The 57,671-nt window shown below is 71.4% G+C and carries 50 protein-coding genes (2 of these 50 only partly in view); 14 read left to right on the top strand and 36 right to left on the bottom strand.

Translation table 11 applies throughout. From position 1 onward, the window contains the following. The 12 genes from DCW30_RS30330 to DCW30_RS30275 all read right to left on the bottom strand — a co-directional run. Positions 1-71, bottom strand: partial view of a YccF domain-containing protein gene (locus DCW30_RS30330; RefSeq protein WP_062780288.1) — the start only. The gene continues 322 nt to the left of window position 1, outside the view; only the first 71 of its 393 coding nucleotides appear in the window; its start codon is at positions 69-71; its stop codon lies beyond the left edge, outside the window. Continuing rightward, positions 68-931, bottom strand: a complete 864-nt coding sequence (gene htpX / locus DCW30_RS30325; RefSeq protein ID WP_076684982.1) for a zinc metalloprotease HtpX — start codon at positions 929-931, stop codon at positions 68-70. The genes DCW30_RS30330 and htpX overlap by 4 nt, the downstream gene beginning before the upstream one ends. Before the next feature lie 161 nt (positions 932-1,092). Then, a complete protein-coding gene (locus tag DCW30_RS30320; RefSeq protein ID WP_076684983.1) occupies positions 1,093-2,625 on the bottom strand; it encodes an NADH-quinone oxidoreductase subunit N in 1,533 nt (510 codons plus the stop codon). Next, the gene (locus DCW30_RS30315) at positions 2,622-4,211 is read right to left on the bottom strand and encodes an NADH-quinone oxidoreductase subunit M (protein WP_076684984.1); all 1,590 of its coding nucleotides are present in this window, start codon (positions 4,209-4,211) and stop codon (positions 2,622-2,624) included. The genes DCW30_RS30320 and DCW30_RS30315 overlap by 4 nt, the downstream gene beginning before the upstream one ends. Before the next feature lie 6 nt (positions 4,212-4,217). Next, entirely contained in the window at positions 4,218-6,209 is a 1,992-nt protein-coding gene (locus tag DCW30_RS30310; RefSeq protein WP_076684985.1) for an NADH-quinone oxidoreductase subunit 5 family protein, read from the bottom strand. Then, the gene (gene nuoK, locus DCW30_RS30305; RefSeq protein ID WP_076684986.1) at positions 6,206-6,592 is read right to left on the bottom strand and encodes an NADH-quinone oxidoreductase subunit NuoK; all 387 of its coding nucleotides are present in this window, start codon (positions 6,590-6,592) and stop codon (positions 6,206-6,208) included. Before nuoK (DCW30_RS30305) ends, DCW30_RS30310 begins: the two co-directional genes overlap by 4 nt. Then, positions 6,592-7,227, bottom strand: a complete 636-nt coding sequence (locus tag DCW30_RS30300) for an NADH-quinone oxidoreductase subunit J family protein (RefSeq protein WP_062780282.1) — start codon at positions 7,225-7,227, stop codon at positions 6,592-6,594. The genes nuoK (DCW30_RS30305) and DCW30_RS30300 overlap by 1 nt, the downstream gene beginning before the upstream one ends. Beyond that, positions 7,224-7,817 carry a NuoI/complex I 23 kDa subunit family protein gene (locus DCW30_RS30295; RefSeq protein WP_076684987.1) on the bottom strand — a complete coding sequence of 198 codons (594 nt, stop codon included), beginning with the start codon at positions 7,815-7,817 and terminating at the stop codon, positions 7,224-7,226. The genes DCW30_RS30300 and DCW30_RS30295 overlap by 4 nt, the downstream gene beginning before the upstream one ends. Continuing rightward, positions 7,817-8,785, bottom strand: coding sequence for a complex I subunit 1/NuoH family protein (locus DCW30_RS30290; protein ID WP_076684988.1), 969 nt, complete (start codon positions 8,783-8,785; stop codon positions 7,817-7,819). The genes DCW30_RS30295 and DCW30_RS30290 overlap by 1 nt, the downstream gene beginning before the upstream one ends. Then, a complete protein-coding gene (locus tag DCW30_RS30285; RefSeq protein WP_076684989.1) occupies positions 8,782-10,083 on the bottom strand; it encodes an NADH-quinone oxidoreductase subunit C in 1,302 nt (433 codons plus the stop codon). The genes DCW30_RS30290 and DCW30_RS30285 overlap by 4 nt, the downstream gene beginning before the upstream one ends. Then, on the bottom strand, positions 10,080-10,838 hold the full coding sequence (locus tag DCW30_RS30280) for an NADH-quinone oxidoreductase subunit B (RefSeq protein WP_076684990.1): 759 nt from the start codon (positions 10,836-10,838) through the stop codon (positions 10,080-10,082). Before DCW30_RS30280 ends, DCW30_RS30285 begins: the two co-directional genes overlap by 4 nt. Further along, positions 10,829-11,218, bottom strand: coding sequence for an NADH-quinone oxidoreductase subunit A (locus DCW30_RS30275; protein ID WP_062780278.1), 390 nt, complete (start codon positions 11,216-11,218; stop codon positions 10,829-10,831). Before DCW30_RS30275 ends, DCW30_RS30280 begins: the two co-directional genes overlap by 10 nt. Positions 11,219-11,468: 250 nt before the next feature. Here DCW30_RS30275 and DCW30_RS30270 point away from each other — a divergent pair, with 250 nt between their 5' ends. From DCW30_RS30270 to DCW30_RS30250, 5 genes are all read left to right on the top strand, one after another. Next, positions 11,469-12,665 (top strand): sensor histidine kinase, encoded by a 1,197-nt coding sequence (locus DCW30_RS30270; RefSeq protein WP_129299915.1) that lies wholly within the window; start codon positions 11,469-11,471, stop codon positions 12,663-12,665. Between the two features lie 237 nt (positions 12,666-12,902). After that, the gene (locus DCW30_RS30265; protein ID WP_076684992.1) at positions 12,903-14,258 is read left to right on the top strand and encodes a sensor histidine kinase; all 1,356 of its coding nucleotides are present in this window, start codon (positions 12,903-12,905) and stop codon (positions 14,256-14,258) included. A 239-nt stretch (positions 14,259-14,497) separates the two neighbouring features. Further along, complete coding sequence (locus tag DCW30_RS30260; protein WP_076684993.1) at positions 14,498-15,157, top strand: response regulator transcription factor; 660 nt, start codon at positions 14,498-14,500, stop codon at positions 15,155-15,157. Between the two features lie 311 nt (positions 15,158-15,468). Next, positions 15,469-17,397, top strand: a complete 1,929-nt coding sequence (locus DCW30_RS30255; RefSeq protein ID WP_076684994.1) for a 2-oxoacid:acceptor oxidoreductase subunit alpha — start codon at positions 15,469-15,471, stop codon at positions 17,395-17,397. Continuing rightward, positions 17,390-18,481, top strand: coding sequence for a 2-oxoacid:ferredoxin oxidoreductase subunit beta (locus tag DCW30_RS30250; RefSeq protein WP_076684995.1), 1,092 nt, complete (start codon positions 17,390-17,392; stop codon positions 18,479-18,481). Before DCW30_RS30255 ends, DCW30_RS30250 begins: the two co-directional genes overlap by 8 nt. Before the next feature lie 39 nt (positions 18,482-18,520). On the opposite strand, the gene DCW30_RS30245 is transcribed toward DCW30_RS30250, so the two are convergent. Further along, positions 18,521-18,919, bottom strand: a complete 399-nt coding sequence (locus DCW30_RS30245; RefSeq protein ID WP_103557433.1) for a winged helix-turn-helix transcriptional regulator — start codon at positions 18,917-18,919, stop codon at positions 18,521-18,523. Between the two features lie 100 nt (positions 18,920-19,019). On the opposite strand from DCW30_RS30245, the gene DCW30_RS30240 reads away from it, so the two are divergent. The 5 genes from DCW30_RS30240 (at position 19,020) to DCW30_RS30220 (ending at position 24,060) form a co-directional block, all read left to right on the top strand. Beyond that, the gene (locus DCW30_RS30240; RefSeq protein ID WP_076684997.1) at positions 19,020-19,880 is read left to right on the top strand and encodes an SDR family oxidoreductase; all 861 of its coding nucleotides are present in this window, start codon (positions 19,020-19,022) and stop codon (positions 19,878-19,880) included. Positions 19,881-19,983: 103 nt separating this feature from the next. Next, the gene (rarD, locus tag DCW30_RS30235; protein ID WP_076684998.1) at positions 19,984-20,964 is read left to right on the top strand and encodes an EamA family transporter RarD; all 981 of its coding nucleotides are present in this window, start codon (positions 19,984-19,986) and stop codon (positions 20,962-20,964) included. Positions 20,965-21,031: 67 nt separating this feature from the next. Further along, positions 21,032-21,484: a VOC family protein gene (locus tag DCW30_RS30230; protein ID WP_076684999.1), complete on the top strand. Its 453-nt coding sequence runs from the start codon at positions 21,032-21,034 to the stop codon at positions 21,482-21,484. A gap of 192 nt (positions 21,485-21,676) precedes the next feature. After that, positions 21,677-23,371 carry a hypothetical protein gene (locus DCW30_RS30225; protein ID WP_076685000.1) on the top strand — a complete coding sequence of 565 codons (1,695 nt, stop codon included), beginning with the start codon at positions 21,677-21,679 and terminating at the stop codon, positions 23,369-23,371. Between the two features lie 92 nt (positions 23,372-23,463). After that, on the top strand, positions 23,464-24,060 hold the full coding sequence (locus DCW30_RS30220; RefSeq protein WP_076685001.1) for a flavodoxin family protein: 597 nt from the start codon (positions 23,464-23,466) through the stop codon (positions 24,058-24,060). Between the two features lie 17 nt (positions 24,061-24,077). On the opposite strand, the gene DCW30_RS30215 is transcribed toward DCW30_RS30220, so the two are convergent. The 4 genes from DCW30_RS30215 to DCW30_RS30200 all read right to left on the bottom strand — a co-directional run bounded on the left by DCW30_RS30215 (position 24,078) and on the right by DCW30_RS30200 (position 28,687). Then, positions 24,078-25,013 (bottom strand): ABC transporter permease, encoded by a 936-nt coding sequence (locus DCW30_RS30215; RefSeq protein ID WP_076685002.1) that lies wholly within the window; start codon positions 25,011-25,013, stop codon positions 24,078-24,080. Next, complete coding sequence (locus DCW30_RS30210) at positions 25,000-26,031, bottom strand: ABC transporter ATP-binding protein (RefSeq protein ID WP_076685003.1); 1,032 nt, start codon at positions 26,029-26,031, stop codon at positions 25,000-25,002. The genes DCW30_RS30215 and DCW30_RS30210 overlap by 14 nt, the downstream gene beginning before the upstream one ends. Positions 26,032-26,173: 142 nt before the next feature. Then, positions 26,174-27,415, bottom strand: coding sequence for a LolA family protein (locus DCW30_RS30205; protein ID WP_076685004.1), 1,242 nt, complete (start codon positions 27,413-27,415; stop codon positions 26,174-26,176). 261 nt (positions 27,416-27,676) lie between these two features. Beyond that, positions 27,677-28,687: a polyprenyl synthetase family protein gene (locus DCW30_RS30200; protein ID WP_062780265.1), complete on the bottom strand. Its 1,011-nt coding sequence runs from the start codon at positions 28,685-28,687 to the stop codon at positions 27,677-27,679. A gap of 313 nt (positions 28,688-29,000) precedes the next feature. Between DCW30_RS30200 and DCW30_RS30195 the strand changes: the two genes are divergently transcribed. Then, positions 29,001-30,515 (top strand): peptide MFS transporter, encoded by a 1,515-nt coding sequence (locus tag DCW30_RS30195; RefSeq protein ID WP_076685005.1) that lies wholly within the window; start codon positions 29,001-29,003, stop codon positions 30,513-30,515. A gap of 75 nt (positions 30,516-30,590) precedes the next feature. Beyond that, positions 30,591-32,585 (top strand): CocE/NonD family hydrolase, encoded by a 1,995-nt coding sequence (locus tag DCW30_RS30190; protein ID WP_076688972.1) that lies wholly within the window; start codon positions 30,591-30,593, stop codon positions 32,583-32,585. Between the two features lie 68 nt (positions 32,586-32,653). Here the strand turns inward: DCW30_RS30190 and DCW30_RS30185 are convergent, their stop codons facing one another. Beyond that, positions 32,654-33,469, bottom strand: a complete 816-nt coding sequence (locus DCW30_RS30185) for an HAD family hydrolase (protein WP_076685006.1) — start codon at positions 33,467-33,469, stop codon at positions 32,654-32,656. Positions 33,470-33,603: 134 nt separating this feature from the next. After that, on the bottom strand, positions 33,604-33,936 hold the full coding sequence (locus DCW30_RS38305) for a hypothetical protein (RefSeq protein WP_205576600.1): 333 nt from the start codon (positions 33,934-33,936) through the stop codon (positions 33,604-33,606). Positions 33,937-34,419: 483 nt separating this feature from the next. On the opposite strand from DCW30_RS38305, the gene fahA reads away from it, so the two are divergent. Further along, positions 34,420-35,757, top strand: coding sequence for a fumarylacetoacetase (gene fahA, locus DCW30_RS30175; protein WP_079250034.1), 1,338 nt, complete (start codon positions 34,420-34,422; stop codon positions 35,755-35,757). A 486-nt stretch (positions 35,758-36,243) separates the two neighbouring features. On the opposite strand, the gene recQ is transcribed toward fahA, so the two are convergent. From recQ to DCW30_RS30100, 15 genes are all read right to left on the bottom strand, one after another. Beyond that, entirely contained in the window at positions 36,244-38,307 is a 2,064-nt protein-coding gene (gene recQ, locus DCW30_RS30170; protein ID WP_076688976.1) for a DNA helicase RecQ, read from the bottom strand. Between the two features lie 209 nt (positions 38,308-38,516). Further along, a complete protein-coding gene (gene nuoN, locus DCW30_RS30165) occupies positions 38,517-40,166 on the bottom strand; it encodes an NADH-quinone oxidoreductase subunit NuoN (protein ID WP_062780261.1) in 1,650 nt (549 codons plus the stop codon). Continuing rightward, positions 40,163-41,776: an NADH-quinone oxidoreductase subunit M gene (locus DCW30_RS30160; RefSeq protein ID WP_076685008.1), complete on the bottom strand. Its 1,614-nt coding sequence runs from the start codon at positions 41,774-41,776 to the stop codon at positions 40,163-40,165. The genes nuoN and DCW30_RS30160 overlap by 4 nt, the downstream gene beginning before the upstream one ends. A 5-nt stretch (positions 41,777-41,781) precedes the next feature. After that, on the bottom strand, positions 41,782-43,728 hold the full coding sequence (nuoL, locus tag DCW30_RS30155; RefSeq protein ID WP_076685009.1) for an NADH-quinone oxidoreductase subunit L: 1,947 nt from the start codon (positions 43,726-43,728) through the stop codon (positions 41,782-41,784). Between the two features lie 10 nt (positions 43,729-43,738). Beyond that, on the bottom strand, positions 43,739-44,038 hold the full coding sequence (gene nuoK / locus DCW30_RS30150) for an NADH-quinone oxidoreductase subunit NuoK (RefSeq protein ID WP_062780258.1): 300 nt from the start codon (positions 44,036-44,038) through the stop codon (positions 43,739-43,741). After that, a complete protein-coding gene (locus DCW30_RS30145) occupies positions 44,035-44,904 on the bottom strand; it encodes an NADH-quinone oxidoreductase subunit J (protein WP_076685010.1) in 870 nt (289 codons plus the stop codon). The genes nuoK (DCW30_RS30150) and DCW30_RS30145 overlap by 4 nt, the downstream gene beginning before the upstream one ends. Further along, positions 44,901-45,611 (bottom strand): NADH-quinone oxidoreductase subunit NuoI, encoded by a 711-nt coding sequence (gene nuoI, locus DCW30_RS30140; protein WP_232626804.1) that lies wholly within the window; start codon positions 45,609-45,611, stop codon positions 44,901-44,903. Before nuoI ends, DCW30_RS30145 begins: the two co-directional genes overlap by 4 nt. Then, positions 45,604-46,977 (bottom strand): NADH-quinone oxidoreductase subunit NuoH, encoded by a 1,374-nt coding sequence (nuoH, locus tag DCW30_RS30135; protein WP_198505105.1) that lies wholly within the window; start codon positions 46,975-46,977, stop codon positions 45,604-45,606. Before nuoH ends, nuoI begins: the two co-directional genes overlap by 8 nt. Then, positions 46,977-49,487 (bottom strand): NADH-quinone oxidoreductase subunit G, encoded by a 2,511-nt coding sequence (locus tag DCW30_RS30130; RefSeq protein WP_076685011.1) that lies wholly within the window; start codon positions 49,485-49,487, stop codon positions 46,977-46,979. The genes nuoH and DCW30_RS30130 overlap by 1 nt, the downstream gene beginning before the upstream one ends. Next, complete coding sequence (gene nuoF, locus DCW30_RS30125) at positions 49,484-50,845, bottom strand: NADH-quinone oxidoreductase subunit NuoF (RefSeq protein WP_062780255.1); 1,362 nt, start codon at positions 50,843-50,845, stop codon at positions 49,484-49,486. The genes DCW30_RS30130 and nuoF overlap by 4 nt, the downstream gene beginning before the upstream one ends. Beyond that, entirely contained in the window at positions 50,845-51,651 is an 807-nt protein-coding gene (nuoE, locus tag DCW30_RS30120; protein WP_062780307.1) for an NADH-quinone oxidoreductase subunit NuoE, read from the bottom strand. The genes nuoF and nuoE overlap by 1 nt, the downstream gene beginning before the upstream one ends. A 44-nt stretch (positions 51,652-51,695) precedes the next feature. Beyond that, positions 51,696-53,033: an NADH-quinone oxidoreductase subunit D gene (locus DCW30_RS30115; RefSeq protein ID WP_076685012.1), complete on the bottom strand. Its 1,338-nt coding sequence runs from the start codon at positions 53,031-53,033 to the stop codon at positions 51,696-51,698. After that, entirely contained in the window at positions 53,033-53,752 is a 720-nt protein-coding gene (locus DCW30_RS30110; protein ID WP_076685013.1) for an NADH-quinone oxidoreductase subunit C, read from the bottom strand. The genes DCW30_RS30115 and DCW30_RS30110 overlap by 1 nt, the downstream gene beginning before the upstream one ends. Continuing rightward, a complete protein-coding gene (locus DCW30_RS30105) occupies positions 53,749-54,303 on the bottom strand; it encodes a NuoB/complex I 20 kDa subunit family protein (protein WP_031035164.1) in 555 nt (184 codons plus the stop codon). Before DCW30_RS30105 ends, DCW30_RS30110 begins: the two co-directional genes overlap by 4 nt. Positions 54,304-54,324: 21 nt before the next feature. Next, complete coding sequence (locus DCW30_RS30100; RefSeq protein ID WP_003992243.1) at positions 54,325-54,684, bottom strand: NADH-quinone oxidoreductase subunit A; 360 nt, start codon at positions 54,682-54,684, stop codon at positions 54,325-54,327. Between the two features lie 849 nt (positions 54,685-55,533). Here DCW30_RS30100 and DCW30_RS30095 point away from each other — a divergent pair. Continuing rightward, complete coding sequence (locus DCW30_RS30095) at positions 55,534-56,361, top strand: C40 family peptidase (protein WP_062780252.1); 828 nt, start codon at positions 55,534-55,536, stop codon at positions 56,359-56,361. Between the two features lie 92 nt (positions 56,362-56,453). Here the strand turns inward: DCW30_RS30095 and DCW30_RS30090 are convergent, their stop codons facing one another. After that, a complete protein-coding gene (locus DCW30_RS30090) occupies positions 56,454-56,780 on the bottom strand; it encodes a putative quinol monooxygenase (RefSeq protein ID WP_062780251.1) in 327 nt (108 codons plus the stop codon). A 125-nt stretch (positions 56,781-56,905) separates the two neighbouring features. Next, a protein-coding gene (locus DCW30_RS30085) for a geranylgeranyl reductase family protein (RefSeq protein ID WP_076685014.1) crosses the window boundary here: on the bottom strand, positions 56,906-57,671 show its 3' portion. 518 nt of this gene lie beyond the right edge of the window; the window shows 766 of its 1,284 coding nt (coding positions 519-1,284); the start codon falls outside the window, past its right edge; the stop codon is at positions 56,906-56,908.

The following is a 57,671-nucleotide window of genomic DNA, read 5'->3' as shown; positions in this document are numbered from 1 at the left end:
GCGATGAGGTAGGCGAGGAACATCCAGAAGCCGCACAGGACGAGCCATATGACGTTCAGGATTGTCTTCACTGGTGACGACCTGCCATCTGCTCGAGTCGGGCGATGCGCTCCGCCATCGGCGGATGCGTCGAGAACATCTTGGACATACCCTGCCCCGGACGGAAGGGGTTGGCGATCATCATGTGACTCGCCGTCTCCAGACGCGGCTCCGGCGGCAGCGGCAGCTGCTTCGTCCCCGCGTCGAGTTTGCGCAGGGCGCTGGCGAGGGCCAGTGGGTCGCCGGTCAGCTGCGCGCCCGACGCGTCGGCCTCGTACTCCCTGGAGCGGCTGATCGCGAGCTGGATGACGGAGGCCGCCATCGGGCCGAGCAGCATGATCAGGAGCATGCCGAAGATGCCGGGGCCCTCGTTGTCGTTCGAACGGCCGATCGGGATCAGCCAGGCGAAGTTGACCAGGAACATGATCACCGAGGCGAGGGCGCCGGCGACCGAGGAGATCAGGATGTCGCGGTTGTAGACATGGCTGAGCTCGTGGCCGATGACGCCACGCAGCTCGCGCTCGTCCAGGAGTCGCAGGATGCCGTCCGTGCAGCACACGGCCGCGTTGCGGGGATTGCGGCCGGTCGCGAAGGCGTTCGGGGCCTCGGTGGGTGAGATGTACAGGCGGGGCATGGGCTGGCGGGCCTGGGTGGAGAGCTCGCGGACCATGCGGTAGAGCCCGGGGGCCTCGAACTCGCTGACCGGGCGGGCGCGCATGGCTCGCAGGGCGAGTTTGTCGCTGTTCCAGTAGGCGTACGCATTGGTGCCGAGCGCCACGAAAAGCGCGACGACCAGTCCCGTACGCCCGAAGAAACTGCCGATGACGAGGATGAGCGCGGACAGTCCCCCGAGGAGTACGGCGGTCTTCAACCCGTTGTGCCGGCGGTGCACGGTACGCCCTCCTGGTGGTGCGTGGGGGAACCCTCTGCTGACTGGTGCTTCCACTGTTCAGTGGACCCTCCCGTACTGGTCAACGCCAGGCGGGGAGCACTAGTTCCCTTGTGCGCGCAGGAGCGCCGTGGGCCGCGCGGGTGACGGCCGCGCGGGCCGCGTCAGAACAGGCCCGTGTCCGCGAACCTCAGAACGAGCTGGGGCGCTCCGGAGAGCGCGACGCCGAGGACCGCGGTCAGCGCGATGGCGGCGGTGAGGGGCGCGGGGACCCGGTGCCTCACCGGCTCGCCCTCGGGGGCACGGAAGAGCAGCGCTGTCCACTGGAGGTAGTAGAAGAGCGCGATCACCACGTTCACCGCCATCACCACGGCGAGCCAGCCGAGACCGGCGTCGACCGCGGCCGAGAAGACCGTGACCTTCGCGAAGAGGCCGATGATGCCGGGCGGCAGGCCCGCGAGGCAGAGCAGGAAGAAGCCGAGGACGAGAGCGGCGAGCGGGCTGCGCGCGTACAGGCCGCGGTAGTCGCTGACGCGGTTCATCCGCTGGGTGCGGCCGACGAGCGCGGCCACGGCGAAGGCCCCGAGGTTCACCGCCGCGTACATCAGGGCGTACGCCACGGTGGAGCCGACGGCCCGCTCGGCGTCGGCGGGTTCGTCGGCGTATCCGGCGGCGGCGATCGGCACCAGGAGGTAGCCGGCCTGGCCCACGGAGGACCAGGCGAGGAGACGGACCGCGCTGTACGCGCGCGTGGTTCGCTGCCGCAGGGCCGCGACGTTGCCCGCGGTCATGGTGAGCGCGGCGAGGACGGCGAGCGCGGGGCCCCAGACGTCCGCGTACGAGGGGAAGGCGACGACGGTGACGAGGATGAGCCCGGTGAAGCCGACGGCCTTGCCCACGACGGAGAGGTAGGCGGCGACCGGCAGGGGCGCGCCCACGTAGGTGTCGGGCACCCAGAAGTGGAAGGGGACGGCCGCCACCTTGAAGGCGAAGCCGACCAGGGTCAGGGCGACGCCGGTCTGGGCGAGCGTGTGGAGCTGGCCGTCGACGTCGTCCAGCTCGGCGGCGATCTCGGTGAGGTGCAGGGTGCCGGTGGCCGCGTACACGAAGCTGACGCCCATGAGGCTCACGGCGGTCGCGGTGACCGAGGAGAGGAAGAACTTCAGGGCCGCTTCGGAGGAGCGCTTGTCGCCATACCTGAGACCGACGAGCGCGAAGGCGGGCAGGGAGGCGACCTCCAGGGCGACGATGAGCGTGGCGAGGTCGCGGGAGGCGGGCAGCAGGGCGGCGCCGGCGGCTGAGGACAGCAGCAGGAACCAGTACTCCCCCGCGGGCAGTTCCTTAGCCGAGTCCTTGAGGGTGCTCAGGGAGAGCAGGGCGGCCAGGAGGGCGCCGCCGAGGACGAGGAGCTGGATGACGAGGGTGAAGCGGTCGGCGGTGTAGCTGCACGCGTGCGTGCCGCCGCCGGTGAGGCAGAAGGTCGAACGGTCCTCGTCCAGGAGGGGTAGCAGGGCGAGCGCCGCCGCGGCGAGACCCGCCACGGAGATCCAGCCGAGGAGCGCCTTCCTGGCGTCGCCCAGGAAGAGGTCGGCGACGAGCACGACGAGGCCGGCGACCGCCGCGATGGTCGGCGGCGCGATCGCGAGCCAGTCGACGGACTGGACGAGGCTTGCGGCGCTTTCGGCGGCCACGGTCACGACTTGCCTCCAGTGAGGAGCTTCTGCACGGCCGGGTCGGTCAGGCCGAGGAGTGCCGCGGGCCAGAGCCCGGCGAGGACGGTGAGGGCCACGAGCGGGCTCCACGCGGCGAACTCGTAGCCGCGGACGTCGGGGAGCGCCTCGGGCGCGGGCTCTGCGCCGGCCTGCGGCATCGGGCCCATGCAGACACGGCGTACGACGATGAGCAGGTACGCGGCGGTGAGCAGGGTCCCGAGGGCGGCGATCGCCATGAACGTGAGGAAGGCGGGGCGGCTCAGGCCGTCGGCGGGCTCGAACGCTCCGAACAGCGCCAGCATCTCGCCCCAGAACCCGGCGAGGCCCGGCAGTCCGAGGGAGGCGACGGCGCCGAAGGCGAGCAGGCCGCCGAGGCGGGGCGCCCTGCCGTAGAGGGCGGCGCCCGACTCCCGCGCGAGCGCGTCGAGGTCGGTGGTGCCGGTGCGGTCCTTCAAGGCGCCGACGAGGAAGAAGAGCAGGCCGGTGATGAGGCCGTGGGCGATGTTGGCGAACAGCGCGCCGTTCACGCCGGTCGGGCTCATCGTCGCGATGCCGAGCAGGACGAAGCCCATGTGGCCCACGGACGAATACGCGATGAGGCGCTTGAGGTCGCCCTTCGCGCCCTGCCTGGCGAGCGCGAGGCAGGCGAGGGACCCGTAGATGATCCCGACGACCGCGAGGGCCGCGAGGTACGGCGCGAACTCCCGCATGCCGTCGGGGGCGATGGGCAGGGCGATCCGGACGAACCCGTACGTACCCATCTTCAGCAGTACACCGGCCAGCAGGACGGAGCCGACGGTCGGCGCGGCGGTGTGGGCGTCGGGCAGCCAGCTGTGCAGCGGCCACATCGGCGTCTTGACCGCGAGCCCGATCCCGATCGCCAGAACGGCGATGACCTGCACGGATGTGCTCAGCCCCAGGCCGTTGTCAGTGGCGAGTGCCACCATGTCGAAAGTGCCGGACCTCAGCCCGATGAGGAGGAGCCCCAGCAGCATCACGACCGAGCCGAGCAGCGTGTAGAGGATGAACTTCCAGGCGGCGCGGGTTCTTTGCTCACCGCCCCAGCGGGCGATGAGGAAGTACATCGGGATGAGCACCATCTCGAACGCCAGGAAGAACAGCAGCAGATCGAGGACGGCGAAGGACGCGAGGGTGCCGGACTCCAGCACGAGGAGCAGGGCGACGAACGCCTTCGGGGACGGGCCCGTGGGCGGCTTGAAGAAGGAGTAGAGCGCGCAGAGGAAGGTCAGCAGCGCGGTCAGGACCAGAAGGGGGAGCGAGATGCCGTCGATGCCGAGGTGGATGCGCACGTCGAGTGCGGGGATCCAGCTGATATCGGTCGTGGCCTGCATCTTCGACGGCTGGTCGTGGTCGAAGGCGAGCGCCAGGATGAGCGCGCCGAGCAGGATCACTCCGGTCACGAACACGCCGTGCCGCAGGACCGCCTGGTCGGGTGACTTCCCCTTCAGTCCGGGCGGGGCCGGCAGGAGAGCGGCCACCGCGCCGATGAGCGGGCCGACGACGGTCAACGCCAGAAGAAACTGCATCACGGACTCACTGATACCGATCACGGCTGCTCACGCTCCGGCGGTGGCGACGAGGACGGCGGCGACGGCCAGGACGACCGTGCCTGCGAGCAGCGCGCTCAGATAGGTCTGCACGTTGCCGGTCTGCGCGCGCCGCACGGCAGCGCCGAGCCAGCGGGGTGCGGTGCCCGCGCCGCGCACGTACGTGTCGACGACCTCGCGGTCGAGGAAGCGCACGAGGCGCGCGGCGGCCTGGACCGGGCGGACGAACAGGGCGGTGTAGACGGCGTCGAGCCGGAAGCCGGCCGCCGCGTGGCGGTGCACGGGGCCGAGCAGCAGGCGTCCGGGGTCGGCCGGGTCGGGGGCGGACGCCACGTCCCCGTAGGCGGGCCGGTGAGTGGCGATGGCCTCCGCCTCGACCGCTCCCCCGTCGCCGCCCGGACTCGCGGCCACCGCGCCCATCGGGACGCGCGCGGCGAGTGCGGTGGTGTGCCGCCAGGCGCCGTAGGTGACGAGGGCGCCGATGAGCGCGAGGCCCGTGCCGAGGACGGAGGTCGTGAGCGTCGGGGTGAGCGAGCCGCCGTCGAACCAGTCAGGCAGCACACCGACGGAGAGACCGAAGGCGAGGGAGGGGATCGCGAGGACCCAGAGCACGGCCGTCATCGCGACGGGCTGCCTGCCGTGGTCGGGGGCCTCGGTCCCCCTGCCGTGGAAGGCGAGCAGCCACAGGCGCGTCGCGTACGCGGCGGTGAGGAGGGCGGCCAGCAGGCCGGCGACGAGCACGATCCAGCCCGCGGCGGTGGGCGCGACGGCGTGGCCCGTGGCGGCGTGCTCGGCGGCGCCGAGCACCGCCTCCTTGGAGAAGAAGCCGCTGAACGGCGGGATCGCGGCGAGCGCGAGGAGCGCCACGGTCATCGTCCAGTAGGCGTCCGGGACGCGGTCGCGCAGCCCCTTCATACGGGACATGGCGGCCAGCGAGTTGGTGCCGGCGACGTGGATGATCACGCCTGCCGCGAGGAACAGCAGCGCCTTGAAGGCGCCGTGGGACAGGAGGTGGAAGACGGCGGCGCCGCGGTCGCCGACGGCGAGGGCGCCGGTCATGTATCCGAGCTGGCCGATCGTCGAGTAGGCGAGGACGCGCTTGATGTCGTCCTGGGCGAGCGCGGCGAGGGCCGAACCGGCCATGGTGACGGCGGCCATGACGGCGAGGACGACCAGGGCCGCGCCGGAGGTGGCGAAGACGGGGAGGAGCCGGGCCACGAAGTAGACACCGGCGGCGACCATCGTGGCGGCGTGGATCAGCGCGGAGACGGGTGTGGGGCCCGCCATCGCGTCGGGCAGCCAGGTGTGCAGCGGGAACTGCGCGGACTTGCCCGCCACGCCCGCCAGGAGCAGCAGGGCGATCAGCGTGGGGTGGTCGAGGCCGCCGTCCGCGACCCTCGCGAGGATCGTCGTGACGCGGAAGGAGCCCGTGTCCGCGGCGAGCGCGAACAGGCCGATCAGGAAGGGGACGTCGCCGAGCTTGGTGACCAGGAAGGCCTTGAGGGAGGCGGCGCGCGCCTCGGGCGTCTCCCAGTAGTGGCCGACGAGGAAGTACGAGCAGATGCCCATGATCTCCCAGCCGACCAGGAGCACCATCAGGTCGCCGGAGTAGACGACGAGCAGCATCGCGGAGGTGAAGAGGGAGACGAGAGCGGCGTACGAGGGGTAGCGCGGGTCCTCGCGCAGGTAGCCCGTCGAGTAGATCTGCACGCAGGAGGCGACGACGCCGACCAGGACGGCGACGAGAGCGGCGAAGCCGTCGATGTGCAGGGCGAGTTCGACGGGGACGGAGCCGGTCGGGGTGAGTTCGGTGGCGGCGTCGACGGCCCGGCCGCCGCCCTGGCGGACGGCCACGAGAACGGCGAGCAGCAGCGCCGTCAGCGTGGGCAGGACCGCGAGGGGACGTACGAGACCGGGGACCCGGTGGCCGAACAGCAGGCCGGCCACCGCGCCGAGGAACGGCAGGAGGGGGACGAGGACGGCGAGGGTGGTCGTGGTCACGCGGTGGCCTCAGCCTTCTGCGACGGCTTCGCCTGCCGTGGCTCCTGTGCCGGGTCGGGTTCTTCGGCGGCGCTCTCGGCGGTGTCGCGGAGTTCGTCGACGGCGGAGCTGCCGCGGTTGCGGTAGACCGCGAGGACGATCGCCAGGCCGATGCCGATCTCGGCGGCGGCGATGGCGATGGTGAAGAGGGTCAGGGCCTGGCCGGCGTGGAGGGAGTCGCGGAGCCAGACGTCGAAGGCGACGAGGTTGAGGTTGACGGCGTTGAGCATCAGCTCGACGGACATCAGGACGAGGATCGCGTTGCGGCGGGCGAGGACGCCGTAGACGCCGACGCAGAAGAGGAGGGCGGCCAGGACGGCGGGGTAGGCGAGATGGAGGTGCATCAGCGGTCACCCTCCGGGGTCGGCGCGTCCTCGTGCGGGTCGGTGGCGGGGCTGGCGGTGGTGTCCTCGGCGGCCTTCTTGCGGGAGAGGACGATCGCGCCGATCAGGGCCGCGAGGAGGAGGACCGAGAGCGCCTCGAAGGGGAGCACCCAGTGCCGGAAGAGGATCGAGCCCGTCACGTCGGTGGAGCCCTGGGCGGCGCCGTCCAGGTCGATCACCGTGGTGCGGAACGCGTCCACGACGACCCAGACCAGGGCTGCGGCGGCGAGGAGGGCCACGGCGAGGGCGACCGGCCGGTTGCGTGAGTCGGCGTCCGGGGACCGGCCGATGGGGGCCTTGGTGAGCATCAGGCCGAAGAGCAGGAGGACGACGACGGAACCGACGTAGATGAGGACCTGCACCCAGGCGATGAACTCCGCGGTGAGCAGGAGGTACTCGACGGCGAGGCCGCCGAGCGCCACCACCAGCCACAGGGCGGCGTGCACCAGCTGCCGGGTGGTGACGGTGATGACCGCCGCGCCGAGGGTGACGAGGCCGACGAGGAGGAAGGCGATCTCGACGCCGGTCGGGGAGAGGAAACCGTGGCTCTCCGCGGTCGCGGCGGCTGTCGCCGCGGTGGCTGCTGCGGGGCTCACGACTCACCTTCCTGCGGCTCGGGCTCACCGGGGACGGGCGGCTGCGGGGCGGCTGCGGGACCGGCTTCGGCGGCGGCCAGTTTGTCGGCGGTCTTGCGGGCGGTGGCGAGTTCCTTCGGATCCTCGGCGCCGGGGTCGAGGGCCGGCGGCGCGGGGACCGTCCACATCCACTCGCGGAGCTTGTTGCGCTCGTGGGTGAGTTCGTGGATGTCGGTCTCGGCGTACTCGAACTCCGGGGACCAGAAGAGGGCGTCGAAGGGGCAGACCTCGATGCAGATGCCGCAGTACATGCAGAGGGCGAAGTCGATGGCGAAGCGGTCGAGGACGTTGCGGCTGCGCTCGCGTCCGCCGGGGGCGGCGGGCGGCACCGTCTCCTTGTGGGAGTCGATGTAGATGCACCAGTCGGGGCACTCGCGGGCGCACAGCATGCAGACCGTGCAGTTCTCCTCGAAGAGGCCGATGACGCCGCGGGTGCGCGGCGGGAGTTCCGGCTGGGCCTCGGGGTACTGCTCGGTGACGGTCTTCCGCGTCATCGTGCGGAGGGTGACGGCGAGGCCCTTGGCCAGGCCTGACCCTGGGATCGGGGACATCAGTTGATCGCCACCTTCACGATGCCGGTCAGCGCGATCTGCGCCAGGGCGAGGGGGATGAGCAGGGTCCAGGCGAGCTTCTGGAGCTGGTCCTCGCGGAGACGCGGGTAGGACACGCGCAGCCAGATCACGACGAAGGCGAGGACGGCCGTCTTGAGCAGGGTCCAGACCCAGCCCAGTCCGTCGGCTCCCCACGGGCCGTGCCAGCCGCCCAGGAAGAGGACGGTGGTCAGACCGCACAGGACGACGATCCCGGCGTACTCGGCGAGGAGGAACAGGGCGAAGCGCAGCCCGGTGTACTCGGTGTAGGCACCGAAGATGATCTCGGAGTCGGCGACCGGCATGTCGAAGGGCGGGCGCTGGAGTTCGGCGAGGCCCGCGACGAAGAAGACGAGCGCGCCGACGATCTGCCAGGGCAGCCACCACCACTCGAAGGCGTCGACGATGCCGGGCAGCGAGACCGTGCCCGCCGCCATGGCGACCGAGGCGGCGGCGAGCAGCATCGGGAGTTCGTAGGCGAGGAGCTGGGCGGCGGTGCGGAGGCCGCCGAGGAGGGAGAACTTGTTGGCGCTGGCCCAGCCCGCCATGAGCGAGCCGAGTACGCCGACGCCCATGACCGCGAGCACGAAGAAGACGCCCGCGTCGACGACTTCGCCGACCGCGCCCTCGCCGGGGCCGATCGGGATCGCGATGAGGACGAGGAGGTAGGGCAGGAGGGCGATCGCGGGGGCCAGCTGGAAGACGCGGCGGTCGGCCGCCGCCGGGACGACGTCTTCCTTCTGGGCGAACTTGACGCCGTCGGCGACGAGCTGGGCCCAGCCGTGGAAGCCGCCCGCGTGCATGGGGCCGAGGCGGCCCTGCATGTGGGCCATCACCTTGTGCTCGGTCTGGCCGACGACGAGGGGCAGGACCAGGAACGCCGCGAAGACGATGACGAGGCGCAGGGCGACGTCGAGGGCGTCGTTCACTCGTGGCCTCCGGCACTTCCGGTGTCTGTGGTGTCCGTGGTGTCTGTGTGGTCGGTGGTGTTTCCGGTGCCGCTGCTGCCCCCGGTGTCCCGGGTGTCATCGGCGCCGGGGGCGTCGTCGGGTCCCGTCGTGGGCTCGGGTTCCGCGGTCACTCCGGTCCGGCCGGTGGTCCGGGGGCGCTTCGGCTTCGGCTGGTCCGTCGGCTCGTACGCCGGGCGGGCGTGGTGCCACGGGGCGTCGGAGCCGCGCGGGGCGGCGGGCTTCGCCACAACCGGAGCCGAAGCCGGGGCCTCGGGCGAAGCCGGGGCCTCCGCCTCGGGCGAAGCCGTGCCATCCGGCGGAGCCGTGCCTTCCGGCGTGCCCGTGGCCTCCGGCGTGCCCGGGGCCTCCGGCGTACCCGAGGGCTGCGGCGTGGCCGGGGCCTCCGGCGTGCCCGAGGTCTCCGGCGTGCCCGAGGGCTGCGGCGTGGCCGGGGCCGGGCTCTCCGTCCGTTGGGAAGCCGAGCCCTGGCTCGCGCTGCGGGAGCGCCTCGGGGGGCGGGCCTGGGGCTCCGGCTCGTCGGGCGTGGCCGTGGCGGCCTCGGGCGGGGGCGTCGGCGCGGCCTGGCTGGCGGAGCCCTGGCTCACGCTGCGGTTCCGCCGCACGGGGCGTTCACCTGCGGCCCGGCCCGCGGCACCCGCGCCCGCCGCACCCGCGCGCCCCGCACCGCGCGCCGGACGCGCCGGAGCGGGCGGGAGCTGGCCCTTGAGAGGGCCCCACTCGTTGGGGTCGGGCACGCCGGGGGGCAGCATCTGGCGGCGCTTGGGGCCGCCGTGTTCCGACTCGCCCGGCTCCTTGGCACCCGGCCAGGCCTTGGCGACGCGGGCGGCGAGCACGAAGTCCTTGCGCAGCGGGTGGCCCTCGAAGCTGTCGGGGAGCAGCAGCGGGGCCAGTCCGGGGTGGCCCTCGAACGTCACGCCGAACATCTCGTGGGTCTCCCGCTCGTGCCACGCGGCGCCCGCGTACACGCCGACCGCGGAGGCGAGCGCCGGGGCCTCGTGCGCGACCGTCGTCCGGAGCAGGAGGCGTCGTACCGGGGAGAGCGCCACGACGTGGGCGCAGACGCGGAAGCCCGTGCCCGGCTCGTCGACCGCGCTCAGCCAGTCGAAGTACGTGCAGGCCAGCGTGGTGCGAGCGGTTTCGAGCGCGGTGATCCACTGGGCCGGGGGCACGTCGACGGTCAGGACGTCGTACGACTCGTCGGCCGTGGCCTCCGGACCGAAGAGCTCCTCGACGGGGCTCGGCAGCCAGCCGGTCACCGCTCCCCCTCCCCCGCCCGCGGAGCCGCGGCCCCCTCGGAGCCCGAAGCCGCCCCGGACCCCGGGTCGGAAGCCGCCCCCGAAGCCGACCCCGGCGCGGACGGCTCAGACGCGGACGGCCCAGACGCGGACGGCTCAGGCGCGGACGGCTCAGGCGCGGACGGCCCTCGCACCAGCCCGCTCCGCAGCGCCGCCGCGGACGGACGGACGGCGTTCCCGTACCGCTCCGCGAGCGACTCGTTCGCGATCTTCTCCTGGAGCTTCAGGATGCCCTGGAGCAGCGCCTCGGGGCGGGGCGGGCAGCCGGGGACGTAGACGTCGACGGGGATGATCTGGTCGACGCCCTTGGTGACGGAGTAGGAGTCCCAGTAGGGGCCGCCGCAGTTGGAGCAGGCGCCGAAGGAGATGACGTACTTCGGCTCGGGCATCTGCTCGTACAGGCGCTTCACGGCGGGCGCCATCTTGTCCGTGACGGTGCCGGAGACGACCATCAGGTCGGCCTGGCGCGGCCCCGGCGCGAACGGGATGACGCCGAGCCGGATGAAGTCGTGGCGCGCCATGGACGCGGCGATGAACTCGATGGCGCAGCAGGCGAGGCCGAAGTTGAAGACCCAGAGGGAGTAGCGGCGGCCCCAGTTGAGGACCACCTTCATCGGCTCGGGGGCGAGGCGCGACAGCACGCCCAGCCTCTTCGGCTCCGGGAGGTCCACGGGACCGGCGGGCACGGGGGCGGGGGTCACGGCACTCACGTCCATGTGAGGACGCCCTTCTTGTATGCGTACAGCAGGCCCACGGCGAGGAAGCCGAGGAAGATGAACATCTCCACGAGCGTCGTCGCGCCGTAGCCGGGCGCGGCGAAGACCGTCGCCCAGGGGAAGAGGAAGATCGAGTCGACGGCGAAGATCACGTAGAGGAAGGCGTAGACGTAGTAGCGGACCTGGGTGTGGGCCCAGCCCTCGCCGACGGGGTCGACGCCGCACTCGTACGTCAGGAGTTTCTCGGGCGTCGGCACCACCGGGCGGAGCAGCCGCCCCGCGCCGAAGGCGACGGCGACGAACAGCGTGCCCACGAGGGCGAGCAGTCCGACGACGGAGTACGACTGGTAGTAGCTCGCCGCGACGTTCGTCACGTGCACGTCAGCCCCTCACTCCCTGACCGCGCTCGATGCCGGTCCCGTTCACTCCGCGACCGCCCTGAATCCGATCCCGTTCGACGATCTGTACGCACGGGAGTCTAGGGCCTGCTAAAGACTCCGTAAGCGACGCGTCACGCATCGGTCAGCACACGGCGGCGCGTACGCGCCGGGCCGGGGTGGGGTTATCCCCCGGGTCTCCGGGCGGGGTACCTCATGGCGTTCGGGCGGGGCGCCGGGCACTCTGGCGCGTATGACCGCACGCGCCATGCCTTCCCACGACGACCGGCCGCCGCCGGCACGACTCGCCTACCCCCGGCACACCTGGCAGGAGATCGCCCATCTCCTGGCGAACCTGCCGGTGGGGATCGTCGGCTTCGTCTACGCGGTCACCGTCCTCGCGACGGGCGCCGGCCTCACGGTGACGGTCGTCGGCCTGCCGCTGCTCGCGCTGGGGCTGCTCGGCGCGCGCCTGTTCGGCAGGTTCGAGCGGGCGCGGGCCAGGAAGCTGCTCGGGGTGCGGGTGGAGGAACCGAGCCCGATGCCGGGGATCGGCAGGCGCGGCTTCCCCGGCTGGCTGTGGTCGAGCCTGCGCGACCCGGTGGGCTGGCGCACGATGCTGTACGCGTTCCTGCGGCTGCCCTGGGGCATCTTCACCTTCGTCGTCATGACCGTCGGCCTCTTCGTCCTCTGGCCGGTGCTGCCCTACGTGGCGCGCGGCCTGACCAACGTGGACCGGGCGCTGGTGCGCGCGCTCCTGTGCCCCTCCGACGAGCTGGAGCGGCGCATCGCCGAGCTGGAGTCGGACCGCGGCGTCGTCGTGGACACCGCGGCGGCCGACCTGCGCCGCATCGAGCGCGACCTGCACGACGGCGCGCAGGCCCGCCTCGTCGCCCTCGCCATGGACCTGGGCCTCGCCAAGGAGAAGCTGACCGAGGACCCCGAGGCCGCCGCCCGCATGGTCGACGAGGCCCACGGCGAGGTGAAGATCGCCCTCCAGGAACTGCGCGACCTGGCCCGCGGCATCCACCCCGCCGTCCTCACCGACCGCGGCCTCGGCGCCGCGCTCTCCTCCCTCGCCGCCCGCTGCACGGTGCCGGTGAAGGTCACCGCCGACCTGCCGGCCCGTCCGGCGGCGGCCATCGAGGGCAGCGCGTACTTCACGGTCTCCGAGCTGCTGCAGAACGTCAGCAAGCACAGCGGGGCCCGGAACGCGAGCGTCGACGTGTGGCGCACCGATGACCGTCTGCTGATCCAGGTGTGGGACGACGGCAAGGGCGGCGCGCGGCTCGACGGCGGCTCGGGCATGGCGGGGCTCGCCGACCGGCTCGGCGCCGTCGACGGGCTCTTCGTCATCGACTCGCCGCCGGGCGGCCCCACGACGATCACGGCGGAACTGCCGTGGCGCGACCGCTCCCTGGACAGGGCTTCGGGCACGCCCCGTACCTGAGAGCGCCCAAGGGCCTCCGCCCGGCAGCGCCCGGAGGCCTCGCCCGGCAGTGCCCGGAGGCCTCGCCCGGGGGCCCGGGGTCTCGCCCGGGAGTGCCAGCGGTCTCGCCCGAAAACGCCCAGGGGTAGGGAAAACCCCCGCCCCAAGACGCCGACGCACTCCATGGCCGTGCCCGCCGCACCACGCGACGCTGTCAGCACGGCAACGAGGCAGCTCTAGCAGAAACGGATGGCACCGATGACCATGGACCACGGACAGGGGTACGCGTACATGGAGCGGTCCGGCTTCCGCGGAGACGGCGTCGGGCGCAGGCGCCGCCTGCCCGCCGGGCTGCGCGCGCCGGTCGAGGCCCGCGCGTGGAAGGAGTTCGGCTACACCCTGCTGAGCCTGCCCATCGGCATCACGGCCTTCGTCTTCGCGGTCACCATGCTCTCCCTCGGCGCGGGTCTGCTGATCACCTTCATCGGCATCCCGGTGCTCGCCGCCGCCCTGGCGGGGTGCCGCGGGTTCGGCGCCCTGGAGCGCACCAGGGCGAGGGCACTGCTCGACCTGGACATCGCGGCGCCGGAGCCGCTGCGGCCCCGTGCACGCGGCGCGTTCTCGGTCATCGGGGCCGTCCTCAAGAGCGGCGCGTCCTGGCGGCACGTGCTCTACTCGCTGCTGCTCATGCCGTGGTCCATCTTCTCGTTCGTCGTGGCGGTGGCCTTCTGGAGCTACGGCTGGGTGATGCTGACGTATCCGCTGTGGTTCTGGCTCTTCCCGCTGTACGGCGGGCAGGGCGGCATCCAGCTCTACGGCGACGACAACCACCGCATCTACCTCGACAACCCCTTCGAGATCGGCGTCACCGCGGCGACCGGGCTGCTCGTCACGCTGGCCGCCCCCTGGATCCTGCGGGCCCTGACGACCGTGGACCGCGTCCTGGTCGCGGGGCTGCTCGGCCCCTCGCGTCTCGCCTCCCGCGTCGTCGAGCTGGAGTCGGACCGCGGCGTCGTCGTGGACACCGCGGCGGCCGACCTGCGCCGCATCGAGCGCGACCTGCACGACGGCGCGCAGGCCCGCCTCGTCGCCCTCGCCATGGACCTGGGCCTCGCCAAGGAGAAGCTGACCGAGGACCCCGAGGCCGCCGCCCGCATGGTCGACGAGGCCCACGGCGAGGTGAAGATCGCCCTCCAGGAACTGCGCGACCTGGCCCGCGGCATCCACCCCGCCGTCCTCACCGACCGCGGCCTCGACGCGGCGCTGTCCGCGCTCGCCGCCCGCTGCACGGTGCCGGTCCAGGTGGAGGTCGACCTGGCGGCGCGCCCCGCGGCGGCCATCGAGGGCATCGCGTACTTCACGGTCTCCGAGCTGCTGCAGAACATCAGCAAGCACAGCCGGGCGACGCAGGGCTCGGTCGACGTGTGGCGCTCCGACGACCGGCTGATGCTCCAGGTCATCGACAACGGCGCGGGCGGCGCCGACGTCTCGGCGGGCTCCGGGCTCGCGGGGCTCGCGGAGCGGCTCGACGCGGTCGACGGAATCCTCGTGGTGGACTCGCCGCAGGGCGGCCCGACCGCGGTCACGGCCGAACTGCCGTGGCGCCAGGGCTGAGTCGACGGGCGGCGCCGCCGGGCCGCCCCGCCGCACGCCGTCCGTGTGCCGCCCCCGGTCCGTTCCCCGGACCGGGGGCGGCGCGGTGTGTCACGGGTGCGCGCGGTCCGGTGACAGAGCCGGTGAGCCGCCGCGGATCGCGCGATACTGAGGGGGCCGGGTGTACGGGCCGACGCGACCCGCGTCGGACGGGGCCCGGCAGCCGAGCGGTCGGGGGGCCGAGAACAGTGGAGGACACAGTGCGGGTGGTCATCGCCGAGGATTCAGTGCTGCTCAGGGAGGGCCTGACCCGGTTGCTGACCGACCGCGGGCACGACGTGGTCGCCGGGGTGGGGGACGCGGACGCGCTGATCAAGACGATCACCGACCTCGCGGCGCGCGACGCCCTGCCCGACGTGGTCGTGGCCGACGTGCGGATGCCGCCGACGCACACCGACGAAGGGGTGCGGGCCGCGGTGTACCTGCGCTCCCGGCACCCGGACCTCGGTGTGCTGGTCCTCTCGCAGTACGTCGAGGAGCAGTACGCCACGGAGCTGCTCGCCGGGTCGAGCCGGGGCGTGGGCTATCTGCTCAAGGACCGCGTCGCCGAGGTGCGGGAGTTCGTCGACGCGGTGGTGCGGGTGGCCGAGGGCGGCACGGCGCTCGACCCGGAGGTCGTGGCGCAGCTCCTCGGCCGCAGCCGCAAGCAGGACGTCCTCGCGGGGCTCACGCCGCGTGAGCGCGAGGTGCTCGGCCTGATGGCCGAAGGGCGGACGAACTCCGCGGTCGCCCGGCAGCTCGTGGTGAGCGACGGGGCGGTGGAGAAGCACGTGAGCAACATCTTCCTGAAGCTCGGACTGTCCCCGAGTGACGGGGATCACCGTCGCGTGCTCGCCGTTCTCACCTACCTCAACTCGTGACGAGCGGACAATCTGCCGGGTGACGTCCTGCTCAACGGCGTCACTCGGCACCACCGCGCGATCACACAGCGCAATGAACAGCCGTACGAGCCACAGACAGTCCTACAACCAAAGGATGAGCGGGGAGTGCCATCCATGAAGGGCCGGGGGGCGAGGCAAACCATGGCAGACCAGCGCAAGACGGCGTCTCAAAGGGGCGGCCATCATGCGAGATACCCGAGGAAGGCACCCCCTGCGGACGTAGGGTGGGCCCTGGGATCGCCGGGCGTCCCGGCGCTCCCGTTCAGCCGCCTCGAGGGAGGTCCAGTTCAGTGACCAGCCAGGTCAGTAGCCAAGCGGAGCAGGCCGACGCGGCAGTCGTCGGAGGGCAACGCAGGTCGCCCGAGAAAGATGTGCGGCGTCTGGACCGGGTGATCATCCGTTTCGCGGGTGACTCCGGTGACGGCATGCAGCTCACGGGAGACCGGTTCACTTCGGAGACGGCGTCGTTCGGCAACGACCTGTCGACGCTGCCGAACTTCCCGGCCGAGATCAGGGCGCCCGCCGGGACCCTGCCGGGCGTGTCGTCCTTCCAGCTGCACTTCGCCGACCACGACATCCTCACCCCCGGTGACGCGCCGAACGTGCTGGTGGCGATGAACCCGGCGGCGCTGAAGGCGAACATCGCCGACGTGCCGCGCGGCGCCGAGGTCATCGTCAACACCGACGAGTTCTCCAAGCGCGCGATGCAGAAGGTCGGCTATGAGACCTCGCCGCTGGAGGACGGCTCCCTGGACGGCTACAGCGTGCACCCGGTGCCGCTGACCACGCTGACGGTGGAGGCGCTGAAGGACTTCGACCTCTCGCGCAAGGACGCGGGCCGGTCCAAGAACATGTTCGCGCTCGGTCTGCTCTCGTGGATGTACCACCGGCCGACCGGGGGCACGGAGCGGTTCCTGCGGACGAAGTTCGCCAAGAAGCCGGCGATCGCGGAGGCGAACATCGCCGCGTTCCGCGCGGGCTGGAACTTCGGCGAGACGACCGAGGACTTCGCCGTCTCCTACGAGGTGGCCCCGGCCGCGGAGGCGTTCCCGGCGGGCACCTACCGCAACATCTCCGGCAACCTCGCGCTGTCCTACGGGCTGATCGCGGCGGGCCGGCAGGCGGACCTGCCGCTGTACCTGGGCTCGTATCCGATCACGCCGGCCTCGGACATCCTGCACGAGCTGTCCAGGCACAAGAACTTCGGTGTGCGCACCTTCCAGGCCGAGGACGAGATCGCGGGCATCGGGGCGGCGCTCGGCGCGGCCTTCGGCGGCAGCCTGGCGGTGACGACCACCTCCGGTCCGGGAGTGGCCCTGAAGTCGGAGACCATCGGCCTCGCGGTCTCCCTGGAGCTGCCGCTGCTCGTGGTGGACATCCAGCGCGGCGGGCCCTCCACGGGTCTGCCGACCAAGACCGAGCAGGCCGACCTGCTCCAGGCGATGTACGGGCGCAACGGCGAGGCGCCGGTGCCGATCGTGGCGCCGAAGACCCCGGCGGACTGCTTCGACGCCGCGCTGGAGGCGGCCCGGATCGCGGTCACCTACCGCACCCCGGTGTTCCTGCTCTCCGACGGCTACCTGGCCAACGGCTCCGAGCCCTGGCGCATCCCCGAGGTCGACGAACTGCCCGACCTGCGGGTGCAGTTCGCCTCCGGGTCCAACCACACGGACGAGGACGGCGCCGAGGTCTTCTGGCCCTTCAAGCGCGACCCGCAGACCCTGGCCCGCCCCTGGGCGATCCCGGGCACGCCCGGCCTCGAACACCGCATCGGCGGCATCGAGAAGCAGGACGGCACGGGCAACATCTCCTACGACCCGGCCAACCACGACTTCATGGTCCGCACCCGCCAGGCCAAGGTCGACCGCATCCCGGTGCCGGACCTGGATGTGGACGACGCCCACGGCGACGCGACCACGCTGGTGCTCGGCTGGGGCTCCACCTACGGGCCGATCACGGCGGCGGTACGCCGGCTGCGCGCGGCGGGGCAGCCCATCGCGCAGGCCCATCTGCGCCACCTCAACCCCTTCCCGGCCAACCTGGGCGAGGTCCTCGGACGCTACGACAAGGTGGTGGTCCCCGAGATGAACCTCGGTCAGCTCGCCACCCTCATCAGGGCCAGGTACCTGGTGGACGCCGTCTCGTACAACCAGGTCAACGGAATGCCGTTCAAGGCCGAACAGCTCGCCACCGCTTTGAAGGAGGCCATCGATGGCTGACACGAAGACGGCCGAGTCGGAAGGCACCGGGAGCACGATCGAAGCGCTTTCCCTGGTGCCCAAGGCCGAGGCCAAGCAGTCCATGAAGGACTTCAAGTCCGACCAGGAGGTGCGCTGGTGCCCCGGCTGCGGCGACTACGCCGTGCTGGCGGCCGTGCAGGGCTTCATGCCCGAACTCGGCCTGGCCAAGGAGAACATCGTCTTCGTCTCCGGCATCGGCTGCTCCTCCCGTTTCCCGTACTACATGAACACCTACGGGATGCACTCCATCCACGGCCGCGCCCCCGCCATCGCCACCGGCCTGGCCTCCTCGCGACGCGATCTGTCGGTGTGGGTGGTCACCGGTGACGGCGACGCGCTGTCCATCGGCGGCAACCACCTCATCCACGCCCTGCGGCGCAACGTCAACCTCAAGATCCTGCTGTTCAACAACCGGATCTACGGCCTCACCAAGGGCCAGTACAGCCCCACCTCCGAGGTCGGCAAGATCACCAAGTCCACGCCGATGGGCTCCCTGGACGCCCCGTTCAACCCCGTGTCCCTGGCCATCGGCGCGGAGGCCTCCTTCGTGGCCCGCACGGTGGACTCCGACCGCAAGCACCTCACGAGCGTGCTGCGCCAGGCCGCCGAGCACCCCGGCACCGCCCTGGTGGAGATCTACCAGAACTGCAACATCTTCAACGACGGCGCCTTCGAGGTCCTCAAGGACAAGCAGCAGGCCGAGGAGGCGGTGATCCGTCTGGAGCACGGGCAGCCGATCCGCTTCGGCGCCGACGCCGGCAAGGGCGTCGTGCGCGATCCGGCGACCGGCGATCTGAAGGTCGTCGCGGTCACGCCGGACAACGAGCGCGACATCCTCGTCCACGACGCGCAGGCCACGTCACCGACGACCGCGTTCGCGCTCTCCCGCCTCGCCGACCCCGACACCCTGCACCACACCCCGATCGGCGTCTTCCGGGACATCGAGCGGCCGGTCTACGACACGCTCATGGCCGACCAGCTCGACCAGGCCATCGAGCAGAACGGCAAGGGCGACCTCGCCGCGCTCCTCGCCGGCGGCGACACCTGGACGGTCGTCGGCTAGCCCGTCGGCCGTCTCTTCGACGAGGCCCGCTCCTGACCGTCAGGAGCGGGCCTCGTCGTATGCCGTGCGCGCCTTCTCCACGTCGGCCATGCGCCGCTCCGTCCAGGCCGCGAGGGCCCTGACCTGCTCGGCGGCCTCGCGGCCGAGATCCGTGAGGGAGTAGTCGACGCGGGGCGGGATGACCGGCTTGGCGTCGCGGCGCACCAGGCCGTCGCGCTCCAGGGTCTGCAGCGTCTGGGTCAGCATCTTCTCGCTGACGCGCCCGATCTCGCGGCGCAGCTCGCCGAACCGGTGCGAGCGCTCCTCCAGGGCGATGAGGACGAGCACGCCCCAGCGGCTCGTGACGTGCTCCAGGACGAGGCGGTGCGGGCACATGGCCTCGCCCTCCCGCATCGCCCGCAGCTTCAGGGCCCTCGCGTCCATGCTGCTTACCGTCATACCAGTACCTTACTTCAAAGTGGGTACTTTCCCATAGTTAGTGCCGTCGCTAGGGTGAGTGCCATACGGAACTTCCACCGCGTATCAGGAGTATTCAGACATGAGCATCGTCGTCACCGGAGCCACCGGACACCTCGGCCGCCTCGTCATCGAGGGTCTGCTCGACGCGGGCGTGCCCGCCTCGGAGATCGCCGCGGTCGTCCGCGACAAGGACCGGGCCGCCCGCCTCGCCGAGCGCGGGGTCGAACTGCGGGTCGCCGACTACAACGAGCCCGGGACCCTGCGCGGCGTCTTCGCGGCGGGCGACCGGGTCCTGCTGATCTCCGGCAGCGAGGTCGGGCGGCGGGTGCCGCAGCACCGCGCGGTGACCGAGGCCGCGCGCGAGGCGGGCGTCGCACTGCTCGCCTACACCGGCATCCTCGGCGGCCCCGACGCCGACTTCGACCTGGCGGCCGAGCACAAGGCGACCGAGGAGCTGATCCTGGCATCGGGCCTTCCGCACACGTTCCTGCGCAACGGCTGGTACCACGAGAACTACACCGAGAACCTCGCGCCCGTCCTCGCGCACGGCGCTGTCGTCGGCTCCGCCGGCGAGGGCCGCGTCGCCTCCGCCGCGCGCGCCGACTACGCCGCCGCGGCCGTCGCCGTCCTGACCGGCGAGGGCCACGAGGGCGCGGCGTACGAGCTGAGCGGCGACGTCGCGTGGAGCCTGCCGGAGTACGCGGCCGAGGTCGCGCGGCTGAGCGGCAAGGAGATCTCCTATGCGGACGTCTCCCCCGAGGAGCACGTCGCGGTGCTCACCGGGGCGGGCGTGCCCGAGCCCCTGGCGGCGATCCTCGTGGACGTCGACGCGGCCATCGCGCGGGGCCGCCTCGCCGGGACCAGCGGCGACCTGGCCCGGCTGATCGGACGGCCCACCACTCCCCTGGCGGACGCGGTGTCCGCGGCTCTGCGCGGATGACGGCTGTCATGAGCGTCCCCGCCGAACGGGCATGACAGGCGGGGGCCCTCGGCGCTACCTTCGTACGGGCAGCGTGGGGCTGCCGTGCACGTGAGGAGGGGCCGTGGCCAGCGGAGCAGCCGAGACGTCCAGGGGCGAGCAGCGCGCAGGCCTGCTGAACGGCTTCGCGGCCTATGGGATGTGGGGCCTGGTGCCCCTCTTCTGGCCGCTCCTCAAGCCCGCCGGGGCCGGGGAGATCCTGGCCCACCGCATGGCGTGGTCGCTCGTCGTGGTGGGCGTCGCCCTGCTGTGCATACGCCGCTGGGGCTGGGCCCGCGAGCTCGTGCGGCAGCCGCGCAGGCTGGGCCTCGTGACGATCGCCGCGGCGGTCATCACCGTCAACTGGGGCGTCTACATCTGGGCGGTGAACTCCGGCCACGTCGTCGAGGCCTCGCTCGGCTACTTCATCAACCCCCTGGTCACCATCGCGATGGGCGTCCTGCTCCTCGGCGAGCGGCTGCGCCCCATGCAGTGGACGGCGGTCGCCGTCGGCCTCGCCGCGGTCCTCGTGCTCGCGTTCGGGTACGGGCAGCCGCCGTGGATCTCGCTCTGCCTCGCCTTCTCCTTCGCCACGTACGGCCTGGTGAAGAAGAAGGTCAACCTCGGGGGCCTGGAGTCGCTCACCGCCGAGACCGCCGTGCAGTTCCTGCCCGCGGTCGGCTATCTGGTGTGGCTCGGCGCGCGGGGCGACGCCACGTTCGCCACGGAGGGCCTCGGGCACGGGGCGCTGCTCGCCGCGACCGGTGTGGTGACCGCCGCCCCGCTGATCTGCTTCGGGGCGGCGGCGATCCGCGTGCCGCTGTCCACGCTCGGCCTGTTGCAGTACCTCGCCCCGGTCTTCCAGTTCCTCCTCGGCATCCTGTACTTCCACGAGGCCATGCCGCCCGAGCGCTGGGCGGGCTTCGGGCTCGTCTGGCTGGCGCTCACCCTGCTCACCTGGGACGCGCTGCGGACCGCGCGGCGCAACGCCGTCCGCCTGGCCGCCGCCCGTGAGGCCGCCGCGGCGACCCCCGCCGTGCGGGGCGAGCCGGAGCCCGCGGCCTGAGCCGCACCTCCCGCGAATCGCGGCGTAAGCACCACGCCGCCCGTCGGTAACCGCTATAACTGGTTACATGACCACTCTGCACTGGAAACTCGTCATCGACGCCGCCGATCCGCATGCCCAGGCCGCCTTCTGGGGCGAGGTGCTGCACTACGAGGTGGAGGACCACAGCGCCCTGATCGACCGGCTCCTCGGCTTCGGCGCGGTCCCGGAGGCGGCGACCGTCCGGCTGGACGACCGCCGCGCGTGGCGCGACCTGGCCGCGGTGCGGCACCCCGACGACCCGTGCGAGGCGGAGAGCGGCACCGGCCTGGGCCGCCGCATCCTCTTCCAGCGCGTCCCCGAGCCGAAGACCGGCAAGAACCGCCTCCACCTCGACGTGCACGCGGAGCCGGGGCGGCGCGACGACGAGGTGGCCCGCGTCGAGGGTCTCGGCGCCGCTGTGTCCCGGCACGTCAAGGAGCAGGGCGGCGAGTGGGTGATCATGACGGACCCGGAGGGGAACGAGTTCTGCGTCCACTAGGGCCTGCCGTTCGGATCAGGCCGGCTGGAGGGGCGGCGCCTTTTCCGCCCCGCGACGCCGGGCAGATCCCCACGACGGGCCCGGGGACCGTGACGGACGCTCCACTGGGGGCGCGGGGGTCGCGGTGACGCGCCGGGGCGTTCAAGCTGGGACACAGACGTCGCCGCCCGCCCCACCAGGAGGCTTCCCCGCATGGCTGTCACCGGCAAGGGGGCTTTCGCGGGCGCGGTGGGGACCGGCGCGAGCGGTGAGACCCCCGCGAGCGCCCGCACACCGCGCCCCCACACCCTCCTCCTCGCCGCCTGCGGCCTCCACGCCCTGCTGACCCTCGCCCTCGTGCCGCTCTCCCTGCCCCTCGGGTGGGACGAGCTCGTCTACGCCAGCCGGTTCCCCCCCTTCGGGCCGGCCACCGAGTTCAGCGCGCCCCGCACGCGCGGCGTGCCCCTGCTCGTGGCCCCCGTGGCCTCGTGGAGCGACTCCGTCGTGCTGTTCCGGGCGTGGCTGGTCGTCCTGTCGACCGCCGCGCTCTACGCGGGGTTCCTGCCCTGGCTGCGGGTGCTGCGGCGGGGCCCGGCCGTCGCCGTCGCCGCCGCGCTGTACGGCACGCTGTGGATCACCTCGTTCTACGCGAACAGCGCCATGCCCAACCACTACACCGCCATGGGGGGCGTCGGGGCGGTCGGACTGTTCCTGTGGAAGCGGCAGTCGCCCCTCACCCGCGCCGGGATCGCGGCCTGGCTCGCGCTCGCCACGCTCATGCGGCCCAACGACGGCTTCGCCCTCGGCCTGCCGCTCCTGCTCGCCGCGCTGCTCGTGCCCGCGTGGCGCGGCGCGGGGCGGGCCACGGCCGTGCTCTGCGGGCTCGCGGCGGGTGCGCTGCCCTGGGCCGTCGAGGCGTACGTCCGCTTCGGCGGGGTCCTCCAGCGGCTCACCGAGGCCAGCGAAGTGCAGGGCGACCTGCGTCCACTGCCGGTCGCCGCGCACCACCTCACCGCCATGGACGGCCCCCTGCTCTGCCGCCCGTGCACCGGCGACGACCTCCGGGTGGTCGCGGCGGAGTGGTGGGTCCTGCTGCCGCTCCTGCTGGCGGCGGGACTGTGGAGCCTGCGCCGCGACCGGGGGGCGACACCGGCGGGGGGCACACGCAGCGGCCGGAGGGCGACACCGGCGGGGGCCACGCGCAACGACCGGAAGGCCACTTCACTCCGGGGCACGCGTGACAACCCGGGGACCGCACCGCCACGGGGCACGCGCGACAACCCGGAGGCCGCACCGCCACGGGGCCCGCACGCCATCGGGCAGGCCGCGCCACCGCAAGGCCCGTGCCACGACCAGCAGGACATGCCGCCCCAAGGCCCCTGCCACGTTCTCGCCATCCTCGTCGGCCTGGCCGTCGCGCTGCCCTATGTGTTCCTCGTCCCCTACGCCGCGCCCCGCTTCCTGCTCCCCACGTACGCCCTGCTCGCCCCCACCGCCGCCGTCGGTCTGCTCGCCGCGGCCGAGGGGGCCCGTGCGGCGCGGATTCGGCGGGCCGCCGCCGTCGCGCTCTGCCTCGTCCTGGTGGGGCACCTCGCGGTGCAGGTCACCCTGGTGCGCGGCCACGCCCGGATACAGGCCGCCGCCCGCGAGGACTGGCAGCGCATCGCCGGGGTCCTGCACCGCCACGGCGTCGGCGGCGCGGCCGGGCCCTGCGTCCTGGCGGGCAACCGGTCCGTCATCCCCGTCGCCCACACCGCGGGCTGCGCGTCCGGCAGCCTGCGGGACCCGCACCGCCCCACCGCCCTGGTGATGCGCCGCGCCGCGCCCCCGGACTGGGCCCGCACCTGGCCGCGCCAGACGGTGCCGGACACATACGCGCGCGGCTGGGTCGTGCACGTACGGCCCTGAGACCGGCACCCCCTGGACGCATTTCCGTGCACATGCATATAGTGCACGCGCAAGGAAGTGATGGAGCAGAGCCGTATCCCGGGGGGATTCCCATGAGCCGCACGTTCCTCTTCGTCCTCGGCAGCGCCCGTGCCGGGGGCAACACCGAGACCCTGGCCCGCAAGGCCGCCGAACAGCTCCCGGCCGACGTGGAGCAGCGCTGGCTGCACCTGGCCGACCTGCCGCTGCCCGACTTCGAGGACCTGCGGCACGACGACAGCCGCCCCCGGGCGCGCCCCAGGCCCACCGCCGGCAACGAGGCGCTGCTGCTCGACGCCACCCTCGACGCCACGGACATCGTGATCGCCTCGCCGCTGTACTGGTACTCGGTGTCCGCCACCACCAAGCGCTACCTCGACTTCTGGGACGCCTGGCTGGAGGTCCCGGAGATCGACTTCAAGGAGACCCTCAAGGGCCGCACCCTGTGGGGCGTGACCGCGCTCGCGCACCGCGAGGAGGAGGTCGCGGAGCCGCTCATCGGGACGCTGCGGAACACCGCCGCGTTCTTCCCGATGCGCTTCGGCGGCGTCCTGCTCGGCAACGGCAGCCGGCCCGGCAACGTCCTCGACGACGAGCAGGCCATGCTCCGCGCGAAGACGTTCTTCGCGCAGGAGCCGCAGGTGGCGCGCTTCCCGTACGACAAGGGCTGACGGCGGGGCGGAGGGCGTCAGGCCATGATGTCCTTCGCGCCGAACCTCGCCCACGCCGCCGAGCCGAACACGGCCGCGTACAGGCCCTGCATCTGGAGGTTTCTGACCAGGTCGTCCCAGTAGACGGGCTCGCGCATCAGGTCGGCGAAGGACAGCCAGTAGTGCGAGAAGAAGTACGGGTGCAGGGCGTGCAGCTGCGGGATCTGGTCGAGGATCTGCACCGTGATCAGCAGCCCGACGGTCGTCGCCATCGCCGCGATCCCGCTGCTGGTCAGCGTCGACACGAACAGGCCGAGCGCCGCGACGCCGACCAGTGACGCGGCGACGACGAGCGCGATGAGCAGGGCCCGCAGCAGCCCCTCGCCGAAGCTCATACGGGTGCCGGAGATCGTGGTGACCTCGCCCAGCGGGAAGAGGATCGCCCCGGTCACCAGCGCCGACACCGCGACGACCAACGTCGCGACCAGGCAGAACGTCAGCGTGGTCGCGTACTTGGCGAGCAGCAGCCGCGTGCGGCCGGCGGGCGCGACGAGGAGATAGCGGAGCGTGCCCGCGTTCGCCTCGCCCGCGACGGCGTCGCCCGCGATCACTCCGATGGCCATGGGCAGGAAGAACGGCAGCGTCGCCGCGAGCGCGGTGAAGACCAGGAACAGACCGTTGTTGGTGATCTGCGCGATGAACGCCGGGCCGCCCTCACCGCCGCCGCCGATCGTCGAGCCGTCGCTCGTCTCGATCTTCACGGCGACCCCGACCAGGACCGGCACGGCGGCCAGCACGGCGAGCAGCGCGAGGGTCCGCCAGCGGCGGAAGGTGATCGACAGCTCGCTGCGGAAGAGCCCGAGCGTCCACAGGGCGCGCGGCTGCCGCGCGCCGCCCGCCGTCACCGGCCCCGCACCCGGAACCGGCTCCGGCCCCGAACCCGGCACGTCCACGGCCGCCTCATCCCGCGACATCGAAGCCCTCCCCCGTCAGCGCCACGAACGCGTCCTCCAGGGAGGCCCGTTCCAGACCGAAGCCCCGTACGCGCACCCCCGCCGCGACCAGCGCGGCGTTCAGGTCGGCGAGGTCGGTGTCCCGGCCCGCCGCGTCCTTGCCCGGCGGTTCACCGGTCACGCGCTCCTCCGTCACGACGAGGTCGGCCACGCCCCGCTCCTTCAGGACGCGGGCCGCCTCGCCGGGATCGGGGGTCGTCACGACCAGCCTGCCGCGCGCGCCCGCCGCGAGGTCGGCCACCGGGCCCTGCGTGATCAGGCGGCCCCGCGTCATCACGGCAGCGTGCGTGCAGACCTGCTCGATCTCGTCCAGGAGGTGCGAGGAGAGGAAGACGGTCGTGCCCTCCGCCGCCAGTTCCCGCACCAGCGTGCGGATCTCCCGCATGCCCTGGGGGTCGAGGCCGTTCGTCGGCTCGTCCAGGACGAGGAGCCGCCGGGGCTGGAGCAGCGCCGCAGCGAGGCCGAGCCGCTGCTTCATCCCGAGCGAGTACGCCTTGGTCTTCTTGCCCGCGGCGGCGGTCAGACCCACCCGGTCGAGGGCGGCCTCGGCGCGCCTTCGGCGGGTACGGGGGTCGGCGGCCGGATCGGCGGAGTCGTACCGCAGGAGATTGTCGCGGCCCGACAGGAAGCCGTACAGGGCGGGGCCCTCGATCAGTGCCCCGACCTGCGGAAGCACGGTCCGCGCGGCGCGCGGCATGGGCCGGCCGAGGACCCGGGCGGTGCCGGAGGTCGGCTCGATCAGGCCCATCAGCATGCGGATGGTGGTCGTCTTGCCCGAGCCGTTCGGGCCGAGGAAGCCGAAGACGCTGCCCTCGGGGACGCCGAGGTCGAGCCGGTCGACCGCCAGATGCTTTCCGTAGCGCTTGGTGAGGGCGCGCGTCTCGATCACGAGGCCGCCGGGGTCCGCGGGGCTCTCGCCGCCGCCGTGGTCCGCCTCCGCGCCCCGCGGCGTCGCGGGTCCCCCGTTGGTGCCTGGCACCGCTTCCTCCCGTCACCCGGTCCCCCGGGCCGTCCCGTTCCCGCGCCGCCCGGCCGTCGTCGGCACGCGCGGACCGCCCGAGCGGCGGGCCGCGGACGCCGGTCGCCCTGGTGCCCGTGACCCGCCGCTCGGGCGCGAATGCCTAGCGGTTCGCCGCCTTGACCAGCGCGTCCTTCGTGACCGCACCCACGTAGACCGTGCCGTCGTCGGTGACGAGGGCGTTGATCAGGCGGGTCGAGAAGACCGTGCCGGAGCCGAACGTGCCGTCGACCCGGTCGCCGAGGGAGTCGAGCAGCTTCTGCGCGTCCGGCGGGACATCGCCCGACCCGGCCGTCGGCAGGCCCTGGCCGCCCGGCAGCTTCAGCTCGGCGATGGAGCTCCAGCCCTCGCCGATGACCTTGAGATCGTTGAGGTCCTGCTCGGTGAACTCCTTGCCGCCCTTGGCCCTGTCCTCGGCGTCGCGGCCCTTGGCCTTGTCGTCGGCCTCGGTGACCTTCGCGCCCTTGGGCGGCGTGAAGTCGAACGTGGACGCGGACGGCTTGCCGAAGTCGACCTTGGTGAAGCCCACGTCGACGACAGCGGCTCCGCCGGAGGCCGGGGTCAGGGTGAACTTGAGCGGCGTCCCCGTCCTGGCGTCCACCGCGACGGTGATCTGACCGACCGTCGACCCCGACTGCTTCGGCTTGACCACCAGGCGGTACGCGTCGCGGCCCGCGACCTGCGCGGTGCCGTCGACCTCGACGGACGTCGTGTCGTCGACGGCCTTCAGGGCCTGGTCGGCGAACTCCGCGGGGGTGGCGGGAAGGCCCTCCGGGGCCTTCCCGTCCCGCTTCCCCTCACCCTGATGCGCCTCGCCGTCCGGGGCCTTCGCGTGGTAGGCCTCGTTCGACGCGCTGTCGTACGCCCACATCTCGTCGCCGTTGTGGATCAGGCTGTACTCGGCGGCGTCGTCGAGGACGGACACCTTCTGCTTGTCGGGGCCGTCGGCCGCCACGCGCAGCGTGTGCGTGCCGGACGCCAGCTCCATCAGCTTGGCCCGGGGATCGGCCGCCGAGCCCTCGCCGTCCTCGCCCCGGTCGGCGCTCCCGCCGCCGGCGAAGCCGCCCGCCATGCCGCCCATCGACGGCAGGCCCAGGTCGGTGCTGATCTTCATGTTGCCGGAGAGCTGCTGCGTCTCCGAGGCCGCCACCTTCTCGATGAGTTCCTGGGCGGTGATGTCGGGCAGATCCGGGTCTCCCGAGGTGGCGAGCGCCGGGACGAGCCCGATGGTCGCCGCCGCCACCCCCGCCACCGCTACCGGGACCACGTACCGTGCCGCCTTGCGGCGGCCGGCGCGCAGTTCCCCGGTCTCACTGGTGTCCTGTGCCGGTTCGTACGGTGCCATTGTGTGCCCTACCTCCGTGATCGGCGGCGGCCTTCCCTGTACGTGCGTACGTGCCTTCGTCCACCCCGCGCCGCCATTCTCACCCGAATTGGTCAGGAGTGGTGGTCCTTGTCGTTGTCCATCCGACCAAATCGGCCGAACAGAAGCGTCAGACCCCGGGCGCAACTCCACGTACTGCTCTGGGATGACACGGAGCGGCGGCGCCTCCCCCGACCCGTAGGGGGTGACGCCGCCGCTCGCCAGTAGATCTCGGGGCGGGGCTCAGCCCGCCCGGTGCACCACCAGGTCGCAGAGCTCCACCAGGGAGGTCTTCGCGTCGCAGGCGGGGAGCGGAGCCAGCGCGGCCCGCGCCTCCTCCGCGTACCGGACGGTGTCCCTGCGGGCCTGCTCCAGTGCGGGGTGCGCGCGCAGCCTGGTGAGCGCCTCGGCGTGACGGGCGTCGTCTGTGAGGTCGGAGTCGAGCAGCTCGCTCAGGGCGACGTCCTCGGGCAGGCCGAGCCGCTCGACGCGCTCGCGCAGCCGCAGGACCGGCAGCGTCGGGATGCCCTCGCGCAGGTCCGTGCCCGGCGTCTTGCCGGACTCGTGGGAGTCGGAGGCGATGTCGAGCACGTCGTCGGCGAGCTGGAAGGCCACGCCGAGCCGCTCGCCGTACTGCGTCAGGACGTCCACGACGGTCTCGTCGGCGCCGGACATCATCGCGCCGAACCGGCAGGCCACGGCGACCAGCGAACCGGTCTTGCCGCCGAGCACGTCGAGGTAGTGGTCGACCGGGTCGCGGCCCTCGGCCGGGCCCGCCGTCTCCAGGATCTGGCCGGTCACGAGCCGCTCGAACGCCTCCGCCTGGATGCGGACGGCGTCCGGGCCGAGGTCGGCCAGGATGTACGAGGCGCGGGCGAAGAGGAAGTCGCCGGTCAGGACGGCCACCGAGTTGTTCCAGCGCTGGTTGGCGCTGTCGACGCCGCGGCGCACGTCCGCCTCGTCCATCACGTCGTCGTGGTAGAGCGTCGCGAGGTGCGTCAGCTCCACGACCACGGCGGAGGGCACCACGCCCGGCGCGTAGGGGTCGCCGAACTGGGAGGCGAGCATCACGAGCAGTGGCCGGAAACGTTTGCCCCCGGCGCGCACCAGATGCTGGGCCGCCTCGGTGATGAAGGGGACCTCGCTCTTGGTGGCCTCTAGGAGGCCCTCCTCGACAGCCGCCAACCCTGCCTGGACATCGGCTTCGAGAGCCTGGTCCCGCACGCTCAGCCCGAAAGGCCCGACGACGGTCACGAGAGGTTCTCCTGTCTGCTGACGATCACATGGCGAACTCGGTCGATCATTAAATCTCGGTCGATGACACGGTTTGTCGATGTGTCGCTGCCATCACTCAAGTCAGCGTATCCGGTCGCGTTTCGATCACGGCGAGCACCTGCCCGCTCGTCGTCCGTGACCACCCTGCTCAGGGCCGTGCCCACGGCCTCTCCCCCTTCCGGTGAACCGGGCCGGGCGGCCCCGGATCGGCACCGGTATGTTGCTGATCAGCCCAAACGACCGACAGGACCAACCCGCACCAGTAGGTGTGCAACGATCGGGAGCATCCGCTTTGTCCCGTACCACGGCCGAGCACGACCCGCCCGCAGAGCCGTCGGCGGAGCCGCCGCCGGGTGACGACCGCGCCTTCCTCGGACAGCCGCGCGGCCTGCTCACCCTCTCCGGCCTGGAGGTCTGGGAGCGCTTCTCGTTCCTCGGCATGCAGGCCATCCTGGTGCTCTACTTCGCCGACTCCGTCGCGCACGACGGCATGGGCATGGATCCCGCCACCGCCGCGTCGGTCTCGGCGGCGTACGGCACGCTCGTCTACCTCGTCTCCGTGGCGGGCGGCTGGCTCGCCGACCGCATCCTCGGCTCCTACCGCGCGGTGCTGTGGGGCGGCGTCCTCATCGCCTGCGGCCACTACGCGATGGCCGTGCCGGCCGCGGGCATGACCTGGGCGGGCCTCGGCCTGATCAGCGCGGGCACCGGGCTGCTGAAACCGAACGTGGCCTCGATGGTCGGCAAGCTCTACCGCACCGAGGACGAGCGGCGCGACGCCGGCTTCGCGCTCTACTACATGGCGATCAACGTCGGCGCCTTCGCGGGCCCCCTGATCACCGGCTGGCTCGGCGACCACAGGGGCTGGCACTGGGGCTTCTCCGCGGCGGCGGTCGGCATGACGCTCGGCCTGGTCCAGTACGTGCTCGGCCGGCGCCACCTCGCCGGGCGCGAGGCCTCCGCGGAGTACGCCCTCGAACCGGCCGCGATGCGGCGCGCCGTCCTCCTGATCGTCGCCGGACTCATCGTCGCCGCCGCCCTCGCCGGGCTCCTCGCCGCCACCGGATGGCTGACCATGGACCGCTTCGTCGACCTGCTCACCCTCGTCTCGGTGATCGCCCCGGTGGTCTACTTCGCGGTCATGTTCCGCAGCCCGCGCGTCACCGCCGAGGAGCGGCGCCGGCTGCGCCCCTACGTCGTGCTCTTCCTCGCGTCGGTCGTCTTCAACTTCATCCTGTTCCAGGCGTACTCGACGATGATGCTGCTCGCGTCGGAGAACGCGCGCACCGAGATCCTCGGGTACCACTTCCCCGCGAGCTGGTACGCCTCCGCGCTCGGGGCCTTCGAGGTGGCGCTCGCCCCGGTGGTCGCCGCCGTCTGGGCGCGGATGGGCACGCGCCAGCCGCACGCCTCGAACAAGATCGCTTTCGGGGTGGTCCTCGGCGGTCTGTCGTTCCTGCTGATGGTGCTGCCGACCACGGGGCACGGCGGCGACTCGTACGAGATGGCCGCCTGGTGGATCGTCGGCTCGTACCTGCTGCTCGGGCTCGGTGACGTGCTCCTGGAGACGTCGGGCATGTCCGCGACCACGAAGCTCGCCCCGAAGGCCTTCGCCGGCCAGACGATGGCCCTGTGGTTCCTCTCCCTCGCCCTCGCCAACGGCATCCAGGCCCAGGTCGTGAAGGTGTACGGAGAGGTCTCCCACCCCGCCTACTTCGGCGTCAACGGCGGCGTCGCCGTGGTCGCGGGCGTCGCCGTGATCGCGCTCGCCCCGTGGCTGCGCCGCACGATGCACCCCGTCCACTGAGGCCGCTCCCCCCACCACCGTGTCCTTCGAGGGCGCTCCCCCCACCCCGTTCACGAGGTACCTCCCATGACGCACCTGAACATCCGCACCGCGTTCCCCTACGAGACGACGCACGAGGACATCCGCGTACCCCTGGCGGACGGGACCACGCTCTACGCGCGCGTGTGGCGCCCGGTCACCGACGAGCCCGTCTCCGTGCTCCTCGAATACCTCCCCTACCGGCTCACCGACTGGACGGCGCCCCGCGACTGGCAGCGCCACCCCTGGTACGCGGGCCACGGCTACGCCTCCGTGCGCGTCGACGTCCGCGGCCACGGCAACAGCGAGGGCCTGCCCACCGACGAGTACTCCGCGCAGGAACTCGCCGACGGCGTCGAGGTGGTGAACTGGCTGGCCGCGCAGGAGTGGTCGACGGGCAAGGTCGGCATGTTCGGCATCTCCTGGGGCGGCTTCAACTCCCTCCAGATCGCGGCCCTCGCCCCCGAACCGCTCAAGGCGATCGTCACGGTCTGCTCCGCGGACGACCGCTATGACAACGACGTGCACTACATGGGAGGTTCCGTCCTCGCGGTCGACATGCACGCGTGGGCGGCAACGATGCTCGCCTTCGTCTCGCGCCCGCCGGACCCGTACTACGTGGGCGACGCCTGGCGCGACATGTGGCTGACGCGGCTCGAAGCCGTGGACCCCTTCATCCACACCTGGCTGGACCACCAGACCCGGGACGACTACTGGCGCCACGGCAGCGTCTGCGAGGACTACTCCGCCATCGGCGCCGCCGTCCTCGCGGTCGGCGGCTGGCACGACCCCTACCGCGACACGGTCCTGCGCCTGGTCGAACACCTCCCGGACGACCAGGTGCGCGGGCTCATCGGCCCGTGGTCGCACCAGTACCCGGACCGCGGCCTGCCGCCCGGCCCGGCGATCGGCTTCCTCCAGGAGACCCTGCGCTGGTGGGACCACCACCTGAAGGGGCAGGACACCGGCGTCATGGCCGAGCCGAAGCTCCGCTCGTGGATCAGCGCGTCACATCCGCCCGCGACCGTCTACCCGGAGCTGGCCGGCGGCTGGGCCGGCGACCCCGCCTGGCCCTCCCCGAACGTCACCCCCACCGCGTACGCGCTCCAGGGCGTCCCGCAGATCGTCGCCTCGCCCCAGCGGACGGGCCTGGACGCGGGCCGCTTCTTCCCCTTCGGCAACGACGCCGACCTGCCGCCCGACCAGCGGGACGAGGACGCGAAGTCGGCGTGCTTCGAGTTCGAGGTCCCTTCCGAGGTACGGGTCCTCGGGCGGCCCAAGGTGACGCTGCGGCTGCGGATGGACGTGCCCACGGGACAGGCCGTGGCCCGCCTCTGCGACGTCGCGCCCGACGGCTCGTCCACGCTGGTCACCCGGGGTGTGCTGAACCTCTCCGCCCGCCACGGCAGGGACCGCGCCGAGCCCTGGCCGCCCGGCGCCACCGAGGACGTGACGTTCGAGCTCAACGGCATCGGCCACACCTTCCCGCCCGGCCACCGCATCCGCCTGGCGGTCTCCTCCGCGTACTGGCCCTGGATCTGGCCGCAGCCCGACTCGGCGGCGGGCTTCACGCTCGACCCGGCGGGCAGCGCCCTCGAACTCCCGGTGCGCGACGGCGAGCTGGACCCCTCGATCACCTTCGAGGCCCCGGAGCAGTCGGAGCCGCTCGGCGTCGTCTCCCCCGCCACGCTCGACGAGGAGCGCCCCGAACGCCTGGTCGTCCGCGATGTCGCCAAGGGCGAGTGGCGCCTCTCCGTCGACCCGCGCTACGGCGGAACGCGCGTGTACCCCGACGGCCTCGAATTCACCGAGGAGGCGCTGGAGTCGTACACGATCAACGAGTCCGACCCCCTCAGCGCCCGCACCCGCTCGGACTGGACGATCCGCCTGCACCGGCCCGAACTGGCCTGGGACACGACGATCGAGACGCACTCGGAGATCAGGTGCGACGCGACCGACTTCCACACGTGGAACGAGGTCATCTGCCGGGAGGGCTCGGAGGTCCTCTTCCACCGGACGTGGGAGCGGCGGATCGGACGTACGGCGGGGTAGCGGTTGCCGGGGGGGGGTGTTTTGAGGTTCTTTGGGGGGCGGGGTTTCAGGGGGTGGGGCCGGCGGTCTCAGTGGCCGCCGGCCAGCAGCCGTTCGAGGACCACGGCGATCCCGTCCTCCTCGTTGGACGGGGCGAACTCGTCGGCCACGGCCTTGAGTTCCGCGTGGGCGTTCGCCATGGCCACGCCGTGCGCCGCCCACAGGAACATGGGGACGTCGTTGGGCATGTCACCGAAGGCGATGGTGTCGGCCGCCGTGAGGCCGAGCCGCTCGGCGGCCAGCGCGAGGCCGGTCGCCTTGGTCACCCCGCACGGCTGGAGCTCCACCGTGCCGGGCCCGGACATCGTCACCGTCGCCAGGGACTCCACCGCGCCCCGTGCCACCGCCGCCAACTCGTCGTCGGCCAGCCGGGGATGGCGCAGCAGCACCTTGCTGATGGGCGCCGCCCAGAGCGCGTCACGGCAGGGCACGCGCACCGCGGGCAGCGTGGGGTGCGGCATCTCGTACCCCGGCTCGATGAGCGTGAGGCCGTCCACGCCGTCCTGGTCCACGGCCGCGGCGACCTGCCCGACCTCCGCCTCGATCTTGCCGAGCGCGACCTCGGCGAGCCCGCGGTCGAGGGTCACCGACCACTCCATGCGGTGCCCCCCGGCGTCGTAGAGCTGCGCGCCCTGGCCGCAGACGGCGAGGCCGTCGTACCCGAGGTCGTCGAAGAGGGGCCGCACTCTGGGCGCGGGCCGCCCCGTCACCACGAGGTGCCGCGCGCCCGCCCCGCTCGCGGCGGCCAACGCCCGCCGCGAGCGTTCCGAGACCGTGTCGTCGCCGCGCAGCAGCGTCCCGTCCAGGTCAGTGGCGATGAGTGCATATGCGAGGGCAGCGGCCATGATCCAGAGAATACGGATCCTGAGCCCCACCGGAAGCGGCTTGACAAGGCCGGTGCGAAGCGGGGTGCGGCGGGGCCGCGAGCAGTTCATCAGAACGTGGAGGATCGTGCTCCGTGCACCGGTCGTCCGGCACCTCATCCGTACGCCGCCGCCAGGTGCCCCGCCGTCCGCGGCGACGCGACCCCCGTGCCGCACACGAACCGCATCGCCGGCCCGTACGACGAGCCGCCCGGCATGCCCGTGAAGGACAGGCCGGGCAGGGGCGACGCGCAACCGGCGCCCAGCTTCGGGGTGCCGCGGCTCGTGGCGAGGCGGGCGCGGAGGCCATGGCCGAGGAAGTCCGGCGCGGCGATGTCGACGCGGTGGCCCGTGGCGGCGATGACGTGGTCGGCGGCCAGCTCCTCCACCCGGCCGCCCAGCGTCTCCACCGTCAGGACGGGCTGCCCCTCGTGCACCCGGGAGCGCACGACGCGGGCCACCTCACGCGTCGCGACCAGGCCCTCATCACGCTCCCGCAGCCACCACGCGCCGAACGGCCCGAGTACGCGCCGGACCAGGAAGTGCCGGGCCTGCGGGGGCAGATGCGGTACGGATCGGCTCGGTAGCTGACCGCGTGGAGGGACCAGGCCGGCCGAGGGGGACGCGGGGCGGAACCCGGGCTGCCGCCACGGCGGTGCAGCGGATGGTCGCCGAACTCGACGATCAGCCCCGGCACGCCCCGGTCCGGCGTGACCGGCGCACTGCTGCTCCTCCTGGCCACGGGCCCCCACGCGTACGACGCGACCGCCCCGGGCCCACGCCGCCCGCGTCCCCCGAACAGGACGTTAAGCCGGGAATTCAAGTCCGACGAGATCGATTCTGGACATTGCGGACTCTTTAGACACTGCCGCAAGAGGGGGCCTCACACGTAACGTGTGGCACACCCCTTAACGAAAGTGAGGCAGGTACGCATGTCCGAGCAGACCCCGCTCGACCCGGCCGCAGGCAACTCCTCCGGCCTCTCCCGAGGCGACTTCGCCGACCACCCGGAGGGCACCTCGTCCGGCCTGCCCGAGGGGGACCCCTTCGACCTGCCCGAGGGGGACCCCTTCGGACCGCACAACCTTCCCTACGGTGTGTTCTCCCTGGCCGGGGAGCGGAACGACCAGCGCAGGGTCGGGGTGCGGCTCGGCTCGTACGTCCTGGACGCGGGCGCCGCGGCCGCCGCGCTCGGCTCCCCCTACGTCTCGCTCCTCGCGCGCCCGACGCTGAACCCGCTGCTCGCCGCGGGCCGCATCGCCTGGTCCGACGTGCGGCGCGCGCTGACCGCGTGGGTGACCGTCCCGTCCCACCGCGACACCGTGCGGCCTCTGCTGCACCCCCTCTCCGAAGTGACCCTGCACCTGCCGTTCGAGGTGGCGGACTACGTCGACTTCTACGCGTCCGAGCACCACGCGACCCACCTGGGCCAGATCTTCCGCCCGGACTCGCCGACCCCGCTGACCCCCAACTGGAAGCACCTGCCCATCGGTTACCACGGCCGCTCCGGCACCGTCGTGGTCTCCGGGACCGAGGTGGTGCGCCCGATGGGCCAGCGCAAGGCGCCCGCCGACGCCGCTCCCGTCTTCGGCCCCTCCGTCCGCCTCGACATCGAGGCCGAGGTCGGTTTCGTGGTCGGCACGCCCTCGACGCAGGGAACGCCCGTCCCCCTGGCCGACTTCCGTGAGCACGTCTTCGGCCTCACCCTCCTCAACGACTGGTCGGCGCGCGACATCCAGGCCTGGGAGTACGTCCCCCTCGGCCCCTTCCTCGGCAAGTCCTTCGCCACGTCGGTGTCGGCCTGGATCACGCCCCTGGAGGCCCTGGACTCGGCCCGGGTCGCGCCCCCGGAGCGCACGCACCAGCTCCTGCCCTACCTCGACGACTCGGCGGAGTCCGCCGCCGACGAACCCGGCGGCTACGACCTCCGCATGACCGTCACCCTCAACGGCCAGGTCATCTCCGAACCCCCCTTCTCCACCGTCTACTGGACGGCCGCCCAGCAGCTGGCCCACATGACGGTCAACGGCGCCTCCCTGCGCACCGGCGACCTCTACGGCTCGGGCACGGTCAGCGGCCCCTCCGCCGGCCAGTACGGCTCGCTGATCGAGATGACGTGGAACGGCCGCGACCCGCTGGAACTCCCCGACGGCAAGCGCACGTTCCTGGAAGACGGCGACGAAGTGACCCTCACGGCCTGGGCCCCCGGCGCGGGCGGCACCCGGGTGGCCCTCGGCGAGGTGAGGGGACGGATCGCGCCGGCTCGGTGAGGGGGCTCGGTGACGGGGGATTGGTGGGGACTCGGTGACGGAGGCTCGGTGGGGGGATCGGGGACAGCGGCTCAGCGGGGGGCTCGGGGAGGCGGGCTCCGTCAGGGGAGGGCGGCGGTGCTGACCGCCCTGCCTCGCGGTCGGCGTGACTGACTGCCATGCCCGGCGGTTGGCTGGGCTGACCGCCATGCCTGACGGTTGGCTGGGCTGACGCCCAGCCCGGCGGTCGGCGGGGTGAGCACCCTGCCTGACGGGCGGCGTAGCTGACCGCCATGCCCAGCGGTCGGCGGGCTGACCACCCTGCCCCGCAGTCAGCGGGACTGACCGCCCTGTCCGACAGGGGGCGGTGCTGACCGCCCTGCCCGGCCGAGGCTGAGGTCAGGCCGGCTTCGGCCGGGCGTTGCGGGATAGTTCCGCCGCAGCGCCCTCGCGGCGGCGTGTCGCGGAACCTTCCCGCAGCCGCCCCGTCTCAGCCCGGACCAGCCCCTACCAGTCCGGCTCCTCCAGGTCCGTCCCCCAGTCCAGCCCTCCGTCACCCTCGGCCGCGGCCCCGGCGCCCGCACCCGCCCGGCTGCCCGCAGGCACGGCCGCCTCCCCCGCGCCACTCCCGCCGACCTCGGCCCCGGCCCCCGTGCCCGCGCCGCCGCCCGCGCCGCCGCCGGAAGCGAAGTCGCTCACGACGCCGACCACGCCCTCTCCGTACGTGGCCCGCTTCTTCTCGCCCACGCCGCTGATGCCCGCCAGGTCACCGACCGACGTGGGCCGCAGCGTGGCGATCTCGCGGAGCGTGGCGTCGTGGAAGATGACGTACGCGGGCACGCCCTGCTCCTTGGCCTGGGCGGCGCGCCAGGCGCGGAGCGCTTCGAAGAGCGGCACCGCCTCCTGGGGCAGCTCGGCGACCGCCGCCGCCGACTTCGCCTTGCGCTCGCCCTTGGCGGCGCGCGCCGCCGGGGCCCGCTTCGGCTCCTTGCGCAGCCGCACCTCCCGCTCCCGGCCGAGGACGCTGCCGCTCTCCTCGGTGAGCACCAGCGTGCCGTACTCCCCCTCGACCGCGATGAGGCCCTGCGCCAGCAGTTGCCGGACGACGCCGCGCCACTCGGCCTCCGCCAGCTCCTCGCCGATGCCGAAGACGGAGAGCTGGTCGTGGTCGAACTGGATGACCTTCGCGGTCTTCTTGCCGAGCAGGATGTCGATGATCTGGCCGGCGCCGAACTTCTGGCCGCGCTCCCGCTGCAGGCGCACCACCGTGGACAGCACCTTCTGCGCGGCGACCGTGCCGTCCCAGGTCTCGGGCGGGGTGAGGCACGTGTCGCAGTTGCCGCACCGCTCCGCCCCCGCCTCCTGGCCGAAGTACGTCAGGAGCTGGGCGCGACGGCACTGCGCGGTCTCGCACAGCGCCAGCATCGAGTCCAGGTGGGCCGCGGCTCTGCGCCGGAACGCCTCGTCGCCCTCACCGCCCTGGATCAGCTTGCGCTGCTGGACGACGTCCTGGAGGCCGTACGCCATCCAGGCCGTGGAGGGCAGGCCGTCACGGCCCGCGCGGCCGGTCTCCTGGTAATACCCCTCGACCGACTTGGGCAGGTCGAGGTGGGCGACGAAGCGGACGTCCGGCTTGTCGATGCCCATGCCGAAGGCGATCGTGGCGCAGACGACGAGGCCCTCCTCCCGCAGGAACCGGGACTGGTGCGCCGCGCGCGTGCCGCCGTCGAGCCCCGCGTGGTACGGCACCGCCTCGATACCGTTCTTGCAGAGGAACTCGGCCGTCTTCTCCACCGAATTGCGCGAGAGGCAGTAGACGATGCCCGCGTCGCCCGCGTGCTCCTCCTTCAGGAAGGACAGGAGCTGCTTCTTCGGCTCGGCCTTCGGCACGATGCGGTACTGGATGTTGGGCCGGTCGAAGCTGGCCACGAAGTGCCGGGCGTTCGGCATGCCGAGCCGCTGCGTGATCTCCCGGTGCGTGGCATGCGTGGCCGTCGCCGTCAGGGCGATCCGCGGCACGTCCGGCCAGCGCTGCCCGAGCACGGAGAGCGCCAGGTAGTCCGGGCGGAAGTCGTGGCCCCACTGCGCCACGCAGTGCGCCTCGTCGATGGCGAAGACGGAGATCTTGCCGCGGGACAGGAGGTCCAGCGTGGCGTCCAGACGCAGCCGCTCCGGCGCGAGGTACAGCACGTCGAGCTCCTCCGCGAGGAACTCCGCCTCCATCACGCGCCGCTCGTCGAAGTCCTGCGTGGAGTTGATGAAGCCGGCCCGCACACCGAGCGCCCGCAGTGCGTCCACCTGGTCCTGCATGAGCGCGATGAGTGGGGAGACCACGACGCCGGTGCCGGGGCGCACCAGGGCCGGGATCTGGTAGCAGAGGGACTTCCCGCCGCCGGTGGGCATGAGGACGACGGCGTCGCCGCCCGCCACGACGTGGTCTATGACCGCTTCCTGCTCGCCGCGGAACGCGTCGTACCCGAAGACCCGGTGGAGCGTGCGCAGTGCGTCACTCTCCGTCACGGTGCCGGTCGCCGCGCCCGGCACCGCGGAAGGCGCCGTCACCTCGCTCATGTCCTTGGTCCCATCCATCGCGCTGTCCCCCGCCGTACGTCCCGCATCGGTCGGAGCTTCGGTCACTGCTCCGACCACTGCCCCCACGATAGGGGCCCGCACCGACAGCCCGAGAAGTTATCCACAGGCCGCCGCCCGGCATCCCCAGGATCGGGGCGCCGGGCGGCGACAGATGTGCGAAGGAAGCGTCCTGTGCGCGAAGGAACCGGCTACCGGACGAAGACCCCCGCCTGGCCCGCGAGGTCCAGGAAGTACTGTGGGGCCACGCCGAGCACCAGTGTCACCGCCACGCCGACGCCGATCGCCGTCATCGTCAGCGGTGAGGGCACGGCGACCGTGGGGCCGTCCGCCTTCGGCTCGCTGAAGAACATGAGCACGATCACACGGATGTAGAAGAACGCGGCGATCGCCGACGACAGCACGCCGATGACGACCAGCGCGCCGGCGCCACCGTCCGCCGCCGCCTTGAACACCGCGAACTTCCCCGTGAACCCGGAGGTCAGCGGGATGCCCGCGAAGGCGAGCAGGAAGACCGCGAAGACCGCCGCGACCAGCGGCGACCTGCGGCCGAGCCCGGCCCACTTCGACAGGTGCGTGGCCTCGCCGCCCGCGTCCCGCACCAGCGTGACGACGGCGAAGGCGCCGATCGTCACGAAGGAGTAGGCCGCGAGGTAGAAGAGGACGGAGGAGACGCCGTCCGGGGTGGTGGCGATGACACCGGCGAGGATGAACCCGGCGTGCGCGATGGACGAGTACGCCAGGAGCCGCTTGATGTCGGTCTGGGTGATCGCGACGATCGCGCCGACCAGCATCGTGACGATCGCGACGCCCCACATGACCGGGCGCCAGTCCCAGCGCAGTCCCGGCAGGACCACGTAGAGGAGGCGCAGCAGGGCGCCGAACGCGGCCACCTTCGTCGCCGCGGCCATGAAGCCGGTGACCGGCGTCGGAGCGCCTTGGTAGACGTCGGGGGTCCACATGTGGAACGGCACCGCGCCCACCTTGAAGAGCAACCCCATCACCACCATCGCGACGCCGATGAGGAGCAGCGCGTCATTGCCCATGGTGTCGGCGAGCGCCGGGTCGATGGTCTTGACGTTGCCCTCGACGACGTTCGCGATCGTCGCGTACGAGACGGAGCCCGCGTACCCGTACAGGAGGGCGATGCCGAAGAGCGTGAACGCCGAGGCGAACGCGCCGAGCAGGAAGTACTTGACGGCGGCTTCCTGCGACATCAGGCGCTTGCGGCGGGCGAGGGCGCAGAGCAGGTACAGCGGCAGGGAGAAGACCTCCAGCGCGATGAAGAGCGTCAGGAGGTCGTTGGCCGCGGGGAAGACGAGCATGCCGCCGATGGCGAACAGCGCGAGCGGGAACACCTCGGTGGTGGTGAAACCGGCCTTGGTGGCGGCCCGCTCGCCCTCGCTGCCCGGCACGGAACCGGCCTGGGCCGCGAACGAGTCGACGCGGTTCCCGTGCGCCTCGGGGTCGAGGCGCCGCTCGGCGAAGGTGAAGATCGCGACGAGTCCGGCGAGCAGAATGGTGCCTTGCAGGAAGAGCGCCGGTCCGTCGACCGCGATCGCGCCCATCGCCGCGATGTGCGCCTTCGTCGTGCCGAATCCGCGGGCCGCGAGACCGACCACCGCGGCGAAGGCGGCGACGAGGGCGACCACGGACACGAACAGCTGGACGTGGTAACGGGTCTTTCGGGGGACGAAGGCTTCGATGAGCACTCCGATGACGGCCGCGCCGATGACGATCAACATCGGCGAGAGCTGTCCGTACTCGATCTTGGGCGCGTCGATCTTGTCGATCGGATCGGCGGCCATTGTCCACAGGCTGTGGACGGCTGATGCGCTCACTTGGCCGCCTCCACCTCGGGCTTGGGGTCCTTCTTCTGTACATCGGACATGGTGTGCTCCACCGCCGGATTCACCAGGTCGGTGAGTGGCTTCGGGTAGACCCCGAGGCCGATCAGGAGCGCGATGAGCGGGGCGATGACGACCAGCTCACGCACCCGCAGGTCGGGCATGGCCGAGACCTCCGGCTTCACGGGGCCCGTCATCGTCCGCTGGTAGAGGACGAGGGTGTAGAGCGCCGCCAGCACGATGCCGACCGTCGCGATGATCCCCACCACGGGATACCGCGCGAAGGCGCCGACCAGGACCAGGAACTCGCTCACGAAGGGTGCGAGGCCCGGCAGCGACAGCGTGGCCAGGCCGCCGACCAGGAAGGTGCCCGCGAGCACCGGGGCGACCTTCTGCACCCCTCCGTAGTCCGCGATCAGGCGCGAGCCGCGCCGCGAGATCAGGAAGCCGGCCACCAGCATCAGCGCGGCGGTGGAGATGCCGTGGTTGACCATGTAGAGCGTCGCGCCGGACTGGCCCTGCGAGGTCATCGCGAAGATGCCGAGAACGATGAAGCCGAAGTGCGAGATCGACGCGTACGCGATCAGCCGCTTGATGTCGCGCTGACCGACGGCGAGCAGCGCGCCGTAGATGATGCTGACCAGGGCGAGTACGAGGATGACCGGCGTCGCCCACTCGCTCGCCTCGGGGAAGAGCCCGAGGCAGAACCGCAGCATCGCGAACGTGCCGACCTTGTCGACCACCGCGGTGATCAGGACGGCGACCGGGGCCGTGGACTCGCCCATCGCGTTCGGCAGCCAGGTGTGCAGCGGCCACAGCGGCGCCTTCACCGCGAAGGCGAAGAAGAAGCCGAGGAAGAGCAGCCGCTCGGTGTTGGTCGCCATGTCGAGCGAGCCGTTGGCCCGCGCCTCGGCGATCTCCTGGAGCGAGAAGCTTCCGGCGACCACGTAGAGACCGATCACCGCGGCCAGCATGATGAGGCCGCCGACCAGGTTGTAGAGGAGGAACTTCACGGCCGCGTAGCTGCGCTGCGCCGAGGCGTTCTCGTCGCTGCCCGCGTGGGCGCGGTCCCCGAAGCCGCCGATGAGGAAGTACATCGGGATGAGCATGGCTTCGAAGAAGACGTAGAAGAGGAAGACGTCGGTGGCCTCGAAGGAGATGATCACCATCGCCTCGACGGCCAGGATCAGGGCGAAGAAGCCCTGCGTGGGCCGCCACTTGTAGGGGGCCTTGGTCTCGTCGGCGCCCCCCTTGCTCGACCGGAGGGGAGAGCTCGGGGAAGGGTCGGCGTCGTGCCACCCGGCGAGGATGATGAACGGGATCAGCAGGGCCGTGAGCGCGATGAGGGCGACGCCGATGCCGTCGACCCCCAGTTCGTACCGCACGCCGAACTCCGCGATCCAGGAACGCGATTCGGTCAGTTGGTACCGGTCGCCGTCCGGGTCGAACCGCACGAGCACGGTCACGGCGAGCGCGAGCGTCGCGAGCGAGACCAGCAGCGCGAGCCACTTGGCGGCGGTCCGCCGGGCGGCCGGAACGGCTGCCGTGACGATCGCGCCGACCGCGGGCAGGACCGCCGTCGCTGTCAGCAGAGGAAAGGACATCGGTATCAGACCGCCCTCATCAGCAGGGTTGCGGCGATGAGTACCGCAGCGCCGCCGAACATCGAGACCGCGTAGGAGCGGGCGTAGCCGTTCTGCAGTTTGCGCAGCCGACCGGAGAGGCCGCCCATCGAGGCCGCCGTGCCGTTGACCACGCCGTCGACCAGGGAGTGGTCGACGTAGACCAGGGACCGCGTGAGGTGCTCGCCGCCGCGCACCAGGACGACGTGGTTGAAGTCGTCCTGGAGGAGGTCGCGGCGGGCGGCCCTGGTGAGCAGCGAGCCGCGCGGGGCGGTGACCGGGACGGGCCGGCGTCCGTACTGCACGTAGGCCAGGGCGACGCCGATGACGAGGACCACCATGGTGGCGCCCGTGACCGTGGCGGCGCTGAGCGGCGAGTCGCCGTGGTCGTGGTGCGTGACCGGCTCCAGCCAGTGCGTGAACCGGTCGCCGATGCTGAAGAAGCCGCCCGCGAAGACCGACCCGAAGGCGAGCACGATCATCGGGATCGTCATGGACTTCGGCGACTCGTGCGGGTGCGGTTCGTCGTGCGCCCCCTCGGTCTGCGCCGCGGGCTCCGCGCTCGGCTGCGCCGGGGAGGCGGTCGCCCGGTGGCGCCAGCGCTCCTCCCCGAAGAAGGTCATGATCATCACGCGCGTCATGTAGTACGCGGTGATGGCCGCGCCCAGGAGCGCCACCGAGCCGAGGATCCAGCCTTCGGCGCCGCCCTTGGCGAACGCCGCCTCGATGATCTTGTCCTTGGAGAAGAAGCCGGACAGACCGGGGAAGCCGATGATGGCCAGATAGCCGAGGCCGAAGGTCACGAAGGTGACCGGCATGTACTTCCGCAGGCCGCCGTACTTGCGCATGTTGACCTCGTCGTTCATGCCGTGCATGACCGAACCGGCGCCGAGGAAGAGCCCGGCCTTGAAGAAGCCGTGCGTCACCAGGTGCATGATCGCGAAGACGTAGCCGATGGGGCCGAGGCCGGCGGCCAGGATCATGTAGCCGATCTGGGACATCGTCGAACCCGCCAGGGCCTTCTTGATGTCGTCCTTCGCACAACCGACGATCGCGCCGAAGAGGAGCGTGACCGCTCCGACGATGGTGACGACGAGCTGCGCGTCCGGCGCTCCGTTGAAGATCGCGCCGGAGCGGACGATCAGGTACACGCCGGCGGTGACCATCGTGGCCGCGTGGATGAGGGCCGAGACCGGGGTCGGGCCCTCCATCGCGTCACCGAGCCAGGACTGCAGCGGCACCTGGGCGGACTTGCCGCACGCGGCGAGCAGCAGCATCAGGCCGATGGCGGTCAGCTTGCCCTCCGACGTCTGCCCCGTGGCCTCCAGGACCGGCCCGAAGGCGAACGTCCCGAAGGTGGTGAACATCAGCATGATGGCGATGGACAAGCCCACGTCACCGACGCGGTTGACCAGGAAGGCCTTCTTCGCGGCGGTGGCCGCGCTGGGCTTGTGCTGCCAGAAGCCGATCAGGAGGTACGAGGCGAGGCCGACGCCCTCCCAGCCGACGTACAGCAGGAGGTAGTTGTCGGCGAGCACCAGGAGGAGCATCGCCGCGAGGAAGAGGTTCAGGTACCCGAAGAAGCGGCGGCGCCGCTCGTCGTGCTCCATGTACCCGATCGAATAGACGTGGATCAGGGTGCCGACGCCGGAGATGAGCAGGACGAACGTCATCGACAGCTGGTCGAGCTGGAAGGCGACGTCCGCCTGGAAGCCCTCGACGGGGATCCAGCTGAACAGGTGCTGCGACAGCGTGCGCTCCTCGGCGCCCTTGCCCAGCATGTCGGTGAACAGCACGACGGCGAAGACGAAGGAGGCCGCCGCGAGCAGCGTGCCGAGCCAGTGGCCCACACGGTCGAGCGCCCGCCCGCCGCACAGCAGCACGGCCGCTCCGAGCAGGGGCGCCGCGACGAGCAGCGCAATCAGGTTCTCCACTTTCAGCCCCTCACAGCTTCATCAGGCTGGCGTCGTCGACCGAGGCCGAGTGGCGGGAACGGAACAGCGACACGATGATCGCGAGCCCGACCACGACCTCCGCGGCGGCGACGACCATCGTGAAGAAGGCGATGATCTGGCCGTCGAGATTGCCGTGCATCCGGGAGAAGGCCACGAGCGCGAGGTTGCAGGCGTTGAGCATGAGCTCGATGCACATGAACACCACGATCGCGTTCCGCCTGATGAGCACGCCGGTCGCGCCGATCGCGAACAACAGGGAAGCCAGGTACAGGTAGTTCACGGGGTTCACTTCGACGCCTCCTCGGTCCGCTCGACGTCGGTCCGCCCGATGCCGGGCCGCCCGATGTCGGTCCTGCGCACGTCGGGCCGCTCCAGACGGTCGGCGGAGCGCTGCTCCAGCGCCCGCAGGTCATCCAGGGCCTCACTCGACACGTCACGGATCTGGCCGCGCTCGCGCAGCGTCCTGTTGACCGTGAGCTCCGAGGGCGAGCCGTCGGGGAGCAGGCCCGCGACGTCCACGGCGTTGTGCCGGGCGTACACGCCAGGGGCGGGCAGGGGCGGCAGGTGCTTGCCCTCGCGCACGCGCTCCTCGGCCATCTCGCGCTGGGTCTTGGCGCGCTCCGTGCGCTCGCGGTGGGTCAGCACCATCGCGCCGACCGTGGCCGTGATGAGCAGGGCGCCGGTGATCTCGAAGGCGAAGACGTACTTCGTGAAGATGAGCCCCGCGAGGCCCTCCACGTTGCCGCCGGAGTTCGCCTCGGCGAGGCCGTTGAACTCCTTCACCGAGGCGTTGCCGATGCCCGCGAAGAGCAGCACCGCGAAGCCGAGACCGCACAGGAGGGCCAGCCAGCGCTGGCCCTTGATGGTCTCCTTCAGCGAGTCGGCGGCGGTGACGCCGACGAGCATGACCACGAAGAGGAAGAGCATCATGATCGCGCCGGTGTAGACGACGATCTGCACGATGCCCAGGAAGTACGCGCCGTTGGCGAGGTAGAAGACGGCCAGGATGATCATGGTCCCGGCGAGGCACAGCGCGCTGTGCACGGCCTTCTTCATGAGGATCGTGCACAGGGCGCCGACGACGGCGACCGTGCCGAGCACCCAGAACTGGACTGCCTCGCCGGTGGAGGTGGAGTAGGCGGCGAGCTGCGTCATCGGCCGATCACCTTCTCCGACGCCGGTTCGCCGTCCCCGAAGTCGGAGGCCGCCTCCTGGGGCGTCTCGCTCTTGGAGCGGGCGACCTGGGGCACCGTCCCGGGGGCGGCCTCGGTGACCAGACCGCGGTAGTAGTCCTGCTCGTCCATGCCGGGGAAGATCGAGTGCGGGCTCTCGACCATGCCCTCCTCCAGGCCGGCGAGCAGCTGCTCCTTGGTGTAGATGAGGTTCTGGCGGCTGGTGTCGGCCAGCTCGAACTCGTTCGTCATCGTCAGCGCGCGCGTGGGGCACGCCTCGATGCACAGGCCGCAGAAGATGCAGCGGGCGTAGTTGATCTGGTAGACGCGGCCGTACCGCTCGCCCGGTGAGTACCGCTCCTCTTCCGTGTTGTCCGCGCCCTCCACATAGATGGCGTCCGCGGGGCAGGCCCAGGCGCAGAGCTCACAGCCGACGCACTTCTCCAGGCCGTCCGGATGGCGGTTCAGCTGGTGCCTGCCGTGGAAGCGGGGAGCGGTGATCTTCTGCTGCTCCGGATACTGCTCGGTCAGCCGCTTCTTGAACATGGCCTTGAAGGTCACGCCGAAGCCCGCGACGGGGTTCTGGAACCCCTGATTCGATTGGTTCGACTCGTGCGGTGTCGGTCCGCTCGACCCGTGCGGTGCCACCTCGTTCGACCCCTGCGGTGTTCCCTCGTTCGACTCAGCCATCGGACGCCTCCTTTCCGTCACTTCGGGTTCCGTCACTTTGAGTATCCGGCCCACCACTGACAATCAGCTCCCGCTCGCGGCGCGAGCGGCGGCGCGGGACGGGCGGCAGGCTCTGGCCGGGCAGCGGCGGCACCGGGAATCCGCCCGCCATCGGGTCGAAGGCGACCGGCTGTTCATCGACGGCGGCCTCCTTCTCCCGCTTGTCGCGGAAGATGTCGACGACCACGGAGAGCAACAGCAGCGCGATGACACCGCCGGCCACGTAGAGCACGATCGAGGTGAAGTCGTAGTTCTCGTTCCGCATGGCCCTGACCGTGGCGACGAGCATCAGCCACAGGACCGAGATCGGGATGAGGACCTTCCAGCCGAGCTTCATCAGCTGGTCGTAGCGGACGCGTGGCAGCGTCCCGCGCAGCCAGATGAAGAAGAACAGCAGCAGCTGGACCTTGATCACGAACCAGAGCATCGGCCACCAGCCGTGGTTCGCGCCCTCCCAGAAGGTGCTGACCGGATACGGGGCCCGCCAGCCGCCCAGGAAGAGGGTGACCGAGACCGCCGAGACGGTGACCATGTTGACGTACTCGGCGAGCATGAACAGCGCGAACTTGATGGAGGAGTACTCGGTGTTGAAACCGCCGACGAGGTCGCCCTCGGACTCCGGCATGTCGAACGGCGCGCGGTTCGTCTCACCGATCATCGTCACGATGTAGATCAGGAACGAGACGGGGAGCAGCAGCACGTACCAGCGGTCGGCCTGCGCCTCCACGATCGCCGAGGTCGACATCGACCCGGAGTAGAGGAACACGGAGGCGAACGCCGCGCCCATCGCGATCTCGTAGGAGATCATCTGCGCGCAGGAGCGCAGACCGCCGAGGAGCGGGTACGTCGAGCCCGAGCTCCAGCCCGCGAGCACGATGCCGTAGATGCCGACGGAGGCGACCGCGAGGATGTAGAGCATCGCGATCGGCAGGTCGGTGAGCTGCATCGTCGTGCGCTGGCCGAAGATCGAGATCTCGTTGCCGGCGGGCCCGAAGGGGATCACGGCGATCGCCATGAAGGCCGGGATCGCCGCGACGACGGGGGCGAGGACGTAGACCACCTTGTCCGCCCGCTTGACGATCACGTCCTCCTTGAGCATCAGCTTGATGCCGTCCGCGAGGGACTGCAGCATGCCCCAGGGGCCGTGCCGGTTGGGCCCGATGCGGAGCTGCATCCAGGCGACGACCTTGCGCTCCCACACGATGGAGAAGAGGACCGTCACCATCAGGAACGCGAAGCAGAAGACCGCCTTGACGGCGACCAGCCACCAGGGGTCACGGCCGAACATGGACAGGTCTTCCGCCGCAAGCGGCACCACGGTGTGCATCACGACGTCACCTCCGGGGCCTCAGTGGGCTCCGGCAGGACCGCCGGGCCGATGCGGACGAGGTCGCCGGGGCGCGCGCCGGTGTCGGAAGTGACGCCTCCCCCGGTCGAGTTCAGCGGCAGCCAGACCACGCGGTCGGGCATCTCGGTGACCTGGAGCGGGAGCGTCGTGCTGCCCGCGGGCCCCGTCACCGCCAGGAGGTCGCCGTCCTTGACGCCGGCCTCCGCCGCCGTGGCCGCGGACACGCGCGCGTGGGCCGCGTGCCGCGTGCCGGCGAGTGCCTCGTCGCCGTCCTGGAGGCGGCCCTGGTCGAGGAGCAGCCGGTGCCCCGCGAGAACGGCCTCTCCGGAGGCGGGCCTCGGCGGCTGGGCCGATGTCTCCAGGGGCTCTGTCGCGTACGGCCCGTCCCAGGCGCCGAGCCGGTCGAGCTCACGGCGGAGGGTCACCAGGTCCGGCAGGCCGAGGTGCACGTCCCCGGCGTCGGCCAGCATGTGCAGCACGCGCGCGTCGGTGGGCGCCAGCCGTCGCGTCATCTGGTCCGGCTTCAGCGCGGCGTCGAACATCCGCGCACGGCCTTCCCAGTTGAGGAACGTGCCCGGCTTCTCCGCGACCGCGGCCACCGGAAGGACGACGTCGGCCCGCTCCGTCACCTCGCTGGGCCGCAGCTCCAGCGAGACCAGGAACCCGACGGCGTCGAGCGCCTCACGCGCGCGTGCCGGATCGGGCAGGTCGGCGACCTCGACGCCCGCGACGAGCAGCGCGCCCAGCTCTCCGGTCGCGGCGGCCTCGACGATCTGCCCGGTGTCGCGGCCGTAGCGGTGCGGGAGTTCGGCGACGCCCCAGGCGGCGGCGACCTCGTCCCGCGCGCGCGGGTCGGTGGCCGGACGGCCGCCGGGCAGCAGCGAGGGCAGCGCGCCCACCTCGACGGCGGCCCGCTCCCCCGCCCGGCGCGGAATCCACACCAGCCGGGCGCCGGTCGCGGTGGCGGTCCGCACGGCGGCGGTCAGTCCGCCGCGCACGGCCGCGAGCCGCTCACCGACGACGATGACCGATCCCGGGGCGCGCAGCGCCTGAGCGGCCCTGGCCCCGTCCTCCGCCAGGCCGACCCCGGCGGCGAGCGCGTCCAGCCACTCCGTCTCGGTGCCGGGAGCCGCGGGCAGCAGCGTGCCGCCCGCCTTCTCCAGGCCCTTCGTCACATGGGTCGCGAGGGAGAAGGTGCGCTGGCCGTGCTTGCGCCAGGCCTTGCGCAGCCGCAGGAAGACACCGGGCGCCTCCTCCTCCGACTCGAAGCCGGCGAGCAGGACGGCGGGCGCCTTCTCCAGGGCGGCGTACGTGACGCCGGTCCCGTCGAGGTCCTTGCCCCGCCCCGCCACGCGTGCCGCGAGGAAGTCGGCCTCCTCGCTGCTGTGCACGCGCGCGCGGAAGTCGATGTCGTTCGTGTCGAGCGCCACGCGCGCGTACTTGCTGTACGCGTAGGCGTCCTCCACGGTGAGCCGGCCGCCGGTCAGGACCGCGGCCCGGCCACGCGCGGCGGCGAGACCGCGGGCGGCGACGTCCAGGGCCTCGGGCCAGCTGGCGGGTTCGAGGACGCCGTCGGCGTTGCGCACCAGCGGAGTGGTCAGCCGGTCGGGCCGCTGTGCGTACCGGAAGCCGAAGCGTCCCTTGTCGCACATCCACTCCTCGTTGACCTCGGGGTCGTCGGCCGCGAGGCGCCGCATGACCTTGCCGCGCCGGTGGTCCGTGCGGCTCGCGCAACCACCCGAGCAGTGCTCGCACACCGAGGGCGACGACACCAGGTCGAAGGGGCGCGAGCGGAATCGGTACGCCGCCGAGGTGAGCGCGCCGACCGGGCAGATCTGGATGGTGTTCCCGGAGAAATAGGACTCGAAGGGGTCGCCCTCGCCCGTCCCGACCTGCTGCAGGGCCCCGCGCTCGATCAGCTCGATCATCGGGTCGCCGGCGATCTGGTTGCTGAAGCGGGTGCAGCGCGCGCACAGCACGCACCGCTCGCGGTCGAGCAGCACCTGCGTGGAGATCGGCACCGGCTTCTCGTACGTCCGCTTCTTGCCCTCGAAGCGGGAGTCCGGGTCGCCGACCTGCATCGCCTGGTTCTGCAGCGGGCACTCGCCGCCCTTGTCGCAGACCGGGCAGTCCAGCGGGTGGTTGATGAGCAGCAGCTCCATCACACCCCGCTGCGACTTCTCCGCGACGGCCGAGGTGAGCTGCGACTTCACGACCATGCCGTCGGTGCACGTGATGGTGCAGGACGCCATCGGCTTGCGCTGGCCCTCCACCTCCACGATGCACTGGCGGCAGGCGCCCGCGGGGTCGAGCAGCGGGTGGTCGCAGAACCGGGGGATCTCGATGCCGAGCAGTTCGGCGGCCCGGATGACCAGCGTCCCCTTGGGGACGCTGATCTCGATGCCGTCGATGGTCAGCGAGACGAGATCCTCCGGCGGCACCGCCGGCTCGCCGCCCCCAGAGGGAGCGCTGTTGGTGGTCACTGTCATGCGTTCACCTCCGTGTGCTGGTCGGCGCGGTCGCTCCAGAGAGTCGACTTGGCCGGGTCGAAGGGGCAGCCCCCGCCGGTGATGTGCTGCTCGTACTCCTCGCGGAAGTACTTCAGCGAGGAGAAGATCGGCGAGGCGGCGCCGTCGCCGAGGGCGCAGAAGGACTTGCCGTTGATGTTGTCGGCGATGTCGTTGAGCTTGTCGAGGTCGGCCATGACGCCCTTGCCGGCCTCGATGTCGCGGAGCAACTGCACCAGCCAGTACGTCCCTTCGCGGCAGGGCGTGCACTTGCCGCAGGACTCGTGGGCGTAGAACTCCGTCCAGCGGGTCACGGCCCGCACGACGCACGTCGTCTCGTCGAAGCACTGGAGCGCCTTGGTGCCGAGCATCGAGCCCGCGGCGCCGACGCCCTCGTAGTCGAGGGGCACGTCGAGGTGCTCGTCGGTGAACATCGGCGTCGAGGAGCCGCCGGGCGTCCAGAACTTGAGCCGGTGCCCGGCCCGCATGCCGCCGCTCATGTCGAGCAGCTGCCGCAGCGTGATGCCGAGCGGGGCCTCGTACTGGCCGGGGCTGGTGACATGGCCGCTGAGCGAGTAGAGCGTGAAGCCCGGAGACTTCTCGCTCCCCATGGACTTGAACCAGTCTTTCCCGCGGTTGAGGATCGCGGGAACCGACGCGATGGACTCGACGTTGTTCACCACAGTGGGGCATGCGTAGAGACCCGCGACAGCAGGGAAAGGGGGACGCAGTCGCGGTTGGCCTCGACGGCCTTCGAGCGAGTCGAGCAGCGCGGTCTCCTCACCGCAGATGTACGCGCCCGCGCCCGCGTGCACGGTGAGTTCCAGATCGAGTCCGCTGCCCAGGACGTTCTTGCCGAGGTAGCCCGCCGCGTAGGCCTCGCGGACGGCCTCGTGCAGCCTGCGCAGCACGGGGACGACCTCGCCCCGCAGGTAGATGAAGGCATGCGAAGAGCGGATCGCGTAGCACGCGATCACGATCCCCTCGATGAGGGAATGCGGGTTCGCGAAGAGGAGCGGGATGTCCTTGCAGGTCCCCGGCTCCGATTCGTCGGCGTTGACAACCAGATAGTGCGGCTTGCCGTCGCCCTGCGGGATGAACTGCCACTTCATCCCGGTGGGGAAGCCCGCGCCGCCGCGGCCCCGCAGGCCCGCGTCCTTCACGTACGCGATGAGGTCGTCGGGGGCCATGGCGAGCGCCTTGCGCAGGCCCTCGTACCCCTCGTGCCGCCGGTAGGTCTCCAGCGTCCAGGACTTCTCCTCGTCCCAGAAGGCGGAGAGGACCGGTGCGAGCAGTTTCTCGGGGCTCGTCTCGTTGTCGATCTCGGCTGCCAAGGTCATCACTCCCCCTCCTCGGCGGTCGGTCCGGCCGGGTGGGCCGGGTCGGATGCCGAGGTCTGCTGCGGTGCGTCGTGCGAGCTCAGGTGCTCGGCGGGCGCTTCGTCCTGCGGTCCGCCCGCGCGCGGGTGGACGACGCGCGGGTGCGGCTCCTCGCCCTTGGCCAGGCGTAGCCCGATGAGCGACGCGGGGCCCGCGCCGCCGCTCGCCTCGACGGCGCCGGGGCGCTCGTCGGGGAAGCCGGCCAGGATCCGGGCGGTCTCCTTGTACGTGCACAGGGGCGCGCCGCGAGTGGGTTCGACCGGTACGCCCGCGCGCAGGTCGTCCACGAGCCGCTTGGCCGACGCCGGCGTCTGATTGTCGAAGAACTCCCAGTTGACCATCACGACGGGGGCGAAGTCGCAGGCGGCGTTGCACTCGATGTGCTCAAGCGTGATCTTGCCGTCCTCGGTGGTCTCGTCGTTGCCGACGCCGAGGTGCTGCTTGAGCTCGTCGAAGATCGCGTCGCCGCCCATGACCGCGCAGAGCGTGTTGGTGCAGACGCCGACCTGGTAGTCGCCGGAGGGCTTGCGCCGGTACATGGTGTAGAAGGTCGCGACGGCCGTGACCTCGGCCGTGGTCAGACCGAGCACGTCGGCGCAGAACTGCATGCCGGTGCGCGTCACGTACCCCTCCTCCGACTGCACCAGGTGCAGCAGGGGAAGGAGCGCGGACCGCGATCCCGGGTAGCGGGCGATGATCTCCTTGGCGTCCGCCTCCAGCCTGGCCCGCACGTCGGCGGGGTAGGCGGGGGCGGGGAGTTGGGGCATGCCCAGGCTGACGCCCGTGCCCTGCTCCGAGGAGGGAGTGGTGGTCACCGGTCGACGCCTCCCATCACGGGGTCGATGGACGCGACGGCGACGATGACGTCGGCGACCTGGCCGCCCTCGCACATCGCCGCCATGGCCTGCAGGTTGGTGAAGGACGGGTCGCGGAAGTGGACCCGGTAGGGGCGGGTGCCGCCGTCGGAGACGACGTGCACGCCCAGTTCGCCCTTGGGTGACTCGACGGCGGTGTACGCCTGTCCGGCCGGGACGCGGAAGCCCTCGGTCACCAGCTTGAAGTGGTGGATCAGGGACTCCATGGAGGTGCCCATGATCTTCTTGATGTGGTCGAGCGAGTTGCCGAGGCCGTCCGGGCCGAGCGCGAGCTGCGCGGGCCAGGCGATCTTCTTGTCGGCGACCATGACGGGGCCGGGGGCGAGCCGGTCGAGGCACTGCTCGACGATGCGCAGCGACTGGCGCATCTCCTCCAGGCGGATGAGGAAGCGCCCGTAGGAGTCGCAGGTCTCGGCGGTCGGGATGTCGAACTCGTAGTTCTCGTAGCCGCAGTAGGGCTGCGACTTGCGCAGGTCGTGCGGCAGGCCCGCCGAGCGGAGGACGGGGCCCGTGGCTCCGAGCGCCATGCAGCCGGAGAGGTCGAGGTAGCCGACGTCCTGCATGCGGGCCTTGAAGATGGGGTTCCCGGTGGCGAGCTTGTCGTACTCCGGGAGGTTCTTCTTCATCGTCTTCACGAACTCGCGGAGCTGGTCCACCGCGCCGGGCGGCAGGTCCTGGGCGAGTCCGCCGGGCCGGATGTACGCGTGGTTCATGCGCAGGCCGGTGATGAGCTCGTAGAGGTCGAGAATCAGTTCACGATCCCGGAAGCCGTAGATCATGATCGTGGTCGCGCCGAGTTCCATGCCGCCGGTGGCGATGCACACCAGGTGCGAGGAGAGGCGGTTGAGCTCCATGAGGAGCACGCGGATGACCGAGGCGCGGTCGGGGATCTGGTCCTCGATGCCGAGCAGCTTCTCGACGCCGAGGCAGTACGCGGTCTCGTTGAAGAACGGCGTGAGGTAGTCCATGCGCGTGACGAACGTCGTGCCCTGCGTCCACGTGCGGTACTCGAGGTTCTTCTCGATGCCCGTGTGCAGGTAGCCGATGCCGCAGCGGGCCTCGGAGACCGTCTCGCCCTCGATCTCCAGGATGAGGCGGAGCACGCCGTGCGTGGACGGGTGCTGCGGGCCCATGTTGACGATGATGCGCTCGTCGTCGGCCTTGGCCGCGGACTGGACGACCTCGTCCCAGTCGCCGCCGGTGACCGTGTAGACGGCCCCCTCGGTCGTCTCCCGGGCCCCGGAAGCGTGCGAAGCGGATTGAGAAGTGGACATCAGCTGTACGACCTCCGCTGGTCCGGAGCCGGGATCTGGGCGCCCTTGTACTCGACGGGGATGCCGCCGAGGGGGTAGTCCTTGCGCTGCGGGAAGCCCTGCCAGTCGTCCGGCATCATGATCCGGGTCAGGGCCGGGTGGCCGTCGAAGACGAGGCCGAAGAAGTCGTACGTCTCGCGCTCGTGCCAGTCGTTGGTCGGGTAGACGGCGACCAGCGAGGGCACGTGCGGGTCGGCGTCGGGGACGCCGACCTCCAGCCGGATCAGCCGGTTGTGGGTGATCGAGCGCAGGTGGTAGACGGCGTGCAGCTCGCGGCCCTTGTCCTCCAGGAAGTGCACTCCCGAGACGCCCGTGCAGAGCTCGAAGCGCAGGGCCGGATCGTCCCGCAGCGTCCGCGCGACGCGTACGAGGTGTTCGCGCGCGATGTGGAAGGTCAGCTCGCCGCGGTCGACGACCGTCTTCTCGATCGCGTTCTCGGGGAGCAGGCCCTGCTCCTCCAGCGCGCCCTCCAGTTCGTCGGCGACCTCGTCGAACCAGCCGCCGTACGGTCGCGCGGACGCGCCGGGCAGGGTGATGGTCCTGACGAGTCCGCCGTAGCCGGAGGTGTCGCCGCCGTTCTCGGCGCCGAACATGCCCCTGCGGACGCGGATGACCTCGCCGGTGTCGTCGCGCGGGGCGGGGACGCCGTTGGCGGCGCCGTTCTCGGGTGCCTCGCTCATCGCAGCAGCCCCTTCATCTCGATGGTGGGGAGCGCCTTGAGGGCCGCCTCCTCCGCCTCGCGTGCCGCTTCCTCCGCGTTCACGCCGAGCTTGGAGCCCTGGATCTTCTGGTGGAGCTTGAGGATCGCGTCCATCAGCATCTCGGGCCGCGGCGGACAGCCGGGCAAATAGATGTCAACGGGGACAACATGGTCCACACCCTGCACAATCGCGTAATTGTTGAACATCCCGCCCGATGAGGCGCATACACCCATCGAGATCACCCACTTGGGGTTGGGCATCTGGTCGTAGACCTGCCGCAGGACGGGCGCCATCTTCTGGCTCACCCGGCCCGCCACGATCATCAGATCGGCCTGGCGCGGCGAGCCGCGGAAGACCTCCATGCCGAAGCGCGCCAGGTCGTACCGGCCCGCGCCCGTCGTCATCATCTCGATGGCGCAGCACGCGAGACCGAACGTGGCGGGGAAGACGGATGACTTGCGCACCCAGCCCGCGGCTTGTTCGACGGTGGTCAGCAGAAAACCGCTCGGCAGTTTCTCTTCGAGTCCCATGCTCTTTGGCCCCTCAGACCTTTAGTCCCATTCCAGGCCGCCGCGCCGCCATACGTACGCGTACGCGACGAAGACGGTGAGCACGAAGAGCAGCATCTCCACGAGCCCGAAAATCCCCAGCGCGTCGAACGTGACGGCCCAGGGGTAGAGGAAGACGATCTCGATGTCGAAGACGATGAAGAGCATCGCCGTCAGGTAGTACTTGATGGGAAATCGCCCACCACCGGCCGGCGTCGGCGTCGGCTCGATACCGCACTCGTAGGCCTCGAGCTTTGCGCGGTTGTACCGCTTTGGACCGATAAGCGTGGCCATGACCACGGAGAAGATCGCAAAGCCTGCCCCGAGGGCTCCCAGCACGAGGATGGGCGCATAGGCGTTCACGCTCCTCGCTCCTCTCAGTCGGCACTGACTGTTGGCGGTTGCGTCGGACCCGGCCCCGCTTCTCATCCGAAGATCGCTTACATGTGAAGCAGGTCACAAGCCCAACTGCCCCGCATCTTATGCCCGCCGGTCTGTGATCTGCGACACGGGGTGCGCCAACGGCTTTGTGATCTCTGCCACCTGACGAAGGATCATGAAGTCGGATGAGCGGTAATCTTCGTACGCGAAGCGCCTGAGTGATCACCAGAGGTGACATCTCGGCGCGTCGTCGCTGGTCGAGGGGGTGTTGCCCTATCAAGAAGTGGCCGCTACAGGCAAATTGGCGCTGGACGTGATCACTTGATAGAGGCAACCGCTTCACGCGTCGGCACCAACGAGGCGGACGAAAGTGGACGCGTGCCCCGATTCACGAGCGGAAGGGACCACGCCACGACGGCTCATGGGCCATCCGGCGGACGGCCGGCGAATCACCCGGCGACGACGGCGCAGCCACCCGGCCCCCGGCCCGGTGGCCACCGCGAGGGCGGCCGGAAGGCGCGGGAGATCTCGGGGAGGTCTCGGCGAGATCTCAGGGAGATCCCCGAGGGGTTACGCATGTGACCTGTGACACATGCGAGCGGGGGGTGAAAGCGCGGGGCTTGGCCAACTGAGTCAACCGGTGGTAGACCGGGGGCAATTCGGGCGTATCACAGAAAACCCATGATCACAGGCGTGATCGCCGTCGTCCGCTTTGCCCGTTACGGCGTCAATAAGGAACGACACGCCCGGGATTCGGGGCCGAAAACGGCAACTGTGGCGCACCACACGTTTCTTGATGGGAACCATGAGTCCCTGATAGCGGTTGTTCTCATGTCCCACACCGCTCACATACCCAGCCACCGGAAGCCCCGTCGCAGCGCCTCCAAGATCGCCCTGCGCGCCGGAGTTGCCGGTGGCGTCCTCAGCACCCTGGCAGTGGCCGCGGCGGCCGGTACGGCGAACGCGGCCGAGCCGGTGACCGAGACCATCGAAATGCCCACGCTCACCACCGATCTGTCCGCGCAGATCGCCCAGTCGGCGGATGTCACCCAGCAGGCCGCCGACACCTACGAGTCCCGCGCCGAGCAGGAGGCCGCCGCCACCAAGGCCGCCAAGCAGGCCAAGGCGGACCAGGCGCAGGCCGAGAAGAAGGCCGAGGCCGAGGCCGAGCGCAAGGCGAAGGCCGAGGCCGCCGCGGAGAAGAAGGCCGAGGAGGAGCGCGCCTCCCGGACCACCGAGCGCACCTCGCTCTCGACGCAGACCACCTCCGCCGGCTCCTCCGACTCGGCCCCCGCCCCGGCCAGCGGCAGCGTCGGCGCGGTCATCAGCTTCCTCAAGGCCCAGCTCGGCGACGCCTACGTGATGGGCGCCTCCGGCCCCAACGCCTGGGACTGCTCCAGCCTGGTGCAGGCCGCGTTCAAGCAGGCGGGCGTGGACCTTCCGCGCGTCTCGCAGGACCAGTCGGTCGCCGGCACCCCCGTCTCGCTCTCCAACGTCCAGGTGGGCGACATCCTCTACTGGGGTGGCGCGGGCTCCGCGTACCACGTGGGTGTGTACATCGGCAACGGCCAGTACCTCGACGCCGCCAACCCCAGCAAGGGCGTCGTCATCCAGGACCTGTCGGGCTACCCGGCCTCGGGCGCCGTGCGCGTCCTCTGACGGCCTTCTGAGCCACGCGTAAGGGCCGGACCTCCCGAGGGGGAGATCCGGCCCTTACGCACGCCCTCAGACGCTTCTGCGCGGCGCTTCGTTCAGTTCTTCGGCGACAGCTCCGCCATGCGCGACCAACCGGTGCCCGGAATCTCCGTGTTCACGATCTCCGGGACGGTGGCGATCGCCTCCGCCATCGTCTCCATGGCGGCCTTGAAGTGGTCGGAGCCGACGTGCGCGGCGCCGGCGTCGCCGTCGGCGAAGGCCTCCAGGAGCACGAACTGGTTCGGGTCCTCGACCGACCGCGACCACTCGAAGAAGACGTTGCCCGGCTCCGCGCGCGTGGCGGCGGTGAATGCGGCGGTCCGCTCGATCCAGCTCTCGCTGTGCTCGGGGCGGACGGTGAACTTGACGGCAATAAATATCATGCGTCCATTTTGCACCGTCCTGCCCGGACCGCCCACCGGGGGCCGCGCCACACCCCCCGGGGGCCGCGCCACACCCCCCGGGGCCGTGCCACACCCCCCGGGCCCACGCGCCTCGCCCACCCGGGCTACGCCCTCGGCGCCACCTTGCTCAGCCCGTTGATGACGCGGTCCATGGCGTCGCCGCCCGTCGGGTCCGTGAGGTTCGCCAGCATCTTCAGCGTGAACCTCATCAGGACCGGATGGGTGAGTCCGCGCTGCGTCGCGATCTTCATGACCTTCGGGTTGCCGATGAGCTTCACGAAGGCGCGGCCCAGCGTGTAGTAGCCGCCGTAGGTCTCCTTGAGCGTCTTCGGGTAGTTCTGCAGCGCCAGTTCCCGCTGGGCGGGGGTGGCACGCGCGTGTGCCTGCACGATGACGTCCGCCGCGATCTGGCCGGACTCCATGGCGTACGCGATGCCCTCGCCGTTGAACGGGTTCACCAGGCCGCCCGCGTCACCCACCAGGAGCAGCCCCTTGGTGTAGTGCGGCTGGCGGTTGAAGGCCATCGGCAGGGCCGCGCCGCGGATCGGCATCGTCATGTTGTCCGGTGTGTAGCCCCAGTCCTCCGGCATCGAGGCGCACCAGGCCTTGAGGACCTCGCGCCAGTCGAGCTCGCGGAAGGCCTTGGAGGAGTTGAGGATGCCGAGGCCGACGTTGGAGGTGCCGTCGCCCATGCCGAAGATCCAGCCGTAGCCGGGCAGCAGGCGGTCCTCGGACCCGCGGCGGTCCCACAGCTCCAGCCAGGACTCCAGGTAGTCGTCGTCGTGGCGCGGCGAGGTGAAGTACGTCCGCACGGCCACGCCCATCGGCCGGTCCTCGCGCCGGTGCAGCCCCATGGCCAGCGAGATCCGC

This window comes from Streptomyces alfalfae, assembly GCF_004127445.1.
GTDB lineage: Bacteria > Actinomycetota > Actinomycetes > Streptomycetales > Streptomycetaceae > Streptomyces > Streptomyces alfalfae.
The sequence above is the reverse complement of the archived record's forward strand: the minus strand, read 5'-3'. Positions and strand labels throughout refer to the sequence as shown.

Excerpts from the sequence above, each read along its gene's own strand:
- DCW30_RS30265 (WP_076684992.1), top strand. The coding sequence starts at position 12,903 with ATGACCATGGACCACGGACAGGGGTACGCGTACATGGAGCGGTCCGGC.
- DCW30_RS30215 (WP_076685002.1), bottom strand. The coding sequence starts at position 25,013 with ATGTCGCGGGATGAGGCGGCCGTGGACGTGCCGGGTTCGGGGCCGGAG.
- nuoF (WP_062780255.1), bottom strand. The coding sequence starts at position 50,845 with ATGACCTTGGCAGCCGAGATCGACAACGAGACGAGCCCCGAGAAACTG.
- DCW30_RS30220 (WP_076685001.1), top strand. The coding sequence starts at position 23,464 with ATGAGCCGCACGTTCCTCTTCGTCCTCGGCAGCGCCCGTGCCGGGGGC.
- DCW30_RS30090 (WP_062780251.1), bottom strand. The coding sequence starts at position 56,780 with ATGATATTTATTGCCGTCAAGTTCACCGTCCGCCCCGAGCACAGCGAG.
- DCW30_RS30110 (WP_076685013.1), bottom strand. The coding sequence starts at position 53,752 with ATGAGCGAGGCACCCGAGAACGGCGCCGCCAACGGCGTCCCCGCCCCG.
- DCW30_RS30270 (WP_129299915.1), top strand. The coding sequence starts at position 11,469 with ATGACCGCACGCGCCATGCCTTCCCACGACGACCGGCCGCCGCCGGCA.
- DCW30_RS30250 (WP_076684995.1), top strand. The coding sequence starts at position 17,390 with ATGGCTGACACGAAGACGGCCGAGTCGGAAGGCACCGGGAGCACGATC.
- DCW30_RS30105 (WP_031035164.1), bottom strand. The coding sequence starts at position 54,303 with ATGGGACTCGAAGAGAAACTGCCGAGCGGTTTTCTGCTGACCACCGTC.
- DCW30_RS30095 (WP_062780252.1), top strand. The coding sequence starts at position 55,534 with ATGTCCCACACCGCTCACATACCCAGCCACCGGAAGCCCCGTCGCAGC.
- DCW30_RS30115 (WP_076685012.1), bottom strand. The coding sequence starts at position 53,033 with ATGTCCACTTCTCAATCCGCTTCGCACGCTTCCGGGGCCCGGGAGACG.
- DCW30_RS30185 (WP_076685006.1), bottom strand. The coding sequence starts at position 33,469 with ATGGCCGCTGCCCTCGCATATGCACTCATCGCCACTGACCTGGACGGG.
- nuoI (WP_232626804.1), bottom strand. The coding sequence starts at position 45,611 with ATGGCTGAGTCGAACGAGGGAACACCGCAGGGGTCGAACGAGGTGGCA.
- DCW30_RS30245 (WP_103557433.1), bottom strand. The coding sequence starts at position 18,919 with ATGACGGTAAGCAGCATGGACGCGAGGGCCCTGAAGCTGCGGGCGATG.
- DCW30_RS30280 (WP_076684990.1), bottom strand. The coding sequence starts at position 10,838 with ATGGACGTGAGTGCCGTGACCCCCGCCCCCGTGCCCGCCGGTCCCGTG.
- DCW30_RS30295 (WP_076684987.1), bottom strand. The coding sequence starts at position 7,817 with ATGTCCCCGATCCCAGGGTCAGGCCTGGCCAAGGGCCTCGCCGTCACC.
- nuoK (WP_076684986.1), bottom strand. The coding sequence starts at position 6,592 with ATGCACCTCCATCTCGCCTACCCCGCCGTCCTGGCCGCCCTCCTCTTC.
- DCW30_RS30230 (WP_076684999.1), top strand. The coding sequence starts at position 21,032 with ATGACCACTCTGCACTGGAAACTCGTCATCGACGCCGCCGATCCGCAT.
- DCW30_RS30160 (WP_076685008.1), bottom strand. The coding sequence starts at position 41,776 with ATGTCCTTTCCTCTGCTGACAGCGACGGCGGTCCTGCCCGCGGTCGGC.
- DCW30_RS30240 (WP_076684997.1), top strand. The coding sequence starts at position 19,020 with ATGAGCATCGTCGTCACCGGAGCCACCGGACACCTCGGCCGCCTCGTC.
- nuoE (WP_062780307.1), bottom strand. The coding sequence starts at position 51,651 with ATGCCCCAACTCCCCGCCCCCGCCTACCCCGCCGACGTGCGGGCCAGG.
- nuoH (WP_198505105.1), bottom strand. The coding sequence starts at position 46,977 with ATGCACACCGTGGTGCCGCTTGCGGCGGAAGACCTGTCCATGTTCGGC.
- DCW30_RS30205 (WP_076685004.1), bottom strand. The coding sequence starts at position 27,415 with ATGGCACCGTACGAACCGGCACAGGACACCAGTGAGACCGGGGAACTG.
- fahA (WP_079250034.1), top strand. The coding sequence starts at position 34,420 with ATGTCCGAGCAGACCCCGCTCGACCCGGCCGCAGGCAACTCCTCCGGC.
- DCW30_RS30225 (WP_076685000.1), top strand. The coding sequence starts at position 21,677 with ATGGCTGTCACCGGCAAGGGGGCTTTCGCGGGCGCGGTGGGGACCGGC.
- recQ (WP_076688976.1), bottom strand. The coding sequence starts at position 38,307 with ATGAGCGAGGTGACGGCGCCTTCCGCGGTGCCGGGCGCGGCGACCGGC.
- DCW30_RS30145 (WP_076685010.1), bottom strand. The coding sequence starts at position 44,904 with ATGACGCAGCTCGCCGCCTACTCCACCTCCACCGGCGAGGCAGTCCAG.
- DCW30_RS30130 (WP_076685011.1), bottom strand. The coding sequence starts at position 49,487 with ATGACAGTGACCACCAACAGCGCTCCCTCTGGGGGCGGCGAGCCGGCG.